At 39.2% G+C, this 57671-nt stretch carries 50 protein-coding genes, 4 tRNA genes and 1 other RNA gene (1 of these 55 only partly in view); 8 read left to right on the forward strand and 47 right to left on the reverse strand.

Annotation, left to right across the window (positions count from 1 at the left end; translation table 11 throughout):
• Positions 1-99: 99 nt before the first annotated feature.
• Positions 100-1098 (reverse strand): NAD(P)H-quinone oxidoreductase, encoded by a 999-nt coding sequence (locus tag AWM74_RS03615; protein ID WP_026465213.1) that lies wholly within the window; start codon positions 1096-1098, stop codon positions 100-102.
• Positions 1099-1468: 370 nt separating this feature from the next.
• Between AWM74_RS03615 and AWM74_RS03620 the strand changes: the two genes are divergently transcribed.
• Positions 1469-1654, forward strand: a complete 186-nt coding sequence (locus AWM74_RS03620) for a hypothetical protein (protein ID WP_148639032.1) — start codon at positions 1469-1471, stop codon at positions 1652-1654.
• A gap of 203 nt (positions 1655-1857) precedes the next feature.
• On the opposite strand, the gene AWM74_RS03625 is transcribed toward AWM74_RS03620, so the two are convergent.
• The 8 genes from AWM74_RS03625 to AWM74_RS03660 all read right to left on the reverse strand — a co-directional run bounded on the left by AWM74_RS03625 (position 1858) and on the right by AWM74_RS03660 (position 13734).
• Positions 1858-3456 carry a hypothetical protein gene (locus tag AWM74_RS03625; protein ID WP_026465211.1) on the reverse strand — a complete coding sequence of 533 codons (1599 nt, stop codon included), beginning with the start codon at positions 3454-3456 and terminating at the stop codon, positions 1858-1860.
• Between the two features lie 75 nt (positions 3457-3531).
• On the reverse strand, positions 3532-4749 hold the full coding sequence (locus AWM74_RS03630; protein WP_026465210.1) for a DNA cytosine methyltransferase: 1218 nt from the start codon (positions 4747-4749) through the stop codon (positions 3532-3534).
• Positions 4750-4882: 133 nt separating this feature from the next.
• Complete coding sequence (gene dcm / locus AWM74_RS03635; RefSeq protein WP_051218103.1) at positions 4883-6181, reverse strand: DNA (cytosine-5-)-methyltransferase; 1299 nt, start codon at positions 6179-6181, stop codon at positions 4883-4885.
• A gap of 39 nt (positions 6182-6220) precedes the next feature.
• Positions 6221-7285, reverse strand: coding sequence for a phospholipase D family protein (locus AWM74_RS03640; protein ID WP_026465209.1), 1065 nt, complete (start codon positions 7283-7285; stop codon positions 6221-6223).
• Positions 7272-7970 carry a DUF6339 family protein gene (locus tag AWM74_RS03645; protein ID WP_026465208.1) on the reverse strand — a complete coding sequence of 233 codons (699 nt, stop codon included), beginning with the start codon at positions 7968-7970 and terminating at the stop codon, positions 7272-7274. Before AWM74_RS03645 ends, AWM74_RS03640 begins: the two co-directional genes overlap by 14 nt.
• 1 nt (position 7971) lies before the next feature.
• Positions 7972-8919: a hypothetical protein gene (locus tag AWM74_RS03650; protein WP_026465207.1), complete on the reverse strand. Its 948-nt coding sequence runs from the start codon at positions 8917-8919 to the stop codon at positions 7972-7974.
• A 13-nt stretch (positions 8920-8932) separates the two neighbouring features.
• Entirely contained in the window at positions 8933-10948 is a 2016-nt protein-coding gene (locus tag AWM74_RS03655) for a hypothetical protein (protein ID WP_026465206.1), read from the reverse strand.
• The gene (locus AWM74_RS03660; protein ID WP_051218101.1) at positions 10948-13734 is read right to left on the reverse strand and encodes a Z1 domain-containing protein; all 2787 of its coding nucleotides are present in this window, start codon (positions 13732-13734) and stop codon (positions 10948-10950) included. The genes AWM74_RS03655 and AWM74_RS03660 overlap by 1 nt, the downstream gene beginning before the upstream one ends.
• A 349-nt stretch (positions 13735-14083) precedes the next feature.
• Between AWM74_RS03660 and AWM74_RS03665 the strand changes: the two genes are divergently transcribed.
• Positions 14084-14782: a GAP family protein gene (locus tag AWM74_RS03665; RefSeq protein ID WP_026465205.1), complete on the forward strand. Its 699-nt coding sequence runs from the start codon at positions 14084-14086 to the stop codon at positions 14780-14782.
• A 63-nt stretch (positions 14783-14845) separates the two neighbouring features.
• Here AWM74_RS03665 and ffs read toward each other — a convergent pair.
• The 11 genes from ffs to tadA all read right to left on the reverse strand — a co-directional run bounded on the left by ffs (position 14846) and on the right by tadA (position 24508).
• Positions 14846-14945: signal recognition particle sRNA small type (gene ffs / locus AWM74_RS03670), an RNA gene on the reverse strand.
• Positions 14946-15292: 347 nt separating this feature from the next.
• Positions 15293-15928 (reverse strand): V-type ATP synthase subunit D, encoded by a 636-nt coding sequence (locus AWM74_RS03675; RefSeq protein WP_026465204.1) that lies wholly within the window; start codon positions 15926-15928, stop codon positions 15293-15295.
• A gap of 6 nt (positions 15929-15934) precedes the next feature.
• Positions 15935-17317, reverse strand: coding sequence for a V-type ATP synthase subunit B (locus AWM74_RS03680; RefSeq protein ID WP_026465203.1), 1383 nt, complete (start codon positions 17315-17317; stop codon positions 15935-15937).
• Positions 17317-19092, reverse strand: a complete 1776-nt coding sequence (locus tag AWM74_RS03685; RefSeq protein ID WP_026465202.1) for a V-type ATP synthase subunit A — start codon at positions 19090-19092, stop codon at positions 17317-17319. The genes AWM74_RS03680 and AWM74_RS03685 overlap by 1 nt, the downstream gene beginning before the upstream one ends.
• A 56-nt stretch (positions 19093-19148) precedes the next feature.
• Entirely contained in the window at positions 19149-19460 is a 312-nt protein-coding gene (locus tag AWM74_RS03690; protein WP_026465201.1) for a V-type ATP synthase subunit F, read from the reverse strand.
• A complete protein-coding gene (locus AWM74_RS03695) occupies positions 19450-20451 on the reverse strand; it encodes a V-type ATPase subunit (protein ID WP_026465200.1) in 1002 nt (333 codons plus the stop codon). Before AWM74_RS03695 ends, AWM74_RS03690 begins: the two co-directional genes overlap by 11 nt.
• 18 nt (positions 20452-20469) lie before the next feature.
• On the reverse strand, positions 20470-21039 hold the full coding sequence (locus tag AWM74_RS03700) for a V-type ATP synthase subunit E (protein ID WP_026465199.1): 570 nt from the start codon (positions 21037-21039) through the stop codon (positions 20470-20472).
• 43 nt (positions 21040-21082) lie between these two features.
• Positions 21083-21562 (reverse strand): V-type ATP synthase subunit K, encoded by a 480-nt coding sequence (locus AWM74_RS03705; RefSeq protein ID WP_026465198.1) that lies wholly within the window; start codon positions 21560-21562, stop codon positions 21083-21085.
• Positions 21563-21594: 32 nt separating this feature from the next.
• Positions 21595-23550 (reverse strand): V-type ATP synthase subunit I, encoded by a 1956-nt coding sequence (locus AWM74_RS03710; protein WP_026465197.1) that lies wholly within the window; start codon positions 23548-23550, stop codon positions 21595-21597.
• Entirely contained in the window at positions 23537-23863 is a 327-nt protein-coding gene (locus AWM74_RS03715; protein WP_232089653.1) for a hypothetical protein, read from the reverse strand. The genes AWM74_RS03710 and AWM74_RS03715 overlap by 14 nt, the downstream gene beginning before the upstream one ends.
• 117 nt (positions 23864-23980) lie before the next feature.
• Positions 23981-24508 carry a tRNA adenosine(34) deaminase TadA gene (gene tadA, locus AWM74_RS03720; protein ID WP_026465195.1) on the reverse strand — a complete coding sequence of 176 codons (528 nt, stop codon included), beginning with the start codon at positions 24506-24508 and terminating at the stop codon, positions 23981-23983.
• Between the two features lie 263 nt (positions 24509-24771).
• On the opposite strand from tadA, the gene treP reads away from it, so the two are divergent.
• Together treP and treC are read left to right on the forward strand one after the other, a co-directional pair.
• Positions 24772-26274: a PTS system trehalose-specific EIIBC component gene (gene treP / locus AWM74_RS03725; RefSeq protein ID WP_026465194.1), complete on the forward strand. Its 1503-nt coding sequence runs from the start codon at positions 24772-24774 to the stop codon at positions 26272-26274.
• An 80-nt stretch (positions 26275-26354) separates the two neighbouring features.
• Positions 26355-28025 (forward strand): alpha,alpha-phosphotrehalase, encoded by a 1671-nt coding sequence (gene treC, locus AWM74_RS03730; protein WP_026465193.1) that lies wholly within the window; start codon positions 26355-26357, stop codon positions 28023-28025.
• Between the two features lie 606 nt (positions 28026-28631).
• Here the strand turns inward: treC and AWM74_RS03740 are convergent.
• The 17 genes from AWM74_RS03740 to AWM74_RS03820 all read right to left on the reverse strand — a co-directional run bounded on the left by AWM74_RS03740 (position 28632) and on the right by AWM74_RS03820 (position 42855).
• Positions 28632-29237, reverse strand: a complete 606-nt coding sequence (locus AWM74_RS03740) for a hypothetical protein (protein ID WP_026465191.1) — start codon at positions 29235-29237, stop codon at positions 28632-28634.
• A 158-nt stretch (positions 29238-29395) separates the two neighbouring features.
• Positions 29396-30112 carry a trehalose operon repressor gene (gene treR / locus AWM74_RS03745; RefSeq protein ID WP_034257893.1) on the reverse strand — a complete coding sequence of 239 codons (717 nt, stop codon included), beginning with the start codon at positions 30110-30112 and terminating at the stop codon, positions 29396-29398.
• A 51-nt stretch (positions 30113-30163) separates the two neighbouring features.
• Positions 30164-31159 (reverse strand): nucleoside hydrolase, encoded by a 996-nt coding sequence (locus tag AWM74_RS03750; protein WP_026465189.1) that lies wholly within the window; start codon positions 31157-31159, stop codon positions 30164-30166.
• A gap of 105 nt (positions 31160-31264) precedes the next feature.
• Positions 31265-32116: a prephenate dehydratase gene (locus AWM74_RS03755; RefSeq protein ID WP_026465188.1), complete on the reverse strand. Its 852-nt coding sequence runs from the start codon at positions 32114-32116 to the stop codon at positions 31265-31267.
• Positions 32117-32247: 131 nt separating this feature from the next.
• The gene (locus tag AWM74_RS03760) at positions 32248-32526 is read right to left on the reverse strand and encodes a hypothetical protein (RefSeq protein ID WP_016898044.1); all 279 of its coding nucleotides are present in this window, start codon (positions 32524-32526) and stop codon (positions 32248-32250) included.
• Positions 32527-32741: 215 nt separating this feature from the next.
• On the reverse strand, positions 32742-35279 hold the full coding sequence (locus AWM74_RS03765) for an ATP-dependent Clp protease ATP-binding subunit (protein WP_026465187.1): 2538 nt from the start codon (positions 35277-35279) through the stop codon (positions 32742-32744).
• Between the two features lie 17 nt (positions 35280-35296).
• Complete coding sequence (locus tag AWM74_RS03770) at positions 35297-35755, reverse strand: CtsR family transcriptional regulator (protein WP_026465186.1); 459 nt, start codon at positions 35753-35755, stop codon at positions 35297-35299.
• 403 nt (positions 35756-36158) lie between these two features.
• Positions 36159-37166, reverse strand: a complete 1008-nt coding sequence (locus AWM74_RS03775; protein WP_026465185.1) for an isocitrate/isopropylmalate dehydrogenase family protein — start codon at positions 37164-37166, stop codon at positions 36159-36161.
• 52 nt (positions 37167-37218) lie between these two features.
• Positions 37219-38535 (reverse strand): CitMHS family transporter, encoded by a 1317-nt coding sequence (locus tag AWM74_RS03780; RefSeq protein ID WP_026465184.1) that lies wholly within the window; start codon positions 38533-38535, stop codon positions 37219-37221.
• 311 nt (positions 38536-38846) lie between these two features.
• Entirely contained in the window at positions 38847-39539 is a 693-nt protein-coding gene (locus AWM74_RS03785) for an HAD family hydrolase (protein ID WP_026465183.1), read from the reverse strand.
• 136 nt (positions 39540-39675) lie between these two features.
• Positions 39676-40737: a glycosyltransferase gene (locus tag AWM74_RS03790; RefSeq protein ID WP_026465182.1), complete on the reverse strand. Its 1062-nt coding sequence runs from the start codon at positions 40735-40737 to the stop codon at positions 39676-39678.
• Positions 40738-40743: 6 nt separating this feature from the next.
• The gene (locus tag AWM74_RS03795; protein ID WP_026465181.1) at positions 40744-41346 is read right to left on the reverse strand and encodes a TVP38/TMEM64 family protein; all 603 of its coding nucleotides are present in this window, start codon (positions 41344-41346) and stop codon (positions 40744-40746) included.
• 279 nt (positions 41347-41625) lie between these two features.
• Positions 41626-41699: transfer RNA gene (locus tag AWM74_RS03800), tRNA-Pro, on the reverse strand.
• Positions 41700-41717: 18 nt separating this feature from the next.
• Positions 41718-41791, reverse strand: a tRNA-Arg gene (locus AWM74_RS03805).
• Positions 41792-41803: 12 nt separating this feature from the next.
• A tRNA-Leu gene (locus AWM74_RS03810) sits at positions 41804-41888 on the reverse strand.
• 40 nt (positions 41889-41928) lie between these two features.
• A tRNA-Gly gene (locus AWM74_RS03815) sits at positions 41929-42000 on the reverse strand.
• A gap of 183 nt (positions 42001-42183) precedes the next feature.
• Positions 42184-42855 carry a hypothetical protein gene (locus AWM74_RS03820; protein WP_026465180.1) on the reverse strand — a complete coding sequence of 224 codons (672 nt, stop codon included), beginning with the start codon at positions 42853-42855 and terminating at the stop codon, positions 42184-42186.
• Between the two features lie 470 nt (positions 42856-43325).
• Here AWM74_RS03820 and AWM74_RS03825 point away from each other — a divergent pair, with 470 nt between their 5' ends.
• From AWM74_RS03825 to AWM74_RS03835, 3 genes are read left to right on the forward strand one after another with little or no spacing between them, the layout of a single operon-like run.
• The gene (locus tag AWM74_RS03825) at positions 43326-44069 is read left to right on the forward strand and encodes an ABC transporter ATP-binding protein (RefSeq protein ID WP_026465179.1); all 744 of its coding nucleotides are present in this window, start codon (positions 43326-43328) and stop codon (positions 44067-44069) included.
• On the forward strand, positions 44069-44809 hold the full coding sequence (locus AWM74_RS03830) for a hypothetical protein (protein ID WP_026465178.1): 741 nt from the start codon (positions 44069-44071) through the stop codon (positions 44807-44809). The genes AWM74_RS03825 and AWM74_RS03830 overlap by 1 nt, the downstream gene beginning before the upstream one ends.
• A gap of 1 nt (position 44810) precedes the next feature.
• Positions 44811-45509 (forward strand): hypothetical protein, encoded by a 699-nt coding sequence (locus AWM74_RS03835; RefSeq protein WP_026465177.1) that lies wholly within the window; start codon positions 44811-44813, stop codon positions 45507-45509.
• 77 nt (positions 45510-45586) lie between these two features.
• On the opposite strand, the gene AWM74_RS03840 is transcribed toward AWM74_RS03835, so the two are convergent.
• The 4 genes from AWM74_RS03840 to malQ form a co-directional block, all read right to left on the reverse strand.
• Positions 45587-46501: an ROK family protein gene (locus AWM74_RS03840; protein WP_026465176.1), complete on the reverse strand. Its 915-nt coding sequence runs from the start codon at positions 46499-46501 to the stop codon at positions 45587-45589.
• A gap of 85 nt (positions 46502-46586) precedes the next feature.
• Entirely contained in the window at positions 46587-46877 is a 291-nt protein-coding gene (locus AWM74_RS03845; protein ID WP_051218128.1) for a PTS cellobiose transporter subunit IIB, read from the reverse strand.
• A gap of 201 nt (positions 46878-47078) precedes the next feature.
• Positions 47079-49346 carry a glycogen/starch/alpha-glucan phosphorylase gene (locus tag AWM74_RS03850; protein ID WP_026465174.1) on the reverse strand — a complete coding sequence of 756 codons (2268 nt, stop codon included), beginning with the start codon at positions 49344-49346 and terminating at the stop codon, positions 47079-47081.
• A gap of 66 nt (positions 49347-49412) precedes the next feature.
• The gene (malQ, locus tag AWM74_RS03855; protein WP_026465173.1) at positions 49413-50987 is read right to left on the reverse strand and encodes a 4-alpha-glucanotransferase; all 1575 of its coding nucleotides are present in this window, start codon (positions 50985-50987) and stop codon (positions 49413-49415) included.
• A gap of 171 nt (positions 50988-51158) precedes the next feature.
• Between malQ and AWM74_RS03860 the strand changes: the two genes are divergently transcribed.
• Positions 51159-52154 carry a LacI family DNA-binding transcriptional regulator gene (locus AWM74_RS03860; RefSeq protein WP_026465172.1) on the forward strand — a complete coding sequence of 332 codons (996 nt, stop codon included), beginning with the start codon at positions 51159-51161 and terminating at the stop codon, positions 52152-52154.
• Between the two features lie 175 nt (positions 52155-52329).
• On the opposite strand, the gene AWM74_RS03865 is transcribed toward AWM74_RS03860, so the two are convergent.
• From AWM74_RS03865 to AWM74_RS03890, 6 genes are all read right to left on the reverse strand, one after another.
• Complete coding sequence (locus AWM74_RS03865; protein WP_026465171.1) at positions 52330-53370, reverse strand: Gfo/Idh/MocA family protein; 1041 nt, start codon at positions 53368-53370, stop codon at positions 52330-52332.
• Positions 53371-54339 carry a sugar phosphate isomerase/epimerase family protein gene (locus AWM74_RS03870; RefSeq protein ID WP_026465170.1) on the reverse strand — a complete coding sequence of 323 codons (969 nt, stop codon included), beginning with the start codon at positions 54337-54339 and terminating at the stop codon, positions 53371-53373. It abuts the gene before it with no gap.
• Positions 54340-54397: 58 nt separating this feature from the next.
• Entirely contained in the window at positions 54398-55114 is a 717-nt protein-coding gene (locus tag AWM74_RS03875; protein ID WP_026465169.1) for a ThuA domain-containing protein, read from the reverse strand.
• Between the two features lie 10 nt (positions 55115-55124).
• Positions 55125-56219 (reverse strand): Gfo/Idh/MocA family protein, encoded by a 1095-nt coding sequence (locus AWM74_RS03880; RefSeq protein WP_026465168.1) that lies wholly within the window; start codon positions 56217-56219, stop codon positions 55125-55127.
• Between the two features lie 111 nt (positions 56220-56330).
• Positions 56331-57434: an ABC transporter ATP-binding protein gene (locus tag AWM74_RS03885; protein WP_026465167.1), complete on the reverse strand. Its 1104-nt coding sequence runs from the start codon at positions 57432-57434 to the stop codon at positions 56331-56333.
• Positions 57435-57563: 129 nt separating this feature from the next.
• Positions 57564-57671, reverse strand: the end of a protein-coding gene (locus tag AWM74_RS03890; RefSeq protein WP_026465166.1) for a DUF1189 family protein. The gene runs 741 nt beyond the window's last position; only the last 108 of its 849 coding nucleotides appear in the window; the start codon falls outside the window, past its right edge; the stop codon is at positions 57564-57566.

Genomic DNA, 57671 nt, shown 5'->3' on the forward strand with positions numbered 1-57671 from the left:
AAGCAATCCACACTCTCATATATTTTTAATAAAAAAAGGGCATCCGCCCCGATTGCTGGCAAACACCCTAAATCACTTCATCAATAAAATCACGAAACTTTAGTCTTCCAAGCTGATAATGATTTTACCTAAGTTTTTATTGGCTTCCATATATTCATGGGCCTCTGGCAAGCGGTCAAAAGCCATGACTGTGTCAATCACTGGTTGAATAGTACCGTCTGCAATTAAAGGCACGACTTCTTTATTGACGTCTGCTACGAGGCGGGCCTTGTAGTCGTCTGACCGTGGTGACAGCAAGGTGCCTTGGAGCTTCACCCGCTTAAAGAGCAATTGCCCCATATCAAAGTCCGGGACCACTGTACCCCCAAGAACCCCAATTAAAACCCAGCGACCGTCTTGGCCGATAGCGGACGCATTTTTATTAGCATAGGACGCCCCAATGAAATCTAGAATGACATCGACACCCCTTTTGTCAGTGGCTTCAGAAATCACGTCGGCGAAATTTTCTTCCTTATAATTGATGGTGTTTTGAGCGCCTAACTCTTTAGCTAGGTCTAGTTTATCTTGACGGCCTGCAGTGGCAAAGATTTCTGCCTTGGACAGGTGGTTGGCCAATTGGATGGCCGCCGTCCCAACGCCAGAACCCGCTGCATGGACAAGGATCCGCTCACCCTGATGCAAATCGCCGATCCAATACATGGTCTGGTAGGCGGTCATGAAGGCTTCTGGAATGGCGGCAGCTATTGTGAATGGCGTGTCTTTAGGGAAAACCATGGCACGACTGAGGGGGATGCGGGCGTATTCGGCATAGGCTCCGTGGGTAATAATCCCCGCTACATGGTCTCCAATAGCAACATGACTGGATTCCGTCCCGTCTGTATGAATATCTACCACTTCACCAGCAATCTCAATCCCAATCACCCGGTCTTCAAGGCTGGCATCCGGCTTCAAACTGTTCCTAGACATGACATCATGGCGGTTCATCCCAATTGCCTTGATCTTGACTAGAGCCTCACCCGCTTGTGCTGTCGGCCTGTCGATTTCTTGCAGTTCAAAATTTTCTGGGCCACCTGCTTGATTGAGTATCCAAGCTTTCATCCAATCCACTCCTTTTGTATGTGTGTTCGTCCCCTTCATGATAAACCATTTGCGGACAATTGATAAGTAAAGCAGTTTTCTACTATATAAAAGCGTCAACTTCACTTACCTTAAAAATTCGATCTAGCATCTCTCTATTCGGAAATATTTCTATTAATTTGAATATTTTAAGTACAATAGCGAAATTATAACCTATAACACATGTGTTGTTGATGCTATTTTTAATGGAACAGCTGAGTCAGGTTTTGTAACTAAAGCATGGTTAGATGCAGGTACATGTAACTTTTACGTGAAAGATACGCCAATCGAAAAGGTGTCTGATTTAGCTGGGAAGAAAATTCGTGTCTAACAATTATCAACCAATGTGACCATGATGAAATTACTTGGCGGTTCTGCTACAGCTACGGACTTTAGTGAAGTCTATACAGTCATCCAATCTGTCGTTATCGATAGTGTTGAAAATAACGAATTATCCCTAACGGAAGTTGGATTGTTATCCATTACTTACATTTCAGCCATCTCCATGTGGTTGCCGACATTAGTAAGATTGGTTTGATAGCATTTAATTAATCCTTGAAAAATGACTACTGCACTTTAATTTAATCAGAACCGGATAGCCAGTCCTCTCATTGAGCTACTTCAAGCTGTCATGTGAACACTCGTTATCCGGTTTTTGATCTTTCTTTATACGTAAGCCAAAGACCGTAGACTTCAATTGAAATCAACTTGAAGTCTACGGTCTTTTAGGTTTATTATGTTTTAATTTTTGTGATTAACGTTACTTACCCACCCAATTGCATCTTTAGGTGGTTTATTCTCATCTATCCAAATAAATTCAAAATAAATAACTTTGGGATTCTTTTCGTATTTTGATAAACGAACTGCATTAATGCCTAATTCATTTAAACGTTTATCTGTTAATGGTTCATATTCATCTAATTGAAATACTTCTCTTAAAATCCACTCACCAAGAATACCTTGATTAGCTATTGATTGAATACTTTTCCCGTTGTCTTGATTAATATAGGCTTCAATTTGATTACCACTCGGTAGAAATTCCAAAGTAAAAGTTCTCTCTTCCTTTGGCAAAGCTAATTTACTTGAATTACCTTTAAATGTCCCAATAGACTTACCGAAGAAATCAGGATTCTCAAGATGGAAAGTTTTTGAATTTGGAATTGGAATATACATCTCACTTACTGGACGATATACGATTGAAAAAATGTCTTTCTTTAGTTCGTCATTTCCTAAGTGAATAACCAAATCTTTTAAATCAGACCGTTTCTTTTTCATTTCGGCCTTTTCATCTGCCGTTTTATGGTCTGACAATAGAATAAATTCTAGCGCCCGGCGAATAAAATTCAATTCAGTTATAGGGATGTTACCTTGGAATTTTTGAATAAGTTTTTCAATTCTATGTTCTCTATAGTTATCTTGCTTACTCATTTTTGGCCCACCATCAAAGGCGTTGTAACCAGAATTTTCTTCAACTTTACCATTCATATTTGGAATCATCCACGAAACTGATTCTGTTGGTTGAACGTCAACTTCTTCTTCAAAAGCATACATATGCAAATTTTGAAAGAATTTAAAAGCATTATCTACATACTCAACATCCCAGGAATCTACAACTATTTCACGATTATTGAAAGCCATCAATAGTTGAGAGTCTGCAGAAGTATATTTATACACATGAATACCATCTGTAAACTTAAAATTTTGTGGTTTGTTCATAGGATCTAAAATTTTTATATTTTCTATATCAATGGGCGCATAATTAGTTTCACCCACATAAATTTTAGGCGTAGTCCCTTTTTTAGTTGGCATTAGGACATGATATATCATTTCTATATCATCGGCGCTCCCATCGAAACCTTTTGCTAGGGCTTTAGATGAGGCAATACGATCATTTCTTACTTCAGCAATTTTTTGGGCTAATGCTAAATAGTGTTCTTCATAGTTTTTAGGATCAACGTCATTATCGCTGTCTTCTCTAGGTATATATCTTAAATTAGCTATCGCTTTATTAATTAAGCTATCCCAATTATCTTCACGACTAATCGCTTTAAATTGAGCAATTTTTTGATCTCCCGAGGTAATACCAAAGGACTTTATACCTACTAGAAATTTCTGACCATCAGACAAATTTATTGAAGCATCAAAACTAGTGTTTGCAATATCTTCTGCAACTGCATTGAAAGCTTTTTGAAATGCGGTTTCTTGAAACTTAGAATTCACTATCGGGGCCACTGCTTCTTCATCGCTTGCTTTTTGAGAAAAAGCTTCACTCAGACTAGCAAAATTGGTCATCAATAGTCTGTAATTATCTTTATCATTGTCGTTCAATAATTCCCACATATTCGTCTCCTCATAAGCCTTAACCATCCAATATCTACAAAACACTAATTTCCAAATTTGAATTAGTATGAAATATTACTCATAACTATAGAAAACCATATTTTTATTTTTTTGGACTTGTCGTAAATAGTCTTCATGTCCTAGAAACTCAATTTCATTTTCAGAAGCAAATTGTTCTAACGCTTCAATACTATCCACTGTTTTAATTAATTCTGATTGTCCCGAGAAACGACCATTCATGCACGTATACATGATAGAGTATAAACCTTCTTGGCTAATATTCGATTCCTGCACTTCATCTGCATAAGTTAGTGCTGAATCAATGTTATTCGCAATTCTTTCAATTACAGGAACAACAACACTATTTCCAGCTTGTTTATATAATTGCCCATTTGATATTTCAGGTAACTTAAATGATTCAGGGAATCCTTGAACATTAAATGTTTCCTTTGGCGTTAACTTTCTGATTCGACCATCATCTGTCAGTATTAAAGGAACGTTATGTCCCCCAGTACCCATATTGGCAGTTAGCGTTGGTACTACACCAGATTTATTTTCCCGAACGTATTGTCTCCGCCACTGGTAGACAGTATCCTGCGAAACTACTTTTGGTGCTAACTCATCCCAAAACGGTGTTTTTTCTTCAGAATAATAATAACGCTCTTCCGTCTCAAGCGCGAAATCAATGACGGAATCTAACCCCCGTTCCAAATCAATTTTTTCCGGAAATTCGAAATGATCATATGCAGCTTTTGATTTGAACCCAACCACATAGATACGTTCCCTATTTTGAGGGATATTTCCATAGTCTTTACCATTCAATACCTTCCACTTAATGTTGTAACCACTCATCACAAGTGCTTCACGAATGACCTTGAAAGTATTCCCATGATCATGCGAGACCATGTTTTTAACATTCTCAATCATTACAGCTTCCGGCTGTTTTTCTTTAATGACTTTTAGCAATTCAAAGAATAAATCACCACGTTCATCCTCAAAACCTTTTCGATATCCCGCGATAGAAAAAGCTTGGCAAGGAAATCCTCCAACCACTATATCAGCATTCGGAACATCGTCCAAATTTTCGGTAACATCATGTATATCTCGACTATCCAGATTTACATTTGGATAATTCTCTTTATAAGTAATCGTTGCATTTTTATCAAATTCATTTGCGTACACCACTCTGAACTTGCCAGTATTTTCAAAACCTAGCTCAATTCCTCCTACACCAGAGAAAAAAGCGTCAATTGTACGCTTACCCTGTGTTGAAGAACTTACAGAATTTGTCATGTAGCTCACCCATTTCTATTTTATATGTTTTAATTATAGCACATACGTTCGGTATAAACTGCCCAAAATAAAAAACTTCTCAAAGAATCTACTTTGAGAAGTTTGATTTCAAATAATTACTTTTAACTTTAATTTAAGTAGCCGATACTTGTATTTCATGAGTTGTTACAAATGTTACTTTGCTACTTTCTGTTAAATACTTATCTTTAATTTCACTAATTTGTGCAAAAATTTGTTCTAATACTTGAACTACAATACTGTTCCCTGCCAACTGAATCAATTTCGCTTGATTTAACATATTTCTATTTGAACGAACTTTGAAATTACTTTCCATCATTCTATCGTATTTGTCTTCATCAAATCCCATCAATAGGAAACACTCTCTCGCGGTTAGGTTTCTATAATTATGATTGACATCGGTTAACTTTTCATCGCCATATGCCACAATCCCTGAATTGGGATTTCTATCCTGCTTTGTTGTTACAGTTCTAGCCCAGATTCCAGATTTCGCCCTTGAACCAATAGCTAATATTGGATTTTGCTCATATATTTTCTGTCTTGAAGGCGTAAAAATCGGCGTACTTTGGATAGCTTCGTTGCGATAAACTGGATTTGAATAGTCTAAACGTAGGTAGTCGCTCATTGGTCGAAGGCTGCTAAAGTCTACTTTAACTTCTTCGAGATTATTATCTTCAAAATACTGAGTGATTGCTTTCGCATTCATAGAATCATGAGCTAATACACTTATCATATAAGTTCTCACTCTTGATTGGGGCACATTGAAATTACGAGCATCTAAAGTATATACTTGATTCACATATCCAAGACCTTCAAGAAAGTTTTGCCATTCTCTAAAGTTACCTATATGTTTAGATGATAATATATTACTTACATTCTCCATTAATAAAAATGATGGTAAGTCTTTCTCAACTTCAACATATTCCTTCAGCAGTCGCTCAACTTCCCATAATAGTGTGGATCTATTATTAGCATCTCTATCTATCCCACCTGAATTATGGTGCCAATGTCCACTTATAGATAAATCTTGGCAGGGGAAAGAATAAGTTAATACATCTGCATCAGGTAGCTGTTCTCCATGAACCTTTGTAATATCTACCAAATTATTATTTCTTTCTATTGCACATAAAACAGCTTTCAAGTGTTGCACACTCATTGAACTTAACGCTCTATCCGTTATAGGTTCTTTACCATCGTTTGACAAACTATATTCTCTCAATTTCTCAATAAGCGATTCTCGATTATGGAATCTATATGGTGATAAGTCTTGTGGTCCGTTATGCAAAATGTCGTAAGCAAATATAGCACCAATTTCCCATTCTAAAGTGGCAACTATATCAAAATCTATTCCTAAATTTTCTAAGGCTTGAGATTGACTTCCGATTCCTGCAAACGACTCTATTACTTTTAGCAAATTATCACCTCTTTTTCTTTCTATATTTTACAATCTATTTTACATTTCCATCAAATAAGTAGTCTTATCAATCCGCTCAAATTTGACCGTTGATAGATTATTCTTTTCAATATCAGCCCTAGTAATTGGTCTATGGTCTGTGATATCCATATGCTCTCTAACGTAGTCATAAAATTCTTCATCGATTAAAGATAGCTCGTTTTTATTTATACCTGTTAGACGCGCTTGATAAACTTTACTATTATCTGCATAAATCTCAAAAATATTATCTTCAGGAAATACCTTATAAAAAGGTAACCCTTGGTTCTCTAGCAATACAGATTGCTTTCCTTGAAAAATAGCATTTATACCTGTGTTTTGCCATTTACTTACACTAATCCCCATAATATTTACATAAAACGTATCATAGTAATCAAGGTCCTTTTGGCCTCTTAAAATAGCCAAATGTTTTTGATGAAAGAAAGTCATAGTATCTTCATCTAACTGATTAGATTTGTTATCCCGTTTACTTTCCGAATAGCTTTTACCTGTACTTTTTTTACTTTGAGAGGGTACTTCAGAACCATCTCCTTTTTCATTTCTACTAAGGGATAATACGTCTGCATTTCTAGTTAACTGGGACGTTAATTCTTTCTCTCTATCATCTTCGAAAAGTGGAATATTACTAAGAACATTAAAATCTGTGCACTTTAACGATAACTGAGCAATCTGCTCGAATAATTTATCATTTTTATTGGTATTTATTTTAGTTAGCAACTCTCGTTGTTTAATAAATCCATTTTCTGAAAAATTTGCGGACCCAACATAGGTGTTTATTTCATTATTACTACTAAATTCATATAATTTTATATGAGTTGGAATGCCCTTTACTTGGTAGTACACTGAAATAAGTTTATCCTCACTTAACACTTTAAAGTTATTGTGATTTTGATAGCTTATTCCTTCTTTTGCCATTCCTATAAATACCTCAATTTCAAGATTCGGAAAATCTTGACTTACACGATATAAAAAGCCACTAGAAACGTACCCACTAATAATTCTTAATTTAGCAGCTTTCTGTCCTTCTTTTCTAATAATCCTTTGATACAAATTACTGGTTATCATTTAAGGTCACCAACCGATATAAATCACTGACATAATGTTGTATTCCTCCATCAACCAGTTCCGGCGTAATGGTAGGAAGTTTTGCGATATTTAATTTAAGCACCCTTCGAAACATATTTCTAGTTGAATCATTATGAGTCGAATATTGGAGCATAATCTCTCGATATAAATCAATATTATATCCTATTCCTGGTCGTTCAAGTAATTGTGCTATGGTATCAGTTGTATTAGATTTTAACAACTCGTAAGTTGACTTAACGTCACCTGTCCAAGAAAGATGAATGTACCACCATATTGTTTTTAACCAAATTCTACGGTGGGATTTGAAATACCTGTCTTCATTTAACCCCCAACGTGCGTGCACTACATCGGGAATCAAACGAATCGAAAGAAACCTCCAAATATTATCATCAGTTGCCACCCTATTCGTAAAGCCAATTTTTTCATTCAGAATTTCGTAAATCTTTAACCCATATAACAGATCAAATTTATAATCTAATTTGTCAGCATAGTCTAGCTCGTGTCTATCGTAAATAACATCTCGAGCTTCGATTAGCTTTTCCCTCAATTCTAAAAAATCTTCAGATATATTAGTTGCTACATAAAAATTATTACCCAAAGACAGTTTAGTAAAATCTTCTTTAGCTATACCTGGATTATAACGTACATTATCCCAATTAATCATACTATTCTACCTCCGTATCAGGTTCTACATGCCAATACTCCCTCATTGTATTAGCTATGCTTAACAACGAAGTTACATCTATTTCATAAGTTGATACCCAATATTGCACTACCGCTAGAATACTATTTGGTAAAACATCATCGGATTCAACAGAATATCCTTGGCCTATAATCACTTCCTGAATTATGGCAGTCATTGCTTGCACCATTATATCGGTCATCATTAAGCTACTAACCCTTTGTTTACCATTTTTAATAGTATCAAACAGTGGATGTGAAATATTCAACATTAAGTTAACGTTTGAGATGTCGAAAGTATCGATATTAGGTTCAATCCAATATTTTTCAATCTTCCACAATGGACCTTTTTTATCTTCAAATTCACTCATAGGGAATACTGAGCCATCGCCATCCGTTACAATAGTAATAGCATTTAAAAATTCATTATTAAGCACCGTCCCTACAGTTGAAGCTTGTGATGGATTAATTTCTGAAAGTTCAGCTAAATAAATAAAGAAATCTAGATTAACATCTCCACGTAAACTACTTGGCATAAAATTTTCTGAAAAATCGATTGTAAACGGTACACTAGTGTTTGGAATAGCGCTAATTGGTATAGTTTTTTGAAAATTAGATTTTTTCGAATGAATATGCACTGCTAAACCAATTAAATTCTCTTCTAAAGTTAATCCATGAATTCCATATAATTTTGAAGGATTATTGAATACACATTTCTGTTGAATCTCTAGATTGTCTTCTATAGGAGACCATTCACTATCAAATTCATTTATAGTCAAGATGTTGTCAAAATTTTCTTCAACTTCTATATAAATTGTTTCTCCCTGATTAGAGTAAGAAAAAACTGGAGTAGCAAAATGTATACCTACCTCTTCAGCAAGTCGCTCAGTTAATTTACTATATAAAGCTATTTGATTATTTAATTGACTCATTTATACCCTCCTATCACTTGTTACTCGTCTTAATAGCTAAAGAAGGTAAATAATCCTTATTGTAGAATTCTAAAATTAAATTACCCTCTATTTGAACACCTGTGGATAATTTAGTTTCAATTTCTATGTATTCCCCATCCTTCTCATCAAAATAAAATTCTAAGTTGTCGTCTTCAAATTCTTGAACCGACTCATTCAATTGATCGCCTGAAACTTCTAATAAAATCATATCTTTTATTCGTATAGGAAACGGTATTTGATTTCCCATATTATGCTCCCAATCAGCTTTAGTCATATACCCATCCTGGATATTTAAATTAACAAATAATTTACTAGTATTTTTTTGTTTGATTGAAATCTTAAATCTCACTTCCGCGATACCTTCTTCTAAAAGTTGCGTTGAAACTACCACGATATCGGATAATCTATTTTTACTTTTCGCTTGATTATTTGTTTTCGACTTATTTTGTACAGTGGATGCTTTACCAAAGTTTTTGGGTGGCATCATTAGTTGGCCAAATTTCCGAGACAAACCCGCAACCGCTGAAGAATACCTCTGTCCTGTATTTTCTTGATAATACTCATTAATAGAATTACTACTATATTTTTTAATTCTTTGAACAAGAGTAATGCCATCTTCATCAATCCAATTTGCATGATCCGCATTTTCTACTGCTCTAAGATATTGTTCTAGATTTATGTAGCCTTTTTCTTGATAGCTTTCATGCAAGCTACCATTAGAGTTGGGAACGAAAACACCAAATAATATATGGTCATCATCTATAGATAAATTTTGTGGCACCCATTCACCATCCACACTATACTCTACAATCATCCCTGGCTTTCTAGTGTAGGCAATAACAGATTTCTTCTTACTGATAGCATCACTCTCATTATTATTCAAATCACCTATATATTTCATCGGAGAAGGCTTATTATTTGGAGGCGTCATTCTAAAATCATCTCGGTCAAATTCTCCAAAGGCTAAATATCCAATAGGAATATCATTTTTTTCCATACCTGTTCTAGGTAATTTGATTGGTGAAACAGTAATTTTCTCATCAGCCGATTTTTGATTAACTGCAGAAGTATATAGTTTTTGTATCACACTGAAAGTAGGTTCCATAGTGATAATTGGAGTATTATTAACTGTACAATTTAGCAATGAGTTTTCTGTATAGTCTTGATAACTATTGTTCCAAATTCGAGGACTGTACCATCTCTGAACTGCCATTTCAATTTTAGAAGACACATCATCCTCCCAAAAATTGCTATTATCTTCAATATCTTTGGCTTCGTTAACATTTTCCTTTATGTATGGAACTATAATCAACGTACCTGTCTCATCATCCGTGTATTGTTGCAATCCAAAAATATCTAAAATTTTCCGAATTTTATTAGAATTAGTTATCGGATAGATAATATCGCTATCCTCTTCAGAAAACTCACCCCACCAAGCAATACCACGGCCACTTTGAGGAAGTAATCTATTATCATTTTTTGGACTTTCAATTAGCGAAACAATTAGTCTCTCTTCATATCCTATCTCTAATTTAACCCGAGTATAGTAAATTACAATTCCAACACCCATACGGAAATATGATGTTTTACCTAATCCCCAACTTCCTCCTGCTCCATCCTTTTCTTGATTTTTCCCGATACCAAATACTAATTTTTGAAAGTTACTTTTATTTAAGGTATCACTATCAGTGGTTCGGAAGTCACCTGTTAAGCCACTAGTATTTTTATCGCTCACCGAAATAAAGGTATTACTTCCTAAATACTTAGTATTTAAAATGTCTTGAATTTCTTCAAAATGAACAGATAACTGCTCTGATTCAAATTTTCCTACTGAAAAATCCACTTTGGTTTCTATTTGATTTTGAAGAGTTGCGTCTAGACTATTCTGAATAGACTCTCTCACCATCAAATCAATCATTGGTAAGCTTTTATTTTGAAGCGATCTTAATATAGCATCTCCATCTTGGGACATCCCTTGAGGGTCATTATAAGCAATTTTCAAATCCACTAATCCAATACCTCCTCATGTTCTTCATCAATTAAGTCATCTTTAATTTTTAATTTGGCAGAAATTCTTTTTACATGTACTCCATTCACGGTCTTACCCGGTAACATAATATTTATCCCTATAATATCTTCTTTAAAATCTAAAGGAGATCTCTGACTAGATTCTTTATTTTCTTTTTTGAAATTAGTTGGGGTACTATTTTTATCAACCTTATAGATTAACAGTTGAGGAACACTACCGTACCCGTGCAATTCTCTTAAATTCTTAATTGTTTTTATTTTTACATCTTTTCGTTCTTTTTCTGGTAAATCTTTATCAATATCAGAAAGTAAGTCAGATGGGCTTCTAAGAACACCAATTCCCGCTACTTCGCCATTACGTAAATCAACCAATTTTGAACGCGTAATACTACTTGGACTATAACCATGAATATTCCAATAATTTGATTCGTTGGTATCTTGTATCTTAGTTTCTTCGACTACTCCTTTTGAAACAAATACAACCGACCATTTATCAATAGCAACTTTATTCGTCTCAGCCCATTCAATCAATGCTGGAAGACTAGCCATTTTTGTTGCATTCGGGTAAACTTCATATTTTTGTAAGAAGTCTTTAACTAAATCAATTTCAACGTCACGCCATATCATATACTTGGAATTTAACTTGGGTGAATCTAATGAGTTCAGAAAATTTTTGGTTTCTTCTAAATTATGCACTAATATTTCTTCACTATTTTCAAAGTACGTTGTTTGAGAATTAAATCCTGCAAAATCAAATTCTATAGGTCGCGCTGATTGCATTTTATTATTAGCTGTTACCTTAATTAACTCTCTATCAGGCGAATATTTTACTGCTGGTGCATAATCAGATGGCGTCTGACCTCGCTCAGCAAAATCCTTTATTTCTTCCTTCAGCTCTTCATCCATTTGTGATAAAAAGATAAATCTATCACAGGATTGATGATCTAGCCATACTCGTGGGAAGATTTCGTATCCCTTTCTATAGCCAAACCATCGTCCCATTTGCATTAAAGTATCGGCTTGACTTGTTGACCTTAAGAAATACGTTGTTGTAAGCCCCTCTAATGTTAACCCTCTAGATAATGTGTTTCCACCAACAACAATAAATGCGGGGGCAATATCCTGCTCGCGTTCTGGATACACTAACCTGATAATCTGATCACTAGCAACAGCCCGACTATTATCAATCGCTATATGAATTCCATTATGATAAATAGGCTCGCCTAGCTCTCCAATTGGGATATTCGATACGTAATCTATTTCCGGTAATGTAAAAATTTTAATTAATTGTTTTTCCACTAAATGCCAACTTGGATACTCTGGTACTTTTTCTTTTGCAGAATAATCCTTCATTTCTTTCAAAAAAGAATCTCTACTAAATTCATCTTGCTCATTTAGATATAAATCTTTTATAGAAGGTAATATTTGTTCAAAATTTTTCTGCAAATAGCGTAAATACTCACTAATCTTATCTGACACAATTTGATGATGATCCGTTTGGAAGCTTGTATGGACCAACATTGATATAGGCTTTCTATAATTTAACTCGCGCATAGCAGCAACTGAAATCAAGAACCAATGGATTGATTGAATAAAACTTTCTGGCAAATCATCAGTGGTTTTCCCTTTCTGAATGTCTCTCACCACGTTGCGGTCAGCATTATTTACCCTACGGTAGATAGGTATTTTAGGACTAGTATCCGGTTCCGTTAAACCAAATATTTCCTGCGGACCAATGTAATCTTCAGACGGCTCTAACAAAGTTATAAAATCTTTTGGATATAATGAATCTTCGTGCGTATCGTTCAGAATATTCGCAAAAGGAGTGGCTGTATAAGCTATATAGTTCATTGCTTTAAACCCTTTAAAATCGACGATATCACGAATTAATTGATTAATACGAGTGCTATCTTCTTCTTCTATTTTCTTAGTATTAATACTAGCCTGATCTGCTTCATCGTCTATAATTAAGATTTTCAATTGTTTGGCTTTATTTTTATCTTGAGTTAGCCACTGGAAGAGTTTTTTTAATCTACTACTGTTTTTTAATGCTACAGTAAAGTAACGATCTTTATCACCTTCACCTAAATTAAAGTTACTGATATCCTGGCCAACTGCTCGAGAGCTAATAGAAGGGTTATCCACTTGGATCCAATGAAGATTCCCACGACCAGAATAGGTCATATCTTTATACAAACGAGCAGACGTTTGTTGTCTCAAATTCTCTATTACTCCCGATAATACAATAAAATAGTTGAAGCCTAAATCTGCTGCCATAGCCATCAAACCAGCCATATTAGCGGTCTTACCTGATTGTACATTACCAACAACCAGACCTTTAACAGGTAACTCATCACTTTGTACATTATCCATACTAAGTGAACGTAAAATTTCAATTGAGGATTTTTCGATTGAGTAAATTGATTTTACAGAAAACCCTTTTCCTTCTAACCCTTTTCTATATAGTTGCCAAGCAGAGGCTCTTTCATTAGAAATACTTGCTTCACTCTTTATGTCACTATCAAGTTTGATTACCTGGGTGGATTCATATAATTCTATTTGGTTTTCAATCAGTTGATACCAAATAGGCTCTGTTAAGCCTTTCAAGCTATTATTTTTTCCAACTATATCAACTTTCATTGCAAAATCAATTGGAAGATCTTCATAAATTTTTATATTTCGTACGTCATCCCAATTTCGATGTTCTCTAAATTGCGTCATAATCCAATTTTTTATTTCATTATATTCAGAATTTGTAATATCCAAATTAATTCACCTCAGAATAAGTCGATTTCACTAATTTTTGGTTAGTATTGTTATAATCCCTTCTATATATTGTATGAATTAATATTAATATTAACAAGGTATTTTTGATTTTAATTTAACTCTTATTCCCTAGTCAGGAATAGTTTCAAAGAAAGTATTTTTCTACTTATCTTCCCTATCAAAACTATCTAACTAGCTTAAAAACCTTGCCAACCTATCCCCATTTTGATAGGATAGTGACACATTAATAAAAACGACTATCGCCGGATAGGTATCTAGTGCACATAGGCCCTTCAAATTGAAGGTGTGCTGCTTGGATGTCTATCCGGTTTTTTTTAGGAGGGAAATCATGTTTGCAGTCTTTACAACGACCTTAATTGCTGGCTTAATCGATGGCATTAATCCCTTTGCGCTCACCCAGCAATTCATTTTACAATCTAAAATTAAATCCCCATATCATATTTTGTATTTTATCTTCCCCATTGGTCTGGGAAACTTTTTAATCGGTTTAGCCTTCTACTTTGGTTTCTCTGATTGGATTTTCCAAGCCTTCAATTGGGTAAACCACCATTATCTATACACATGGCGTTACCTAGCGTTGGCAGCCAGTCTTTTGATCATCGCTTATTTAACCTATACCCACTTGAATAAAGACCAACCTGCAACAAGCCAGGAAGAGGTGCAAAAGAAAGCCGTTACCCAAGCAGAAGAAACGCACTTATCAGCTGGCGCATTGATCATGCTGGGTATTGCCTCTTGTCTAGCCGAAATCTCTTCAATAGCGCCATATTTAGCCTTACTTAGTTACTATGCAACTATATCGATTACCGATCTACAAGCAACGTTACTCCTGGCCTTTTACTCCTTTGTCTTGTTTGTATTACCTATGTACGGCTTATTTTTAATGTCCCTATTCTTTAAAAGCCGCTTAACGACAATTTATACACAAATTGCGGGCTGGATGGACTTTTTTATCACACGCATTTTGCCAGTTATCCTCTTTCTGATTGCTGTTGCCTTATTTGGGTACGGCATACAAATTTTCTAAAATTGGCCATAAAAAAACGCCAAGCGTGAATGGACACACTTGGCGTTTGGCGTTTAGCCGTTTAAATTTATACTAACTTACAGCACAGGATAGACAATGCTTAGAGCTGCTTGGTTCCCCATCTGACCCGGTTCACATCTCTACCCTTGCCGCAAGGCCTTTCGGCAAATTTAATTATACCATTTTTAAGGGAGCTTTGTAAAGGACTTCTTCCATATTACGAAACCTTCCAAAGAATGGTCATATATGAAAAAGAGACCAAACCAATTATTTTAATTGATTTGATCTCTCGCTTTGAAAACTATTTGAATGATAAGTAAGTGCAAGTCGAAAGCTACATAAGATTACAATTAGACTGGCTAATGTTGCAAACATAGCGCCTCACACCCTTAGTCGGGTTCAAGCCTCCAGGGAGGACTGCGTTTCAGATTAGGTTGTACCTGACTGCGTCATCTTCATCGCTAATCTTCCAACGTTTCCTGTCTTGGCGTCGACTCTCACATCCTATTATTAACCCATGTCTTTTACTTTTATCATCCGGGTGATTGATGCTCGTTCGTTTTCGTCTAGTTTCATTTGGATATACTTGATGGTTTCCTTGATGTTTGGAATCATTCGGTATTCTAAGGCGTTTACTCGACGTCTTGTGGATTCAATTTCCGTTGCCATTAATTGACACGTTTTTTCAATTTCGCTCAATTTTAACAGCTTAGGCATGACATCGTTCAAGACTTCGATGGCATCGTCTAATTCACTAGATGTGTTTAGGTAACCGTATTTCACTTCGTTGTCGCTGTTTTGATTGTCATCGTCGTATGAAAATGACATCTTAGGTACGTCAACGCTCATGATATTTTTCTTGGCAATTTCTAAGTTGACCTGTTTAGTCGGTAAGGCCACGATTTCTTCCATAAAGGCGTCATTCATTGATGATGAGGCCAATACAAAATTACCTAAGGCACCCGACAATTCATCTTCTACTTCATTGCGCAAGCGGTTATTTTCTTTGATCAATTCAATAAACTGACGCATCAATTCATCTTGCTTATCTTTTAGTAAGTCATAACCATTTTGAGCAACTTTTAAACGGTCTTTTAATGTGCTCAGTTCCATCCGTGTTGGTTTGACATTTAGCGCATTTGCCATTTAAAATCACTCTCCTTCAGTTGAAGGCATGTATGTATCGATTAAATCATCTTTAATACGTGTTAATTCTGTACGAGGCAAGATCGCTAGTAATTCCCAAGCAAGATCTAAGGTTTCTTCAATCGTACGGTTGTACTCAAAACCTTGATCAACGTATTTGTCTTCAAATGCTGTGGTAAATTCTACGTATTTCTTATCTGTTTCAGATAGGGCTGATTCACCCAATACTTGAGATAATTCTTTGGCTTGTTTACCTTTCGCATAAGCAGCAAATAGTTGGTTCATGGTTGCAGCGTGGTCTTTACGTGTTTTACCTTCACCGGTACCTTTATCTTTTAGACGAGAAAGTGATGGCAATACGTTGATTGGTGGCTCAATACCACGTGCATCAAGGTCACGGTCTAAGATAATTTGCCCTTCGGTAATATAACCTGTTAAGTCAGGAATTGGATGGGTAATGTCATCCTCTGGCATAGACAGGATTGGAATCTGCGTTACAGAACCTTTAGAGCCTTTGATACGGCCAGCACGTTCATATAATGTAGAAAGGTTTGTATATAAGTAACCTGGATAACCACGACGTCCTGGTACTTCACGGCGGGCTGCAGATACTTCACGTAAGGCTTCACAGTAGTTAGTCATGTCAGTCATGATAACCAATACTTGCATGTCTTTTTCGTAGGCTAAGTATTCTGCTGCTGTTAAGGCAATTTTTGGTGTTGCTAAACGTTCGATTGAAGGATCATCCGCTAAGTTGATGAACAAAACAGAGCGGTCGATGGCACCTGTTTCACGGAATGATTCCATGAAGTATTCAGCCTCTTCAAAAGTTACCCCCATTGCTGCAAAGACAACGGCGAATTGATCGTCGTCACCTAGCACAGTGGCTTGACGTGCGATTTGGGCAGCAAGCTCTTTATGCGGTAAACCTGAACCAGAGAATACGGGTAGTTTTTGCCCACGAACTAAGGTGTTTAAGTGGTCAATTGTTGAGATTCCAGTTTGAATAAACTCATCCGGGTAGTCACGAGCCATTGGGTTAATGGCTTGCCCATTGATGTCACGGCTTTCGTCAGCGATGATTTCTGGACCGTTATCGTTGATGTTACCAAGTCCATCGAATACACGACCAATCATGTCTTCAGACACGCCGAATTCAAGTGGATGTCCTTGGAAGCGCACTTTAGTGTCTTGTAAGTTAATACCAGAACCACCACCATAGATCTGTACGACTGCGCGACTTTCTTCTACTTGAAGCACTTGTCCTAGACGTTTTTCACCAGTTTGTAATTGTACTTCTACTAACTCATCAAAACTAATGCCTTCAACGTCTTCTACAATCATTAGGGGACCATAAACGTCGGAGATAGATTTATACTCTTTTAACATTATGCGTAGCTGCCTCCTTTCAATATTTCTGTCATAGCTTCTTTAATTTCATTGTTGATAGCGTCAATGCGGTCTAATTGATCTTCTGGGATAAATTTAGAACGCACGATTTTTTCGCGTAAGTCGACAGTGTTGTCAGCAATTTCTTGGTAGTAAGTACCCTTTTCCATTGCTTGGCGCGCTTCTTGGTCGAAGGTTAAAATGTTGAATAACATTTTCTCTTGTTTCTTCGCTGAAGTTGTTGTATCTACTTCATCAAAGGCATTTTGCTGTAAGTAACCTTCACGAATCATGGCTGCGATTAGTAGGGTCATTTTATCTTTTTCAGATAAAGCATCAATACCAACCAATTGTACAACTTCTTGTAAGCTGTCTTCTTCAGTTAAGATATTCATGGCTTTTTGTACCCATTGACCCCATTCAACACCTAATTCTTCCGCTACACCCTTGTAGATTTCTGAATCATACAATGAGTATGAGCTTAACCAGTTAATGGCTGGGAAGTGACGTTGACGAGATAGGTTGGCATCTAATGACCAGAATACTTTTACAACTCGTAAGGTATTTTGTGTAACCGGCTCAGATGTATCCCCACCTGGAGGCGACACGGCACCTACCGCTGTAACTGAACCTGTACGGCCTTCGCTACCTAAAGTACGGACGATACCTGCACGCTCATAGTATTCTGCAATACGAGAACCTAGGTAAGCTGGGTAACCTTCGTCACCAGGCATCTCTTCTAGACGACCAGACATTTCACGAAGTGCTTCCGCCCAACGAGAAGTTGAATCGGCCATAATCGCTACTGAGTAACCCATGTCACGGAAGTATTCAGCAATTGTGATCCCTGTATAAACAGAAGCTTCACGGGCTGCTACCGGCATGTTTGAAGTGTTGGCAATTAACACAGTACGTTCCATGATTGATTCACCAGTTTTCGGGTCAACCAATTCAGGGAACTCGTTAATTACGTCCGTCATTTCGTTACCACGTTCACCACAACCAACGTAAACCACGATATCTACATCCGCATATTTAGCAATTTGGTGTTGCACAACTGTCTTACCGGCACCGAATGGCCCTGGAACTGCTGCTGCCCCACCTTTTGAAATTGGGAAGAAAGTATCGATAACACGTTGACCTGTTGTCATAATTTTATTTGGTGAGTATTTTTCGGCAAAAGGACGACCTTGACGAACTGGCCATGTTTGCATCATTGTGAATGATTTCTCGCCTTGCTCAGTGTCTAAGACGTACACATTATCTTCTAAAGTGTAGTCGCCTTCTTGAATTGATTTCACTGTACCTGAAACGCCAACCGGCACCATGATACGGTGTTCAATTACGGGACCTTCTTGAACAGTACCCACAATGTCACCACCTGTAACTTGTGTGCCTACTTCAACAGTTGGAGTAAAATGCCATACTGCTGAACGGTCTAGGGGCGCTACTTGCACACCACGTTCTAAGTAGTTTGAGTCGGTTGAATCCATGAACTCTTGTAGAGGTCGTTGGATACCGTCAAACATTTTCGTTAACATACCAGGTCCAAGTTCAACTGATAATGGTTGACCAGTTGTTTTTACTACTTGGCCAGGTTTAAGACCAGAAGTTTCCTCGTATACCTGAATTGAAGCAACATCGCCGTGCATTTCAAGGATTTCCCCTGTTAATTGTAGGTCACCTACTAAACAAATATCACGAACAGCAGCTTCTTCCATGCCACTTGCTTTAATCAGTGGACCGGAAACTTCAATGATTTTTCCGTCTTTCAAGACTGTTCCTCCCTCTTATCGTTTTCTATGATTTTTCATTTGTGTATTTTGATTTCTTATAGAATATTTTGACCAACCGCTTTTTCAACGTTGTCATTTACACGAGACTGCCCGATACCCAAGCTCCCTTTGTGTGAAGGAATCAGAATGATTGCTGGGGTAACTTGTGTGTCGTAAAAGGCAATGGTGTCTGGAATTTGCTGTGCGATTGTTTCGGTCAAATAGATCACACCATAGTGGTCATCTGCCATTGTCCGGATTGTTTCACGGGCTTGTTGGCCTGAAATCACTGGATAGGCGTCGAAACCAATCAATTGGAAAGGAACAACGACGTCTTTTTCACCGACTACACCGATTTTATAAGCCATAAATAGGTCGCATCCTTTCTTCCACACTTTTTTGATCTAGATCATATTCCTTCGCGTTTAAAATTAACCTCAAATTGGCTACTTCATTTTCTTTGAAGTAAATGTAAGCCAATACGGGCATTGGGCCAAATGGTACCCAAGCTGACTGACGAATTTCTTCAGCCTCGATTTTTTTGATTTTTTTATCTAATTGCACCACGTCGATTGGGTCGTTGGCGCTGATGCGGTCATTGATTTTACCAGCGAATGGTAAGCTGGCAAATTTATCCAATACGCGGTTATAGTCTTTACTCGTCGCTAAGTCGACTAATTCTACCTCTTCAAAAGTCCCATCATCAGATAAAACTGCTTCTAAGAACCCACGAGAACGGCCTTGTTTCATACCACGAACAACCATAGACAAGTTTTCTAAATCAATCATCATCAATAGGGTCTTCGCCATATCTTGATCATCTGATTCATCTGCTATAGCTCTTAAATGTCCCAAGTATGCTTGGTCTAAGAGAATGGAAATCCCATCTAAATCTTGGTATTCATCGTAGTAATCACGTGCATGCTGAACACCAGCTTTCATGACTTCTGGGAATTGGTTACCTTCACCAGTTTGCATTAAGGTCCGTAAGGCTTCGATTGAAAAACGGCCGATGTTGATATACATGTGCGAGAAATCGCGTTCTGTATACCATTCTTTGAATAATACTTTCAAATTGTGGTAGCTGTAACGCAAGGCAAATACGTCTACCACTTCATCTACAGGCGTTTCTTCATATAAACCAGCATACATTTCACGTAAATCACGGGTTAGGAACCCTTCGAAATCATGTGTTTCCCCGATATTTTCAGGGATATGATAGTTGGTTTTGCGTAGGGCAGCAAATACATCTTCAAGGGAGTTGGCACGTAAAAGTGCGTCATAGTCTTCTTTTGCTAGCAAACTACTTTCTTTTACACGAATGGTTGTATCCAGTTGTGCATATGTAGCGTTTGGCATTGCTGTCACTCCCCTCTCTTAGAATGCTTGTTTCACTAATTTTGGCGCTAATGCTTTTTTCTTTTGGTCAATGATTGATTCAAAAGTAAAGTTATAGTCCACTTCTTCGTTACTTAAGACAAAACCTGAACGCTTAGGAAGGAAAGTGTCATCTAATTGAATAGATGGGTTTAAGGCTTTCACTTGGTCAGCGTCGAATTGATGTTGGCTGAATTCACCTACTGTTAACGTAAGGTTCTCAGTGCCTGCTACTTGGTCTAAAGCGCCTTTAATAAAACTAGTAAACTCTTCGCTTGATAATTGTTGTAATTCAACAATAGCTTGTTGGTAGACTTTTTCTAGTAAGGCTTGTTTAGCTTGTAATTTTTCATTACGTAAGACGTTTAAATAGCTTTGTTTTTGTGTTTGTAATTTTCTAGCTTCAGCGTTTTCGATGTGTTGCTTTTCAGTCACAATTTGCTCATCGTTTTGCGCTTTGGCTTTGTTGATTTCTTCATTCGTTTCAGCTTCAAATGCCGCTAATGATGCTTTTTCTTCGTTTTCAGCATTGGCTAGTACTTGATCGACTAAAATTTGAATATCTGCCATTCGACTAATCCTCCTTCTTTTGGTTTTTCTACTTGATTAGTGATTAACCAACAGAAAGTACTAATAATAGAGAGATAACGAATGCTAAGATTGCGTAAGTTTCAACCATGATAGAGTAGATAATAGCGTTAGATACGTTTTCAGGACGTTTAGCTAAGATTTGTAAACCAGCTGTCGCTGTGTGTCCTTGCCAACGTGCTGAGATCCAACCTACTAAACCGATTGGGATACCTGCTACTAAGTATTGTAGACCTTGAGTTAAGTCTAATCCTGTGCCTAATTGTAAGTAAATCATGATACCGATAACGAAACCGTATAAACCTTGTGTACCGGGTAATAGTTGCAAGATTAATGTTTGGGCAAATTTTTCAGGTTGATCTTTAACCAAAGCAGCTGCAGCCGCACCGGTTTCACCAACACCACGAGCAGAACCCATACCAGAGAATATTACGGCAATTGCAATTCCGACCATAGCAAAGATTTGGCCACCATTTTCTACAAAAAATTCAAACCATGTATTCATTATTTAAAAACCTCCATTTTGTTGTCTTTTAATTAATTTTCTTCTACGTCTTTTAGAGAAACAAACTCTTGTAGTGTGCGAATCGGCTTAAAGGCACGCCCGCCACCTTCATAAAATTTACCAAAGAACTCAACGAATACTAAGCGCATACTATGAACGTAGGCAGATAGTAATGATAAGAACATGTTAAATAATTGTAAGGCGATAATCATCAAAATACCCGCTGAAAATCGAACAGGCACTGGCAAGATGGTGAACAAGATATTAAAGGACATGGCAATAGCTCCACCTGAAATACCTAAAGCCATTAGTCGTGTATAAGAAACGAAATCTCCTACATACGAAGATACACCGTATAAGTTATACAAACCAACGACACCACCAACTGCCTTATTATTACTCGTGAACATAGGAACCAAGATAATTCCTGCAGCTGCAATAATAGCAAACCATTTTGCAATAGGAATCAACATATCCATACCGGTCATAAAGCCAGTAATACCAATAGCTAGCGCTATTAACAGTGCTAACCAACCAATACCGTCATTATAGGCTGATGCATAATCTTTACGACTAAGCTGTAATCTGATATTTAAGCATAAACCTACAAAGATGTGAATGTAACCAATCACTAAAGAGATAATCATTAGGGTTAAGGCATCTTCAGTTGGATTGATCAAACCGAATGGTAAAGCTTCACCAAATAGGGATCCATAAGCTAAACCAATTAACATGGTTGGATAGGATAGGATATGACCAAATTTAACGAAACGTTTGGTCCCTTTCCGTAAATCCATTACCTTCAAGGCGAAGAGTGTCCCAATCCAAAGGAGTACACCATAACCAAAGTCACCCATCATCATTGCGAAGAATAACATGTAGAAACCAGCTACCCAGTTGGTTGGGTCTTTCTCCCGGTAATTTGGCAATGAGTACATTTCAGTAATCATTTCGAATGGTTCTACTATAGAAGCATTATGTAATTTGATTGGCACTTCATCTTCTTTAACTTCTTGTTCTGTTGTTTCTTCTAAAATAATAGCAAACGTGTGCACATCAAAAGCTTCTTCTAAAGCGCTTTGCAAGTTTTCAACTTGCGCTTCTTCAATCCAACCACTGAATAAAGATAACTGTTGGTTATCATATGAAAGCTGTGCTGCGTTGGCACGTTGACTACGGTTAAAGAATTCTTCTACCGCTAATTGAATAGTGGCTTTAGATCCTTGCATGTTTTTAATGTCTTTAACAACGACTTCCTCATCTTTGATAAGTTGTTTCCGTTCACTTTCCAATGTTTGGAAGGTCTCTTCTGGGGTTTGTCCGTAATTAAACTCTACTTCAGAGAAATAATTTTCTGCAAGTTTTGCTTGCAGGTTGTCGTGGTGACCTGGTAAGGCAACGACTGCGACACCAATTTCATTCTCGTTAGCAAAAACTTCTTCAACAGCCACATCTTCAATGGCTTTTAATTGTTGCCAGTGGTGACGGTTTTCGTCATTTGGAATCGTTCCTAGACGAACATCGAATAGTTTTAATTCTTGTAGAGATTTTGGATCAACATCTAGGGCCCGCCATTTGGCGATGGTTGTTTGTTCATCTTCAACCCGTTGGCGTTGGTCTTGAATGTCGTTACGCTTTTGTCTTAAGGCTTCGACTTTTTCAATCAATTGTAAAGCTGCTGCTTCATCCACAGTTTGATGTAGTTCATCCATGGTCATTTGTGGGCGTTTGGTCGTAATTTTATCCTTTAAAGATACCTTTTGTTGGTATTGACTTAGATAATGTAATACTTCTCGCCCGCGTTCATAAATGACTTGATAATCTTGATCACTTTGGTAATTATTGTTGAAGGTAAAGTCTTGACCGGTTACCTTTAAGGAAAGGTCACTAACTTGTATATTCTGCATCGTTTGTAAAGTGTATAACAAGTGGTCCTTGTTACTTGGCGCCGTTACAATCGATACTTTTTGCATCTTAGCGATTGCCATAGCTATTTTTCACCTCCTCAATTACAAGTGAGACTAAAGATGGCAAAGCGCCTTGGAATTGATTCTCAATTTCCTCAATCTCTTGATCGTTCTTCGCTTTTTCTTCAGATTTGTACGCTTGTAAAGCTTTTTCATTCTCGGCACGCTGCGCTTCTTGATAATCTTTCAAGATTGCATCTTTTTCAGACGCCATTTGGCTTAATTTGCGATTTTTGTCTTCTAATAAACTTTCTCGCTTACTTGCATATTTATCACTTAGTGCTTGCGTTGCTTTCTCAGTATCGACAATTTTTGCTAAAGTTTTGCTGGACACCCAATTCACCCCCTAAAAGCGTTATAACAACTTAATTATAACAAAGAAAACGCTTTTTTTAAATATAAACGCTAAATAAATCACAATGTCTTATTTTTTAGTATTTTGACATTTCGCTTAGTTTTCTACTTTTGGTTTACGACTTGAATTTTTGCGTTTCTTGCGTAATTCAATAAAAAAATCTTGTAAAAGTGCTTTACATTCGTCATGCATGACACCATCAATGACTTCAACTTGATGGTTAAACCGACTATCATTCAGTATATTCATCAATGTTCCTGCCGTGCCACCCTTTTGATCATAAGCGCCATAATAGACACGTTTGATACGACTTTGTATCATGGCACCCGAACACATAGGACAGGGTTCTAACGTCACATACAAATCTGCATCCGCTAGCCGCCACGATGCTCGATTACGGTTGGCTTCTTGTATAGCGAGGATTTCCGCATGGGTTGTTGCATCCTGGCTGGTCTCACGCAAGTTATGGCCACGCCCGATGATTTCCCCCTGGTAGACGACAACTGCCCCAATTGGCACTTCACCAATAGCTGCTGCCTTCTTCGCTTCTTCAATCGCTGCCTCCATAAAAGCAACTTGGTCCACGTCAAGTGTATTGAATTTTGTATCCTTTTCTTCTGACATTCCACACCTCATTTCGGTCTAAAACATGCCATAATCATACCACTACCAAGGCTTACAACCAACTGATAGGTGGGGCTCACCGGACTTTTTAATCACTTTCTTCCTATTAACTATAGCCCTATAAAAAAAATTTTGATTGAGTGATTTGACTTGATTTGAAACCGTTATCATTATATAATAACCTTGTATATAACTTGTATAGACAAGTTTGCAATTACTAGTTGGATTTCTTGGGGCATTTTCGTTATAGAGGAGGAAGAAAAATGAGTGATTTTAAACAGGATGCTAAATCCTTACTGGATGACATTGGGGGTAAGGAAAATATCCACGCCGTTACACACTGTGCAACGCGTATGCGGTTTGTATTAAATGATCCTAAACAAGCGGATGTTAAAGCTATTGAAGAGATCCCTTCTGTTAAAGGAACATTTACCCAATCTGGTCAATTCCAAGTTATTATTGGGAACAAGGTAGCAGATTTTTACAACGATTTTGAAGCGGTTTCCGGTGTTTCTGGTACGTCAAAAGAAGCGGTGAAAGCTGCAGCTGCCGACCAGCAACAAAATTGGCTACAAAAGGCAATGACCTTCTTAGCTGAAGTATTTGCACCAATTATTCCAGCAATTATCGTCGGGGGGCTTATTTTAGGTTTCCGTAACGTGCTTGAAGGGGTGCCAATGGAGTTCCTTGGGCAAAAAATTATTGATGGTGTTGCGCAAACGATGGGTGACGGTACACCTCAATACAACACGATTGTTGATGTTTCATCATTCTGGGCCGGGGTGAACAGCTTCCTTTGGTTACCGGGTGAAGCCATTTTCCACTTCTTACCAGTTGGGATTACATGGTCTGTAACACGTAAAATGGGTACCACTCAAATTCTTGGTATCGTATTAGGTATCACATTAGTTTCACCACAATTACTAAATGCTTATGCTGCACCAGATGCTATCCTAGCTGGTGAAGTACCACAATGGGACTTCGGTTTCTTCCAATTAGATATGATTGGTTACCAAGCCCAAGTATTACCGGCCATGTTCGCAGGTTTATCATTGGCTTGGCTTGAAAAATTCTGGCGTAAATACATCCCAGAGATGATATCAATGATTTTCGTGCCATTCTTATCATTAGTACCTGCCATTATCTTGGCGCATACAGTTTTAGGCCCCATCGGTTGGACTGTAGGTACTTGGATCTCTGGTGTTGTGTACGCTGGTTTAACTGGACCTGTTTCTTGGTTGTTCGGTTTAATCTTTGGTGCCCTATACTCTCCACTTGTAATTACTGGTTTACACCATATGACCAACGCAATCGATACACAGTTAGTGGCTGACTTTGGTGGTACTGGTTTATGGCCAATGATCGCCCTATCAAATATTGCTCAAGCATCTGCGGTTATGGCAATTTGGTGGACAACTCGTCAAGATGAGAAAGAAAATCAAATTACCATTCCATCAGCTGTATCAGCTTACTTAGGGGTAACTGAACCGGCAATGTTCGGTGTAACCATTAAATATGTTTACCCATTTATTGCAGCGATGATTGGTTCAGGTTTAGCCGGTTTACTTTCAACAACAGTTGGAATTACAGCTAACTCAATCGGGGTTGGTGGTTTACCTGGCATCCTAGCGATTCAATTCCAATACTGGGGTTGGTTCTTACTAGCTATGGCCATCGCCATCGTTGTACCATTCGCATTGACAATTGTATTTAAGAAAACTGGTTTCTTAGCTAATAACAAAATCGATTTCAATATCAAGTTCTAGCATTAGCCAGATAGATTCAAGTTTCACGCTCGCCTTGGATGCCCCTGGGCGAGCTTTTTTCTAAAAAGGAGGAAGACACAATGACAAATGATTTAGGGAAAAAGGTAATATACCAAGTTTATCCAAAGTCTTTTAACGACACGGATGGGGACGGTTTTGGTGATCTTAGAGGAATCATTGAAAAATTAGACTACCTGGAAACACTAGGTGTCGACATGATTTGGATGAACCCCTTCTACCCATCGCCACAAAATGATAACGGATATGACATTTCAGACTACACAGCCATCGACCCACGTTTTGGAACTATGGATGATTTTGAAGAATTAGTCCGGGAAGGTAAAAAACGCGGTATCGACTTGATGTTGGATATGCCTTTAAACCACTCCTCTACTGAACACGAGTGGTTCCAAAAAGCCCTAGCTGGCGACGAATACTACCAAGACTTCTATTACATTCGCCCCGCTCAAGAAGACGGGTCTCTGCCAACAAACTGGGAATCTAAATTCGGTGGCCCTGCTTGGGAACCATTTGGCGACACTGACAATTACTACATGCACCTCTTCGACGTGACCCAAGCCGACCTAAATTGGCATAATCCAAAAGTGCGTGAAGCCCTATTCGATATCATCCGCTTTTGGATTGATAAAGGCGTACATGGCATTCGTTTTGACGTGATGAATGTAATAGGTAAAAGTGAAGTTCTCGAAGATTCAACAGGTGGTCCAGGTTCTACCCAGGAGAAACGTTTATATACGGATACTGAAAATTCACATGCTTGGATTCGAGAAATGGCTCAATCTACCTTTGGCGATATTGAAGGCTTTGTCACAGTAGGTGAAATGTCCTCTACAACAGTTGAAGACGGTGTTCGTTATACCAATCCTGAAGAAGACAAATTAGCTATGATCTTCTCCTTCCACCATTTAAAAGTTGATTACAAAGACGGCGAGAAATGGTCTAAAGTTGATTTCGACTTCCAATCTTTAAAAGACATTTTAAACGAATGGCAAAAAGGCATGTCAGATGGCAATGGATGGAATGCCCTATTCTGGAACAACCATGACCAACCACGCGCTAACTCTCGTTTCGGTGACACCGAAAACTATCCATACGAAACAACCACCATGCTTGCCCAAACTATTCACATGATGCGTGGTACTCCCTACATCTTTGAAGGGGAAGAAATTGGTATGACAAACCCAGATTTCGACGACATCAACGACTACAACGACATCGAAACATTCAACAACTACCAAATCTTATTAGATAAAGGTGTTTCTGAAGAAGAAGCGATGGAAATTATTAAATTTAAGTCCCGCGATACTAGCCGGACCCCAATGCAATGGGATGATTCAGAAAACGCCGGTTTTACCACTGGTACACCATGGTTGAAAGTAGCTGACAACTACAAAGATATCAACGTGAAGAAGGAACTTGAATCAGGTAAAATCTTCCCGTATTACCAAAAATTAATTCAATTGCGCCATGAACTACCTATCATCCAAGACGGTGCTTACCACGAATTACTAACCGACCACCCGGAAGTATTAGCTTACTACCGAACTTATGGCGACCAAATCTTGTATGTCTTCTCACACTTCTACCCAGGCACCAGTCAAGTTGACCTACCAGGAAGCGTTGATTTAACCCGTGACTATGACAAGTTATTAGGTAATGGTGATTTAGATAAAATGACAGCCTCATTCGAGTTAGGACCGTATGAAACAGTTGCATTCCTTTCGAAATAGCGTATTTTAGAAATAGATAGATGAAAAAGGAGCTGGATTTCCAGCTCCTTTTCTAGACTACAATTTTCATAAAAATTAAATAAACAATTCTTTCCTACCTACTTTTAATTGTTTTTGGAGGCCAAAACAATAAGTATACCATTATATATAAACATACATTTACAAAGATATTAGAAGAATTCTGTGTAAAATTATCCATATTATGAATAGTGGCAGTGAGGACAATTACAGCCAAGACAAACTTAAAGTCATGCCAATAAAATATTTTCTCATTCAATATATCAAGCACAGCATCTAATTTATTTAACCACTTAAGCAATCTTCTAGATTTATTTTTCTGATTTTTATTATCTTTCGGTTTGCCGAATAGGCTATAAACCAATATTATAACCACCCAACAATACATAAATTTCATAAATCTGCTAGAAAAATTTATATTGTCTATAATCATCAAAGTAGTAACAATGGCAATGAATAGTTTTAGATTGTACCATTGAAACATGCGCTCATGGAGATCCTTGAATTTATGATCAACTTTTTGTGTCAGGTCCTTTAGATATGCTATCAATAATTACACTCCTTCTATAGTAGTTCGCTATCGATTGCTTAATTATCTTCCTCATCCATTTTGGTATCTGGTGCTGTCGTAATATCATATTCGTCATAAGGAGAAGCTATAAAACGACTAATATCCTCTTTACTCGTATCGACATCAAGATGATTCATACTAATAGTATATATTTGTCCTTCAAAGTATATTAGAGCTGGATTATCTTCTAGCTGATAGTCTGTTAGGAATGTACCGTATTCATCTGTATTTTCAGATGGATCTAGCATATAGGTATAACCCTCACCCTCAGGATAAACATCGGTCAGTTGATCACCTATCATGTCGTAAGTTTCTGAAATCGTCTGTTCAAGTTTAATATTCTCTTCGTCTGAAGCGCCAGATAGGAACACAAAGAAACTATCCCCTGCTGCAATCTTTTCTTTAATTTCATATAGCGCGATAAGCTCAATTCTTGTATCGCTGGCTTTCTCATTTCTTTCGTTAACTGATTGACTACTTGCTTGGCTATTACTTGAAGATACTATCGCACTTCCTTCACTGGCAGTAGATGGTGTATTTGCATCATGCTCATTATTACTTGTATTTATACAGCCCGACACTAAAATACTTGTCACCAATAATATTGCGTATCTTTTCAACATGAAATCGCTCCCTTTTCTTTATTGTACCAGTAAAAACACCATTTTCTTTGTCATAACTAAAAATCCAATACCTAGAAATGAAACAAAAAATGCCCTCAATCAACCATATATGGTTGATTGAGGGCGCTTTATTAATTATTTAAATACAATCATATTGATTAATGAGCTGTCCGCCGTGCAAATTCTGCAAATCTAAATTTGTCGATCCGGTGGTGGGATGAGGTATATTGAAAAAAGGTGGCATCTTCTAAGTATACATGGCTGTTGACCTGGATGATAAAATCATCTGGGCCAAGGACCATGTGCTTTTGATCGATACGGTCTGCCTTTTTGGCCACAATTTCCTTATTGGCAAAGGATATTTGTAAGTCCAATTCTTGTTCGAAGTATTGATAAATGGATACTTCCGCAATTTCATCTGGCACCCCATCTTGGATAACGGAAACGCGGAGGTAGTCGTGGTCAACAATGACCGTTTCCCCTTCCATTTCACGGGCCCGAATCAAGTGGATGAAGGGTTCGCCCGCTTCAACACCGTCTTCACCGACGAGAAAGTCAGGTGCCGCTACCCGTTTATTACTCAAAACTTGGGTTGCAGTTTGGAAGTGTTGGGATTCTTGCAATTCCTTGTAGGAAGTTAAACCGGATATAGGAAAAGAAAAACGGGCAAAGTCTAGGACGATAGCCCCTTTACCTTGTTTCTTCTGGATAAAACCGGTGTCTTCCAATCTTTTCTGCGCTTTTCGAATGGTTTCGCGCGATACGTCGTACGTCTTGGCCAGGTCATTTTCACTCGGAAGTAACCGGCCTACAGGGTAGATGCCCTGGTGGATTTTATTTTGAATGTCAGCGGAAATAAATTCGAACTTGTACATTTCCGTCACCTACTTATCTAGCTTAATTTTGTGTGTCCTTTTCGCTAGAAGTTAATCCAGCATGTCTAGGTATTGATGGTATTTGTCTTCGCCAAATAGGGTTGAAATCACGTGGGCTTTATAAGCTTCAATATCGATATCCATTGCGATGTAGACATTTTTTGGTCGGTCAGTACGCTCCTCAAAGTCAATGACGGTCTGTCCGTAAGTATACTCACCTTTAGTTTCAATGACCAAGTTAGTATGGTAGACTTCGGTCAAAATTTCTGGGTGCAGATAGCCAACAACTGCTACTAGGTCATGGATAACGATCCCAATTTTGCCTTCATTTTCAAATGAGTTCAGGACATAATCGTCGAACATTTCACGAATCATGCCGCCTAGTTCACCGCCTGCTTGACGGATAAATTCTAAGTCGTTCATATCTAAGAGGGACGGTCTCGTCACGTCTAAACCAACCATTGTAATCGGAACAGATTCGCCCAAGGCTTGATAGACGATATCGACTGAAACGGGGTCAAACCAGTAGTTAAATTCCGCTACCGGGTTCGTGTTCCCGTCAAAAGCAGCCCCACCCATAGACATGATTGACCGGACTTGTTTCATGGTCGCTAAGTCTTTTTCAACGGCCAAAGCAATATTCGTTAGTGGTCCTAAGGTAATTAGGTCGATTTCACCAGGATGTGCTTTAACTTGCTCAAGAATGAAGTCAACTGCATGTTGGTCTTGAATCAAACTTTCATCATAGGGGAAATCAACGCCACCCATTCCGTTCGATCCATGGATATTCCCAGTCGCATTCTCTCTTGGTGGTTTGTTCTCTTTTAAAGAGGTATAATCGTTGTCAGCGCCCGGATAGATCTTCACGCGACCATCGAAATAAGTAGATACCCGAACCGCATTCGTAGTGGTCATATCCAATCCCTTATTCCCGGCAACCGTGGTGAAACCTAAAATTTCCAAGCTATCGTCCGACAAGGCGGTCATCAAGGCCGCCGCATCGTCAATTCCTGGGTCCGTATCAATAATTACCTTACGTTTATCCATGAAAATTCCTCCTATATCCTATCTGTCTATACAAGTTCATTGTAACATGTAAGCGGTTTATTTTATAATAATATTATTTTGGAAACAGGATCTCGTGTCGTTAATCTAACGATTTTGTTTAAATTGTGCTACTACTTGAATATGAGTAGATAATGCTTTTAAGATCTTCTCTAACGCTTCTAAGTCACCAATCATATTACTTGGGTCTGCTTCAATAAAGAAGCCGTAACGGAAGGGTTTCATTGGAATTGGACGGGCATTTAACCCCTCCAAGTTAATGCGATAAACATCTAATACTTGTAGTAATTTTGCTAAAGCACCTGGTTCATGCGGTGTTTCAATATATAACATTAATTTATCATGGTTATTGGTCATATCAATATGGTCGTAACGCTCAAATACTAAAAAGCGTGTCATGTTACCAGCTTCATCATAAGCTGCTGGTTCTAAAGCTTGCAAGCCGTGTAATTCACCTGCTCGCGGACTAGCAATTGCTGCGATAGTAAGGTCATTCTCTTGGACAATAAATTCCGCTGAAACAGCGGTATCAATGTAAGCTACAGGATCCATATTAGGATAGCGGTCGAATAATAATTTACACTGTGACAGGGCTTCTGGATGAGAGTAGACCTTTTCCACTTTTTGAATATCAGCACCAGGCAAGCCCCATAGAACATGGTTAACCGGTTGGTAATGTTCATATTTTGCTAGGACAGGTTGGTAACGGATAATATCCATTGTTCGAGCAATTAACCCTGTTGTCGAATTCTCAATTGGCATGACAATTCGGTCTACTTTTTCAGCCACTAAGTCATCTACCATAGGTTGAAAGTCGTCATAGGAAATGATTTCCAATCGCTCATCGTCAATTTCTACATGCAATTGTTCATTTACAAAGGCAATTGTTGCTGCCTCACTATAAGCCCCCGGTATGCCTTGATAACCAATTCTCATCATTATTTCACCCTTCTTTTTGAAATCTCATATTTATAAGTGTACCAGTTTCAACTGCTAATGTCATTCTGGATAAAACAAAAAAAACCCCCAACTACTATTACGCATAGCAATTGGAGGCATTTATTTTCGATTTATTTTGTAAATGATTTTGCTTGGCCTACAGCATAGTCGTAAGCATCTGCTGCTGAATCTTTTACACGGTCACCGAATGAGCGGTTTGGTAAAAATGATACATCATCAGCACGACGAGCTAAGTCACGACCTGTATGGCGTAATTGGCGACCAGCATCATCGATGAAATCACTGACTACTGAGTTTTTATCTTCTTGGTATAATGCGACAGCGGCAATACCTGCGATTGCAGCAATTGCACCTAAAGCAATTAAACCTTTTTTAGTTGATTGTTCCATGATATCACTCCCCATAATTATTATATACATTATAGCATATCCACTACACCAGCGAAAATAATATGGTTACTGGTCAAGCCAGTAAATTAGGCTAAATATCATACCTTTTTGGTGGCTACCCCTAATTCACGTTCATCAGGAGACATTCCAAAAGTATATAAGAAAGCGGACTGTATCAACGTTACAGTCCGCTTCATACGACTTGTTGTGAAAGCTTATTGACCTGCGCTAATCAAGTCTTTGACGTCGTTGCTTTCTTCTTGGCCATCTGGGTGTTTTACACGGATGTATAATTCACCTTGGCGGGCACCGACTGTGACAACGTCGCCTTCGCTTATTTTATCAGCGATTAACATTTCAGCGATTGGATCTTCAACTTTTTGCTGGATTACACGGCGTAATGGACGTGCACCGTACTCTTTATCAAAGCCTTTACTTGCAATTTCTTTATTAGCGCCTTGTGTCACCCGTAGTTTCACACCTTGCTCTGCTAATAATTTGGTTAAGGCTGTAGTAAATTTCTGTACGATTTCAACGATTTGCTCTTCCGCTAATGTATGGAAGACGATGATTTCATCCACACGGTTTAAGAATTCTGGCCTGAAGGCAGACTTCAATTCTTTACGGATACGGCTATCCATTTCTTCATGACTATCTGTGGCTTGTTTGGCACCGAATCCGACGTTTTTATCGTCACGGATGGCAGTTGCCCCCAAGTTAGACGTCATAATCATGACTGTGTTACGGAAGTCTACTTTACGGCCTTTAGAGTCTGTAATATAACCATCATCCAAGACTTGTAGTAGCATATTGAAGACATCCGGGTGGGCTTTTTCAATTTCATCGAATAATACAACTGAGTATGGGTGTTGACGAACTTGTTCGGTCAACTGACCACCTTCATCGTAGCCAACGTAACCTGGCGCTGACCCAATCATACGACTCGTTGAGTATTTTTCCATGTATTCAGACATATCTAAACGGATGATGTTGTTATCTGAACCAAACATCTCACCAGCTAGCGCTTTAGCTAACTCTGTCTTACCAACACCTGTTGGCCCAAGGAACATAAATGAACCAATTGGACGGTTTGGATCTTTAATGCCAGATCGTGCACGACGAACTGCACGAGCAACACTTCTCACTGCTTCGTCTTGCCCTTTAACACGTTTGTGTAAATGGTCTTCTAGATTGATCAGCTGTTGGTTTTCTGTTTGGGTAAGCTGTTGCATTGGCACACCTGTCCACATAGCAACAATATCCGCTACGTTTTGGCTGTCAATTTCAATATCAAACGGCTCATCTTGAACAACTTGTGGGTTATTTTGTAGGGCGAATAATTCTTGACTTAAACGTTGTTGTTGTTGGTGAACACCTGCTGCTTTTTCAAATTCTTGGGTATTCACATAGTGTTTCTTCAATTCTTCTAAATCAGTTAATTGCTTACGAATGCCTACAATGGTTTGTTGGGTTGTATCTTTATCACCATTGTCTAAACGCGCTGTTGCTGCAGCCTCATCCATAATATCAATCGCTTTATCTGGTAAGAAACGATCAGCAATATAACGGTTACCTAGACGAACAGCAGCTTCAATAGCTTCATCTTTAATCGTCACTCGATGGAATTTTTCATAATCTTTTCGGATACCTTTAAGAATTTCAATAGCATCCGCTTCGCTTGGTTCATCAACTAGGACTTTGGCGAAACGACGTTCTAAAGCGGCATCTTTTTCGATATATTTTTGGTACTCATTTAAGGTTGTAGCACCAATCACTTGTAGGTGACCACGGGCTAAAGCTGGTTTCATCAGGTTGGAAGCATCAATAGCCCCTTCTGCTGCTCCGGCACCGATTAAGCTATGTAATTCGTCAATAAATAAGATGACGTTACCAGCTTTTTCCGTTTCTTCAATTAAGTTTTTCACGCGGTCTTCAAATTCCCCACGGTATTTAGTACCTGCAACAAGGGAACCTACATCAAGTGATACTACACGTTTGTTGGCTAGGGTAGAAACAACATCATTGTTAGCAACGGCAATAGCAACTGCTTCAGCGATGGCTGTTTTCCCAACACCTGGTTCTCCTACTAATACAGGGTTATTTTTAGTTCGACGGCTAAGGACTTGCATGATGCGACGTAATTCTTTCTTACGGCCGATCACTGGGTCTAATTGCCCATTACGCGCTTGCTCAGTTAGGTCTCTAGTTAGTGAGTCTAAGGTTGGCGTTGCACTTTGTGGGCGTTTGCTGCCGCGGTTTGATGGTTTATTATTATTCTCGTTGCTGCGGTTGCGCACTGGGGGACGCTGGCCAATTGAACGGTAGATGTCTTTACGTAATTTCTCGATATCCACGTCCAAGTTTTTCAGGATTCGAACAGCTAGTACTTGGTCAGCGATTAAAGATAGCAAAATGTGCTCTGTGCCGACTAAAGTGACTTGTTGGCGTTGCGCTTCTTCACCTGCAATATATAAAACTTTTCTTGAACGCGGTGAATACACCACGCGATTCAAGTCTACGGGGGCGTCTTGGGCTTCATCCTTACCGTATCCGATGACAAATTCAACTTCTTCTTTCACAGCCTCGTAACTTGGCAAGTGGTCAACTAACACGTTATGCGCAACACCCTCGGGCTCACGGTAAAGTCCTAGCAGCAAATGTTCTGTTCCAATGGCTTTATGACGAAATTGTTTGGCTTCTTCGGCAGCGTACAATAAGGCCTGTTTTGCTTTCTCTGTATAAATTTCGTTCATAAGGTCCTCCTATCTGGTTACCTATATTTCAGCTTCACAAGCATCGATCTTAATATTAAGGACCGAACTTCATCAGCGTTAACAATTTTGCCTAGGGCATCCTTGTCGACTGCTGAGTGCATGATTTGCGCTTCATTTTCGGTAACAATCTCGTTGACTAATAAATTTTGAATGATGGCAGTAGCATCTCGTAATGTCGTTTTTTGGTGGACAAGGTCAACCATAGCATCAATTAAATCTGCTTCTTCGACAATTTCCAATTTCATAATACGGATATAGCCACCCCCACCACGTTTACTTTCTACAATATAACCCTTTTGAGGGGTAAATCGCGTGTTAATCACGTAATTAATTTGGGATGGGACACATTGAAATTGGTCTGCGATCTCACTACGACTAATCTCAACATGCTCTTCTTGTTGTAAGATTTGCTTTAAATAAGATTCAATAATATCAGACATATTTCTATTTTTCATATTCATCACCTCAAGCCTGATTCTTATTTTGACTAACTTTGACTAATTAACCATATCATACGATAACCGCAGTCAAATAGTCAATTCAAAAGCTTGGTAATTGGAGGTGTGACAAAAGTCGTTTAGACTCGACGCACTAGACCAAAATCCGAATAAACACTGCAAGTGTTTAGCATATTTTGGGAAGTGTCGGAAGCGTTTGACTTTTGGAACCTGGTTTGAAGACGTATCTTAACGAGCGTTATACGCTGTAAAAGAAAAAATTTGAAATATCGCATCTTTATATAGCAAAAAGGCAACGCAAAGGAATTGCTGGTCAACTCCTTTACGCTACCCTCAATTTGAAGTGCGCTGGCCTCATTTTTCAAATCAAAATCATTAGACTGTGTTAAGTCACCGCATCTTATGCTAAGGCTGCGATAACCCTGTCGGTGAAGGCTGCTGTTGTTAAATCGCCACCTAAGTCTCGGGTAAAGTTACCTGCATCGGACAAGACCGTATTCAAAGCGTCGCGCAAACGAGTGGCATCCGCCTGTAAACTAATATGGTCTAGTAGGTCTGCAAAGGCTAATAAGATGGCTGTCGGGTTGGCAACACCTTGACCAGCAATATCTGGTGCTGAGCCATGAACGGCCTCAAATATCGCCACATCGTCGCCCAAATTGGCACCTGGCACTAATCCTAAACCTCCAATTAAACCGGCCATCAAATCAGATAAAATATCGCCGTATAAGTTTTCGGTGACGACCACATCGTATTGTTGAGGACGCATAACCAATTGCATGGCCATGTTGTCGACTAAAACTTCTGTTGCTTCAATTTGCGGATATTTAGCGGCAATTTCGCGAGCGACTTTTAGGAATAAGCCGTCCGATAATTTCATAATGTTGGCTTTAGTGACGATAGTAACTTTTTTCCGATGATTTGCTACTGCATATTCAAAGGCCGCGGTCACAATACGCTCAGTAGCTTGCCGAGTAATGATTTTTATAGAGTGGGCTTCATCAGCAGATATTTGCTTCTCCACGCCTGCGTATAAATCTTCCGTATTCTCCCGGAATAAGACGATGTCTACATCCCGGTGTATGGCTGGAATTTGGCCTAATACGCGGATTGGACGGATGTTTGTATGTAATTGATAATGTTTTCTAAGCGATACATTGACCGATCTGAAACCCTCACCAATTGGCGTTGCAACGGGCCCTTTCAAGGCAACCTTGTGGGTATCGATGGCGTCGTAAACGGCTTTGGGAATCAGTTCACCCGTGGCATCAATGGCGTCTTGGCCAGCGACCACTTCATCCCAAGCAATTGGACTTTCTAGGGCTTTTGCCACCTCTTTAACGGCTTCTGTAATTTCTTTCCCAATCCCGTCTCCAGGAATTAAGGCGATTGTATGTGTGTTCGTCATTCAGTCCACTCCTTTTAAAGTCGATAATATAATAGCTTTAATTTATTCATCATTATTGGAAAATGGGTAACAAACCAAAGATGGCAGCAGTAATCACGTAGACAATGAAAATACCAAGTGACACGACCAAACCTTTTTTCTGCCAGTCGCCCCATTCCACGCCAGTTAAACCAAGTAGTACGTATGAGAAAGGTACTAGTGGGCTGAACAAGTGGAAAGATTGACCGATTAGAGATGCAAATGTCAGTTGTAACGGGGTAAATCCGTAAGCATATCCGGCTTCTGACAAGATAGGCATCATGCCGTAGTAGAAGGCATCGTTATGTAGGAAATAAGTACCTGGCGCTGAAATAATGGCTACGATTAGACCGTAGAAACCACTTAACGACTCAGGGATGATAGCGATTAGGGATGTGGCGATGGCATCTGACATACCGGTCGCGTTTAAAATCCCCATGAAAATACCGGCACCAAATACGGTCATAACCACCTGGTTGGCTTCAGATGCGTTGCTGTCAATTCGCGCTTTTTGGTCTTTAGGATTAGGATAGTTGACTAGTAAGGTGATCACTGTACCTAACATAAAGATAATCGCTGAAGGCACAGACCCTTCAACCAATAAGGCAATGGCTACAAGGACGATAATTGAGTTGATCCAGACATTTTTAGGTCGACGTAATTCAAGGGTTTCTGGGTCGTCGATGACCATCATTGCCTGCATTTCTTGTTCAGACAAGTTGACCACACCAAGCGTTTTCCGTTCTTGTAAACCAAAAATCCAAGCGATGATAAACATATAAATCAAACCAGCTACCATCATCGGCACTAAACCACGCATAACATCATTGGTTTCAACCCCCATAACTGCGATAGCACGGGCAGTTGGCCCACCCCAAGGCAGTAAGTTGACGATTGAGTGCGACGTCATGGTTAAAACAGCTAGGTTTAGCATGGACATATTTAGTTTCTTGTAAATTGGCACCATAGCGGTACAGACAATGATCATAGTCGCCGTCCCGTCACCATTTAAGGAGACAGCGGCAGTTAAGGCAACAGTTGCCAAGGCCACTTTTAAGGGGTCCCCTTTGGCAAAACGAATCATCGCGTTAGACAAGGGATCGAATAGACCTGCGTCAATCATGATGGTAAACATATATATTGCGAAGAATAGCATAATCCCGGTAGATGATGTGGTCCCCAAGCCATCCATAGCCGCTTGACCAATATCAATCTGCCACAAATTAAGGACTTGTCCAATTATCGCCCATAACAGTGGCAAGAACACCAAACCAATGAAGGGTGACATCTTCTTACGCATAATAACAAACATGAAAATAACAATCAGGGCGTACCCCATAAATGCAATCATTAAAAACACCTCTTACTTTCTCATCATTTTATATTTGTTTTATCATGTGCTAAATACAATCAATTGTCAATGAAATTTCCGCAAAAATACAAAACGTGTTACATTAGCTTACATATTATGATAGTTATGTTTTATTAGGTGCCAAATAAAAAAGCCAACAAAATATAGGCTTTTGCTGGCTTTCTCAAAAATCGAATCGTTCACATCATTTTTTGTCTTTATAATAAATTAAAAACACTTTGTTTCTTTAGGTATATTTTCTACCGAAGCCTGCCATTCATATCAAAATACCTGACATGACAAGTTGGATTTTATAAATTCTTTAACAAAGTCCGCATTTCTAGGAAATCGTCTGTTGTGCAGGTGGCTACTGTGTTTGGGACTTCTATTTTACTGTAGTGAATGGCTTGCCATCCGGCTTTTATCGCCCCTTCGATATCATTTTGGTAGTCGTCACCGACGAACAAGATTTCTTGAGGTGCAACATTTAAATCAGCAGCAATGGCGTCAAATACCTTGCGTTGTGGTTTTGACCCGCCCATACTTTCTGAAATATACCATTTGTCTCGGTCGATCAATTGGTCGACACCTAGGTTGGCCAATTTGTCGATTTGAGCCTCTGTCGTCCCGTTGGTTAAGACAAATAAGGTCATCCCTTTAGATAAGGCTGCTTCCATCAAGGCTACTAAGTCTTCGCTCAAACTTAATTGTTCTTGATAGTGGTTTTTCAGTTGGTTGAATTCTTTTGCAGTTGCTTGGTCAATTTCATGACCGAAATGGGCGTAGGTTTCAATAACCCGGTCGTTTTTGAAGGCAGCTTCTGTCTTTTTGCCAGCCATAAAGGCTTGATATTCTTGCTCGGAGAATTCAGCGTAGACTTGATTGAAGGTCTCAAAATCAACGTCTAAATGGTGGTCTGTCGCCTGCATATCTCGGTAGGTTTCCTCATAGATGGTTAATCGGTTGTACAAGGTATCGTCTAAATCAAATCCAATTGCTTTCATATCTATCCCCTTTTCAATCATTTTCATATGATAACAAATAGCGGCCCTAAAAGCACATATTATGGAAAAAGACGACCCAAGTCTGAAGTTAGACTGGACCGTCAATTTGTCTGCAATTTTTTAGTAGATTTTGTCATTATATTTTAAAAGTTGAAGAAAAGATTTTGTTGAGTTTTTTATCGCTTTGCTTTCCAAGTTGACAGGCACCGGCATATTGGTACTCATAAATATACTGTTGACCAATATTTTGAATACTTTTTAAACTGGCTTGTTGGTAACCATTTTTACTCAAACTGGCTAAATCACCGTCTAAAAGACCTTGCAATTGCACTTTAAAATCTTCAAGTGCATTGGCTTTATAAACATCTCGGTCAGCTTTTAAATAATCAAAGACAGGTAAATCAGATACAATCGTGTTCACCTTGCTGGCTAATGCTTCAAGTAAGACGATCCCTTCTGTTTCCTCGTGCGTCATGAATAAATAGACATCTGCCATTTGATAGGCAACGCGGACCTGATCACGCGGGATATAGCCGGCAAAAATTAAATTGGGCAACTTGGTGGCAATGGCCTTTTTGACATCTTTAGGTAAGGCATAAGGATTTGAATAGCCAAACCAAATAAAGGTAACCTCTGGCATTTGCTTGGCCAACTCGACAAATTCGATAATCCCCTTACGCTCAATTTGTAGACCCACTGAAATGGCTACTTTCTGGTCTGGGCGCAGATTAAACCGCGCCCGCATGTTGGCCACTTCTTCTTGGCTAGCTTGCCAATAAGCTAGGTCAATCCCGTTTGAAATGACATGGATTGGTTTATCGATATCGTATTTTTCAAGTAAGTTTTTAGCATACTGACTTGGCGTCAGGATCAGGTCTGCCGAGTTGTAACAGGTATTGAGCCAATATTTAAAACCGAGTGACGCTTGGTTAGAGAATGTGTAGGAATTCTTGAAATCTTCCATAGTTGAGTGGGCATGGTAGATGACAGGTTTACCAGCGGCTTTTGCCTTTCTGGCAACGACAAGGGAATGCGGAAAGACGGTATTGATATGAACCATGTCGAAGTCATCCTTGTAGTTGGTTGTATAGGCAATGCCCGCAGATTCAAGGGCCATTTCCTGGTGCAACTGGGCGCGCCCTACCCCACTTTGTTGAATTGATTTCTTCATATCACTGTGCAATAAAATTTTCATCATAGACTCCTATATCCACTTACTCACTAATTCAACTAAAAAGATGGTTGAATAAGAGTAAATCAAAATGGTAATGGGTTTCCCTACTGCTAAGACTTGAACGAAACGCGACAGAGACAAATTGGTTAAACCAGCCACATAGCAAATCACATCAGCCGGCATAAAGGGCAAAATCAAACCTAAAATCAAGATCCGTTTAAAGCCCGACCGGTCATCCAGCCAACTTAAGGCCTTATTATAGTACTTGTCTCCCACTAGCATATGGACCAAACTTCGGCCATACTTTCGGGCTAAGTAGAAGTTGAATATGGACCCTAGAAAAATGGGCATCAAGTTCCAAATAAAGCCCCAGACATTCCCAAACATGTATACGCCAAGGGGGATGGTAATCGAACCAGGTATGACAGGCACAACCGTTTGGATGAATTGAATCACCACAAACATCAGCGGTGCGGCAATCCCAAAGTGGCCCATAAACCTTAAAAAGGCCACTTTGTCCGTCAACAAACCATTCCGCCATGCCCAAACAATAAAGATTATAGTAGCAACCGTACCCACAATATTCAGTAAATGAATCAATCGCTGTACGAATTGTTTACGATGCATGTCCATAGCCAATCTCCCCTCAATAGTCTACACTATTGTCTGAAATTTTAATCACCTTTAGTATAACCTATTTCTTCAATTTTTATTGTAAACTTTTTATAAGGTAGAATCATAGGCCAAAAGTACTATTATAGATACAGAAAATGAAAAAAGGCGCAAGCATCGACGCCGAGATAGGAAGGTGAACCCCTTTCCTGTCTGAACGCCATGTCTCGCACCTTTTTAAAAATACACGAAATTTAAAAAATAAACAAAAAAGATAGCCCTATTGAGCTACCCCATTAGTCGGGAAAACAGGATTCGAACCTGCGACCCCTTGGTCCCAAACCAAGTGCTCTACCAAGCTGAGCTATTTCCCGTTATTAAAAAAATAAACATGCACCCAGCAGGATTCGAACCTGCAACCGCCTGATTCGTAGTCAGGTACTCTATCCAGTTGAGCCATGGGTGCATAAATATAAAATGCCGAGGACCGGGGTCGAACCGGTACGAGGTTAACCCTCGCAGGATTTTAAGTCCTGTGCGTCTGCCTGTTCCGCCACCCCGGCATATTATAAAAATATTTAAATGTTTTGTCTTTGCAGACAAAGCGGAAAACGGGGTTCGAACCCGCGACCCCCACCTTGGCAAGGTGGTGCTCTACCACTGAGCTATTTCCGCGTGTTTTTTGTGTCATCAACTGACGACTAGATAAGAATATCATCTGATAACAAAGTTGTCAATAAGATTTCTTAAAAAAGTTCAAAAAATTTGAATAAATAATCTTTTAGTTAAAATCCCTACAAAAAGATGCATCAAATGATCAAGATACACCTTTTTGCGACCTGGATTTTTATTGCATTCCTAATCCACTATCATTTCATACTGTTGGTCATCTAAATTTACCGAGAAACTAAGATCATCTCTAACCCCAGTCACTTGCCCTATCAATCGAGCTGGTTCATAAGATAACATATTCTCTTCCAAATAGATCACATCCAATAACAGAGAAATACTCATCGGCCTATCTTCTTCTCGCTCAAATCCAGTTTCTTCTATATAAGCTAACATATCCTCATATAGATAATAGATACGTTCAACTTGTAAATCTTGCAGCGAAATCGCATCATCCACATAACCAACCTCAACTTCTTTGGATAACTCATAACCTTTCGCGGACCCTACATTTTCCCATTTGGGCTGAAAATTTTGAGGATTATAGCGATAGCTATCTACATATTCTCGATTCTCCGGTAACTGAATATCTGCATTAATCATTTCTTCTGAAACATTTAAGCTCATTAAAATAATCTCTTCACCTTCGAATTCTGGTAAGTTAGCTAATTCGTCGAATACAGCAATCAAATGCTCTTTTGAATCCAGATGGTGGGCCCGTCGACCGATATACCCTCGAGATTCTCCGGGCACACTATAAGTCTCAATATAGCGAATTTCTCCTGTGACACAGCCTGTAATCACCGCAATAATACCAAATATAATCGTCACTATAAATAAACGACTGATAAATTTCCCCACTATTTATCTCCTCCAAAAGGCCTGTGCGTCAGTCAACTTTTGTACTAGTATACCTTATGCAAATAAATGATAGCAAATATATAGAAAATACAGTCTTCACATTTTCTTCAATATTTTATCTCAAATCTTCACGAGAAATTCAAAGGTCCGCGCTATTATATAAACATACCCAATATAAAAACTTTTCTTCATAAATCTTTCTCCTCCCAAACGAAAGATTAAATGTTAGCCACCTACCGACTCCCAACGGTAGGTGGTTTTTTTGTGTATAACAAAAAACCCTTTTGATTAATTTTTTGTGTTAAAATTTAGCCAATATAAGTTGATCTGATCAGTTAGCAACCCAATGCGATTCAGCCGCGGCCAAAGACCAGAATGATTTATGGTCTTTTTTCAAAATTGTGTGGCCAATGAATTCCTTAATCTCCTTCCAACAGATTAGCATTTCAACAAAGAAAGTGAATGGATATATGAATACTTTAACTGTTAAAAATCTATCAAAATCTTATGGCAAAATAACACCCTTTCAAGCAGTCAAAGATGTTTCTTTCAACATTGCCCCGGGTGAAATTGTTTCACTTGTTGGACCAAATGGCGCTGGAAAAACAACCATCGTTTCAATGATCGGCGGTTATATCGAGAAAACTGCCGGGGAAATTTGGGTAAATGGTAAACAAGACCACTATAAGAATGATATTGGCGTTTCTTTTGGAGGCGATTTAGGTTTCTACGGAAATGTTTCGGCCTATGATAATTTAAACTTCTATGCTGACCTTGCAAATGTACCATTTCGACAGCGTAAACATGAGGTCCATAGAGTTTTAGATATCGTTTCGCTGACTGATGTAAAAAATAAACAAGTAAAATTTTTCTCTAAAGGAATGAATCAACGATTACATATCGCTAAATCGCTATTAAACAAACCCTCCTTACTCTTACTAGATGAACCTACTAACGGGTTAGATGTGGAAATCGCTAAAGAAATAAGAGATACAATCAAAAAATTAACTGTAGAAGAAAATGTGAGCATCTTATTGACAAGCCACATCATGGGGGAGATAGAAACCCTATCTAATCGCATTATACTTATTGGTGGTGGCAGCCTAAAATTTGAGGGTCCTGTAGCAGATATTATTCACTATTCCGGCTTACCTAAAGGCTCCACCTTAGAAGACGCCTACTTATCTATTGCGCCAAGTTTAAGGAGGTCATAATGTTTCGATTTTTACGTTTATTTTTATTCCATATGAAAGTTTATATTAGAAATCAATATTTTTTATGGCTACCCATCATTTCAACAACGACCATCTTTCTCTTACAATATCTTACAGCACATGGCTATGACCGGTTAGATGATCCTTATTTATGGACACGAAGTGCAATATTTGGCTTATGGGCTTCTGCTACAACAGCAACGGGTTCAATCGGATTCCAGAGACACCAGGGTACCTTGACTTATTTAATCAATACGGGCATTAACGATTTTATGTCACTAACCGCGCTCATTTTACCTGCCTCAACTTTTGGATTGATTTCCTTCCCACTTTCTTATGGTTTAGCTCGCATTTTCCATGTTCAGGTGACTGACTTAAATTTTGAATTTGTCCTTTTAGTATTGTTGCTATGGCTGAGTGTAGCAGTAATGGATATGTTGATCGCTGCTTTCTTTGTGTTAACACCTAATGCAATTGTCTACGAAGAGCTTATCCATATACCCCTACTTTTATGCAGTGGTTTAATTGGACAAGGAAAATTTTTTGATCACCTATCCATGTATACTCAGTGGGGGCTCCCGCTAGTCTATCCTATTCGAAAATTACTCTCCAACAACGACGCTAGTTATAACTCGTGGAGCTATCTGCTGTCCTTAATGATCTGGCTAGCCCTTGCAGTTAGCCTAGGGAGCATTCTTTTACGTTGGGCGAAAAAAGACGGTCAAGGGAGGTTGGTATAAATTGCGTATTCAATTTTCATCATTAATCTACCTTCGTGATATCAAAACTTTTATCACTTACTTCTTTATCACACCCATTATTCAGATGATTTTGTTTGTACTCATTAACCAACAATATTCCAGCACCATTGACTATAACATTGCCTTGAGTTCAGTTTTTATTTCTGCCAACGCGAGCGCAATCAATACGATTAATCAACTATTGGTAACAGATAAAATATTAGGCATCCATACTGAAATGATTGTTCATAAGCCTTACGCCATAAAATATTGGTTTGACAAAATAGCGACCGTTTATTTTAGCTCGCTACTTTTATTTTTGATCAATATTTGCATTCTAGCAATATTCGGCGTAACGTCCAATCAAATGTATAGCGCAATCGCATTGTTACCTTTTAGCATTCTCTATAGTTTACTGATAGGAATCATAGCTTTTTATCTGGCAATCAATATGAGTAATATTTATTTTTTCAATAATATCTTTATGAATATCCTGCCTATCATTTCTGGATTAGCGATTCCAATTGCCACCTATCCAGTCATCTTTAAAAATTTTTCTATGCTATTTCCGTATGGCCAATTGCTAACTGCTATCCACACCAATCAAGTTGTATTTGTTCCGTTGTTGACACATTTTGTAATTGTCGGGCTAATTAGTGCGCTACTTTATAGATACCGAATTGCCTTTCAGAAAAAGTAATCCGATAGCGCAACGCCTATAACTGTTCATATTAAACCAAAAAAACCGTCCATCGTAAGATAGGCGGTTTTTCAAATCTATTCTTCTATCAACAATTGATATACGGCCCCAATCAAATTGGCTTCACTACCATATTTACACAAACCAATCTCAATCGGTTCAAATGAGTCGTTAAACCATGGTACGTCACGGCGTAGTGCATCATATTTGTCTTGGATCCCTTTTAACACCAGTGGTTGGGCTGAAATACCCCCACCCAAAACGACCCTGTCTAGGTCTAGCGATATCTGTAGGGTATGGACGATATAAACGATATCTTGGCAATATTGGTCAAATAAGGCTGTAACTTCAGGATTAGTCCCCTCTTCTAAGGCTTGGAAAACTTCCTCACCGTCACCAGGCGCTAGCCCTAATAGTTCTCTAGATTTATTCACGAAAATAACCGCAGATCCTCGCCTACCCATTGCATTCTCTGTGGTCATATCGCTAGAAGACGCATACATGTAGGACAGTTCACCCGCTTGGAAATGACTGCCTTGATGCAGTTGCCCATTTAAGACAATCCCGCCACCTACACCGGTCCCTAAAAGTAAAACCAATCCATTATCAACATCTGTTAAGTGCCCTTGCCACAATTCAGCTAGGGCTGCTGCCTTGCCGTCGTTAATAGCCGCCGCTGGTAGGCCAAAATTTTCTTTAATAAAGTGTTTGAAATTTAAGCCATCAATAAAAGGAATTGCGCCCCCAACATGGACGACACCTGTTTCTGAAACCACCCGCCCTGGTGCAGAAAAGCCAACTCCTTTTAGCTGGTCGCCCACCTGTGCCTGTGCTTGATTAACAATATCAATGATAGCTAATTTTAAATCAGGCAAGTTCTGTGGCGTTTTCCGCTTATATTGGTTGGTAATCTGACCCGATTTGTCTACCAATCCTGATTTAATATTTGTCCCGCCAATATCAATGCCTAAATATAGTGCTTGCGCTGTCATTAACCCGCCTCCAAAATATGCCTGCTTATGAGATACTTTCACTTACTTTATCATGAATCTAAAGTCTTTTTACATTTTCAACTCTTCATCTGTTTTCAAGGTGCACTTCAATTAAATCTGCCAGCATTTGCGTTTGCCTTGGTAAGGGTACATAGGCTTGTGGTGGAATCTTGGCAATGGGTTTATGCGTCCGATTAGCGAATTTAGCTAATTGATCAAAAAACATTCTCGTTTGTGGACTGACTAAATACAGATCATATTGATCATCTTCAATGGCTTTTTGCCCTGCATACACTGATGTGGCATTTACTTCGATAGCTTTTCCTGCTGTTTGAAACAAGGCCGTTGCCTTCTTAGCAACCAATGATGATGACATCCCGCCCGCACAAACAATTAATACTTTTTTCAACCGCTTATCCTCCTTTTACGGATCCATTCCATTTAAACTAACCGCTATGAAACCATTTACATTATTATCCACTTCCTGTCTCAAAGATACAAGAAAAACCGAGCAGGATCTTTTTCCCACTCGGCCCTTCTTGATTATGCAAATGTGTTCAGTATTTGACAGACAGAATTATTGGTCTAAGTGCCAAATATCATTATTGTATTCTTCAATCGTACGGTCAGCTGAGAAGTAACCAGCGTTCGCGATATTGATTAATGAACGACGGGTCCAGTCGCGACGATCTTCATAGTCGTAGTAAACTTTTTCTTTCACATCAATAAATTCTTCTAAATCAATCAAGGTCATAAAGTAATCTTTATTGGTCATGTCATTATATAGACGGTGTAAGCGGTCTGGAATACCATAAGCCATTAATTCATCAGAGATAATGAAATCTACGATTGGTTTAATGCGTTCTTGTTTATAGTAGTCTTGTGGGTCGTAACCATCTGTTGCGTATAGGTTAACGATTTCTTCACTTGATTTACCAAATGGATAAACGTTCTCTTCACCTACTTGTTCAGCGATTTCAACGTTTGCCCCATCCCAAGTCATGATAGTTAATGCCCCATTTAACATGAATTTCATGTTACCAGTACCAGAAGCTTCTTTAGAAGCTAATGAAATTTGCTCAGAGATATTGGCTGCTGGAATTAAGTATTCCGCTTCAGACACGTTGTAGTTGTCTACGAATACCACTTTCAAGTGTGGTGCCACATCTAAGTCATTTTCGATTAATTCTGATAATGACAAGATTAAATGAATAATATCTTTAGCAATCGTATAGGCTGGCGCTGCTTTACCACCGAAAATAATGGTAATTGGCGTTCCAGGAATGTTCCCTGCTTTAATTTCATGGTATTTGTAGATGATGTATAAGGCCAACATTTGTTGGCGCTTGTACTCATGAATACGTTTAATTTGAACATCTACAATTGAATGACGGTCAATATTAATGTCACGTGTGCGCTGCAAGTGGTCTGCCAAGGCATTTTTATTTTCTTTCTTAATACGACGTAATTCATCTAATACCTTATCATCATTTTCGAATGCTAATAAGTCTGTTAAGTCAGCATCTTCACGCCATTTTGTCCCAATGTGTTCATCAATAAAGTTTGTTAACGACGGGTTAGATGCCATTAACCAACGACGGAAAGTAATCCCGTTTGTTTTATTTGAGAATTTTTCAGGATAAATCTCATAAAAATGGTTTAACTCGTTATTTTTCAATATTTCTGTATGTAAAGCGGCAACCCCGTTGATTGAGAATCCAAAGTGAATCGCAATCGACGCCATATGCACAGTACCCCATTCATCAATGATGTGAACTGCTTCATTATCCGGAAATTGATCTTTGATGATTTCGTCTAGCTTCGTAATAATTTCAGCAATTTCTGGTACAACTTCATGAATATCAGATAGTGGCCATTTTTCCAAGGCTTCTGAAAGAATCGTATGGTTAGTGAAAGCAACCACATTGCGTGTGATTTCTACTGCTTCTTCAAAATCAATGCCGTGTTCCGTTGTTAATAAGCGAACGAATTCTGGAATAATAAATGTCGGATGCGTATCGTTAATTTGTACAACAACATATTCTGCTAAGTCATGGATGTTAGACCCACGCTCGATCGCTTCTTGAATGGCTAATTGAGCACCATTTGAGACCATGAAATATTGTTGATAGATACGTAATAAGTTCCCATTACGGTCAGAGTCATCTGGATATAAGAATAAGGTCAAGTTCTCTTCAATTTGAGTCTTGTCAAAATTAATAGAACTTTCTTCGATAATTTCTGGATTTACTGTGTCTAAATCAAATAAGCGTAATTTATTGACGTTTGGTTGGTTGTAACCAGGTACATCGATTTCATATAAAGTAGATTGTAAGGTAAATTTACCAAACGGCACCTTGTAAGAAATGTCCGATTTGTTTAGCCACGTTGGATGGTCTAACCACTCATCGGGTTCATAAGATTGTTTATTATCCTCAAAGTATTGGCGGAATAGCCCGAAGTGGTAGTTTAATCCTACCCCGTCACCGTTCAACCCTAAAGTGGCGATTGAGTCTAGGAAGCAAGCTGCTAGACGGCCCAAACCACCATTTCCTAGTGACGGCTCTGCTTCAGCTTCTTCAACTTCAGCAAGAGAAGTCCCATTTTCCGCTAATTCAGCAGCTACATCATCGTATAAACCTAAGTTTAATAAGTTATTTGATAGTAATTTACCGATTAAAAATTCAGCAGAGATATAATAAAGTTTACGTTTACCTTCATTTTGCGGCATTGCGGCTGTTTTTTCTTGGACAAGGTCTAATAAAATTTTGTAGATTTCCGCGTGTGACAACTCGCTTAGCGGTTGATTAAATTGTGCTTGGGCACGTTCGTTTAAATTTAACATGATCGTCTCCTTATCTGTGACTATGTATCAGTAAGTTTAAATAGTTTATTCAAGTATTACTTTTAGCTAATCATTATCTTCAGGTAAAAAGGCAGCCTCCGCTGTTACACTATTTATACCATTATTTGTATCATCTTGACTAATGAAAGCTTTGTTTACTCTAAAGTATGTTTCAGTGACTGCAAGCAGGCGTTCTTCAAGGTCAACGGTAAAGTCATCCTCACTCATGCGCCAGTCCCAGTTGTTACCAATAGTAGATGGAATATTGATTCGCCCTTCAGGTCCTAAACGTAATAAGTCGTTCATCATATAGATGGCTAGTCTTGAAGGCGATGCGGCAATCCCTCTAACAAAAGCGTCTGAAGGGTGTTCACCCACACGTCGGTTAAGGTATTGGTCGGCCTGGTCCCGTTCAGCTTGGGTTGCTTGGTTCATATACCAGTCATAAGCTTGCATCGAATCGTGCGTTGACGCATAGGCTACTGAATTGACAGGATAATGATGTGGTAAGTCCTCTGAATCTTGACCATAGAAGCCATTTTGGAGAACTTTCATTCCTGGGTAGCCCGTTTTATCCCGCATATCATTGACGGCTTGCGTCATAAAACCTAAATCTTCTGCAATCACCTTAATGTCGCCTAATTCCTTTTTAAACTGATCAAAAATTTTATTGCCTGGACCCTTTTTCCAAGAGCCTGAAGCAGCGGTTGGTGACCCAAATGGGACTGCCCAATAGCTTTCAAATCCACGGAAGTGGTCAATACGTACGACATCATACAACTTGAAGCTTTCTTTCATCCGTAAAATCCACCAAGCATAATCAGTTTCTGCCATGTAATCCCAGTCATAAATTGGGTTACCCCAATATTGGCCGTCAGCCGAATAGAAATCAGGTGGTACACCAGCAACCAAGGATGGATTTTTTTTCTCATCAGTTAGAAATAATTCTGGTTGGGTCCACATTTCAACTGAGTCTCTGGCCACGTAAATAGGAATATCACCGATGATTTCGATATGGTTCTCGTTCGCATAAGTTTTTAGGTCATTATATTGTTGGTTAAACCAAAATTGGGTGACTAAATGGTAATCATACCGCTCAACATGCGCTTCACAAAACTGGTTAATAACCGCTTCGTCATAGTTACGCAAGTTTTCTGGCCATTCATACCAAGGGCTTTGACCCTGTTCTTCTTTAACGGTCATATACTGAGCGAAAGGAATCAACCAAAAACCATTTTCTTCATAAAATTGTAAGAATTCCGGCTGGTTGTAGGCTTTAGCTGCCACAAAGTTCGCTACAGCCTTTTCGAGAATCGGTCGCCTTTTTTGGAAAATAGTATTGTAAGCTACTTTCTTCGAGTCATCACCAAAGTTAACCTCTTGATAGTCAGCTTGGTTTAGGTAACCCTTTTTCGTTAATAAGTCAAAATCAATAAAATGTGTATTGCCGGCAAAGGCTGAGAATGATTGGTAAGGCGAGTCCCCAAATGATGTTGTGGTCAAGGGGAGGATTTGCCAGTATTGTTGCTTGGTTGCGACAAGAAAGTCGACAAATTTATAGGCTGATGCGCCAAATGAGCCGATACCAAATTGATTAGGTAGGGAAGATATGTGTAAAACGATACCACTTGCTCTTTCCATGCTTGAACCTCCTGTTTGCTGTTGATGTTTAATAGCTTTTCGCTTAATTCACTTTCATTTTACATGAAGCGCTTACACAATGCAACCGGTTTCGCCAACTTTTTGAATAATATTGAAAGCGATGCCAATTTTCGGTATAATAAGTGCAACAAGCAGAGAGGATAACACTTTATGGCAATTACAATTCGAGATGTAGCTAAAAGAGCGGGTGTAGCACCTTCTACCGTTTCACGGGTGATCGCTGACAACCCCTCAATTAGTGAAAAAACTAAAAATAAAGTGCGTACTGTGATGAAGGAAATGAATTATTTTCCAAACATTTATGCGCAAGGGCTTGCAAGTGCTCACTCTAAAACATTCGGCCTTGTCCTACCCCTAGCCAGTGACGCCTTTTACCAAAACCCCTTCTTCCCGACCGTCTTACGTGGGATTAATTTTGAGATGGCTAAACATGATTACTCTATTCTGCTTTCCGTTGGTTTAGATGATGATCAGCGCCGGAAACATATTGAAAAAATCGTTAACGGTAAGCAAGTGGAGGGCTTAATCTTTCTATATGCCTCAAAAAATGACCCCCTATTGCGGTTCGCCCAAGAGGTCAACTGTCCAGCCGTTGTCATCGGGTCGCCCGACAACACTAAAGTTCATTTCGTGGATAACGACAATGACTTAATAGGTTACCAAGCAACGGCATCCTTGATTCAACAAGGGTGCCAGCGAATTGCTTATATCGGTGGGGACATGAAGCAATTCTTTATCGCCGACCGGCACAAAGGTTATGAACGTGCCTTAAAAGATCATGAATTAGCTTATGATCCAAAACGTATTTATAACGACTTTGCCTTCTTGCCTAGCGATGGTTACAATCTAGCTAAAGATACACTAGACCTTGAAAATATTGATGGTATGGTCATTTCTGATGAACTGGTCTCAGAAGGTATTCGTGCCTATCTAGAAACGCAAGACAATTTAAACATCAAAACCGTTACCTTTTCTGCCTTTAAACAAGATCAAATTAGTCGGAAAAATAACGATGCTTATATCAATCTAAATTCTCATATTATTGGCGCTCGCGCTGTAGACATTTTATTCGAAGCACTAGACCCAGAACAGGCATCCACCCGCTTTATCCACGAATATGTTGACGCCGATCCACATACTTTCTAATAAAAGGGGCTGTATTTATTTACAGTCTTTTTTGCATGCAAATATGTCCTTCTTGAAATTGAAGAAGGACATTATGTTCTTTATTTAAAAATAGTCGTTCAAAATAAAAAGCCGTGATTAAATATCACGACCTTTTGCTTTAACTATTTAATCTTCAGCAACAATTGGAACAAAGCTAAGCTAAAATATGATCAATTAATTGCATTACTTGACGAACTTGATCATTTTTTACGATTGGTTCTGCGCCATTAACGACCACATCATAGAAATTCTTGTAAAATGATGTCGCTGCTGGCTTGCTTTCTGGTAATGGTAAGGTCTCAGTGACGCCATCAACTGGTGGTGCCATTGTTTTGGTCAAACCGACGCCTGCTCTAATCGGTGATGGTTTATTTTCCACAGTATTACCGGTTGCTCTCACGATGCGGCCGTTCATTTCCCAGTCTTCAATGATGGCTGTTCCTTGATTACCTTTGATATACCAGCGAGGCAGGCTAATGAAGTTAGTTGTCCCTACTTCAACATGGGCGCGGATGCCGTTTTCAAAGGTGATATAAGCCATAAATCCGTCGTCTACTTCGTCGCCGAGGATATAAGATAAGTCTGAGTGGACGGACTTGATTGGTGAATCTACTAGCCACAATAATTGATCAAATAAATGGATTCCCCAGTCTAAGACCATACCGCCACCGTGGGCTTTTAGATGGCGCCAGTCCCCTGGAATGCCGTTAGCGCCGTGGACGCGTGATTCGATTTGGAAGACATCTCCTACCGCTTGACGTTTTGTGAATATGTCTTTGACTTGTAAGAAGTCTGGGTCCCAGCGACGGTTTTGGTGAACCATGAGTACGCGTCCTGTTTCTTCAGATACGGCTATCATTTCGTCGAATTCTTGGGTATTCATGGCCACTGGTTTTTCACAAATTACATGTTTCCCTGCCCGCATTGAGCGAATAGCTAAATCCTTATGACTGTCATTAGGTGTAGCAATAAGAACAGCATCTACCTCTTGATCATCTAAAATAGCTTCAAAGGCTGGGTAAACATAAGTGCCCGTTTCTTCCGCCACGTCTTTTCGTTCTTGGTCAATGTCATAAATGCCCACGACTTGTAGGTAGTCGGCTTCGGCTGAAATCAGGCCGTGGACATGGTAGGTCCCCATGCCACCGTAACCGATTGTTGCGATATTTAATTTATTATTCACTTGTTTTGTCATCTATGCCCACCACATTTCTTGGGGTTGGTCTCGCATCATGACAGATTTTAGATTGGTAATGGCACGGTCTAGTCCTTCGTCTACTGACATAATTGGATCTTCGTGTTCAATTGAAAGCACGTAATCATAGCCGTAAATGCGCAATTGGGCCAACATTTGTGACCATTCGGACATCGGATGGCCTTCACCAACACTTCTAAAGGTCCATGCACGACTGGCAACATCTTGATAAGGTTGCATATCAGTTAGGCCGTACATGTTGATATTGTCTTGGTCTAAGTAGGTATCTTTGGCATGGAAGTGGTTGATTGCGCCAGCTTTACCTAAAATTTTAATGGCTGCGACTGGGTCAATTCCTTGCCACCACATATGCGATGGGTCAAAGTTACAACCGATATTGTCCCCTGCTTCAGACCGTAAACGTAACATGGTTGCTGGGGTATGGGCTAAAAAGCCACCGTGCATTTCAATCCCGATTTTAACGCCTGCTGCCCCTGCTTCTTGGTTAATGTCCTTCCAGTAAGGGATTAAGACTTGGTCCCATTGGTAATGGTAGGCGTCTGCATACTCCGTTGGCCAAGGAATGACCGGCCAGTTAACATGGGTATCTGTCGCGTTTCCGCCCCCAACACCTGAGAAGCCATTCACAACTGGCACGTTCATTAAGGATGCCAGTTTGATGGTTTTTCTAAGCAATTCATCGTGCGCTTGCGCTTGATTTTTATCTGGTGAAATGGGATTACCATGCGCCGATAGGGCTGAAATAGACAGTCCACGGTCTGCAACCTTTTGTAAGTATTCTTTTCTTGCATCACTAGATGCCAAAAGGGTATCGATTTTCAAGTGGGCGTCCCCCGGACTAGCACCGGTACCAATTTCTACCGTCTCAAGTCCTTTTGCCGCTACTTGATCTAACATGTCTTCAAAGGATAAATCGTTGAATAAAGGGGTAAATACGCCTAATTTCATAAAAGCCTCCTATTGTCTGTCGTCTTGTCTTGTATTGTCATCTGTGAACTTTCAGTCGCTAGTCATTTGGCCCATTGCCATCAATGGGAAAATGCCCATATGTAGGCCTTTCAGTCAGAGGTGCTGCCCAGTGGACCGCATTTTTAATGACCCGCTGGATAGTTGGATGATAATAAGTCGGGAAGGTTTCATGACCTGGGTGGAAGTAAAAAATCTTCCCGTTACCCCGGCGATAGGTCATGCCTCCGCGGAATACTTCTCCGTTTGGATAACCGGTAATAAAAATCAGTTCATCCGGCGCCGGAACGTCAAAGTGTTCTCCATACATTTCTTCTTGGTCTAAATCAATCCACTCGCCCACACCCTGGGTAATTGGGTGAGACGGATTCACATTCCACACCTTGGCAGAAAGCCCGTCCTCACGCCATTTCAAATTACAAGTCGTCCCCATCAATTTCTGGAATATTTTAGAAAAATGACCCGAATGCAAGACAATCAGTCCCATGCCATCCAAAACGCGCTGGTGAACTCGGTCAACAATCTCATCTGCCACTTCACCATGTGCCATATGTCCCCACCAAAGGAGGACATCCGTTTGATTTAAGACTTCCTCGGTCAAGCCGTGTTCTGGCTGGTCTAGGGTTGCCATATTCACTTGAAAATCTGCTGTTAAGAAACTAGCTAAGGCTTCATGAATCCCCTCTGGATAGACAGCTTTCACGTCCTCATCCGTCAATTCATGCCGGAATTCGTTCCATACTGTTACTCGAATCATCAGAATCCTCCTATTGATTTAGAAAAACGGGTTGTCCAGTTTTTGCTGATTGATAAATGGCTTCTAGAATTTCAGTCACTATCAAAGCTTCTCGCGGTTTTACAACCGGTTCTGTATCGTGAATAATGGCTTGAATCCATTGCTTTGCTTCCGCAACTTCAGGGTCATAGGCCTCCCCTTCAAAGAAGTCAACTGCACCTGGGTCAACAATGACTTGCTTGTCGAATAATAGGCCATGGTCTTCACCATTAATCGTTAACCCATCGTTCATATCCGCACCACCCTTAGTCCCGTGCAAGGTCGTTTTCGCCTCACCTGACTTAACGGTATTCAAGGCCCACGATGATTCTAGATAAATGCTCGCACCATTTTCCATGACGATATACCCAAAGGCTGAATCTTCTACAGCGAATTCTTTAGGATCCCATGAACCAAAGGCGTTGGCAGCATTTTCTGTGTCCGCTAATTTTCTATAAGTATTTCCAACGACGTATTTGGGCTGATAATTGTCCATCATCCATAAAGTTAGATCAAGGGCATGGGTCCCGATATCAATTAAAGGGCCTCCGCCTTGCGCTTCCTCATCAAGGAATACACCCCAAGTTGGGACAGCACGACGACGAATTGCGTGGGCTTTAGCGTTGTAGATTTCACCCAATTGACCCTCTTGGCAGATGGCTTTTAGGTATTGGCTGTCCTTTCTAAAACGGTTTTGATAGCCGATGGTTAATTTTTTGCCGTTTCGTTCAGCCGCTTCAATCATCGCTCGACCTTCTTCAGCTGTTTTGGCCATAGGTTTTTCGCACATTACGTGGTTGCCTGCATCAAGCGCTGCAATGGATAATTCTGCATGCGTCGCATTTGGGGTACAGACATGGACCACATCTAAGCTTTCTTCAGCCAACATATTCTGGTAATCGGTATATACATTGGATTCGCTGGTCCCAAACTTGGCTTTTCCAGCTAGGGCACGGTCTTCGATTAAATCACAAAAGGCCACCAATTCTACCCCTTCAACTTGGGCTAAGGCTGGTAAATGCTTCTGCATCCCGATGCCTCCGCATCCGATAATAGCTACCTTTAAATTTGTTACTGATTCTGTCATGTGAATCCTCCTTATAAAATGTCATCTCAAAAGAATGCAACCGGTTTCTTTAATTTCTATAGAAAAAGGCACACACGGTTCTTGTTAAGATTCGCATGTACCTTGGTCGTGCTATTTAATCACTTTGCCTGTTTCAACATCGAAGAAGTGGGCCTTATTCATGTTAAAGGCAATCTTGATGGTTGAACCAACTTCATGGTAGTCACGGGCATCTACCACAGCAATGAACTCTTGTCCTTTAACATCTAAATACAGGATAGATGTTGCCCCTGTTAATTCGGATACCGTAATGGTTGGTTCGACAACCGTTTCTGGTGTAGCGTCTAAGGCCAATTGTTCAGACTGCATATCTTCTGGACGAATACCAAAAGTCACCGTTTTGCCGTCATAACCTTTCTCATCTAAAATGCGCCGAGATGGTGGGGTCACTTCAAGCTTGGTGCCACCTTCTAAATGAATATGGCCAGCTTCATACTTCACATCCACTAGGTTCATGGCAGGCGACCCCATAAATGCTGCTACAAAGGCATTTTCTGGGTTGTTATAGACTTCAAGCGGTGTCCCTACTTGTTGGATTTCACCAGCATTCATGATGACAATCCGGTCAGCCAAAGTCATGGCTTCTGTTTGGTCATGGGTTACATAGATAATGGTTGTGTTTAAACGTTTATGTAATTTAGCGATCTCAGACCGCATGTGAACCCGTAATTTGGCATCCAAGTTGGATAAAGGCTCATCCATCAAGAAGGCTTTAGGTTGACGGACTACTGCACGTCCTAAGGCTACACGTTGACGTTGCCCACCAGATAAGGCGGCTGGTTTACGTTCTAATAAGTCCGTAATTTGCAGTAATTCTGCCGCTTCATCCACGCGCGTATCGATTTCTTTCTTGTCTACATTACGCAATTTCAAACCGAATGCCATGTTTTCACGCACAGTCATATGTGGGTATAGGGCATAGTTTTGGAATACCATGGCGATGTCACGTGTTTTAGGTGCCACATCGTTAACGACTTGTCCGTCAATAACCAAGTCCCCTTTAGTAATATCTTCCAAACCGGCTACCATCCGTAAGGTTGTCGATTTCCCGCATCCGGAAGGACCTACGAAAACGATAAATTCGTTGTCTTTAATATCTAAATTGAAGTCCGTTACCGAAAACTTTTCTGCATTGTCGTATTTTTTATAAATATGATTTAATTTTATTTCAGCCACAAGGCATTCTCCTATCTTCAAAAATGCACAGTTCAATTGTCATTTTCTTAAACTTGTTAAAGGTGATACATGATCTATTTAAAGCATCTAGTCTAGATTCAAACAGGCTTCAAAATCATACTGGATGGATTAAGCTTCCAACAGTTGAAATTCGTCCAAGGTTTGGTCGCGGAATCTTGTTTTCCACATGACTAAGAGCAGCATGGTCACTAGACCGATTGTTTGCAAGCTAGCCAT

The organism is Aerococcus urinaeequi, assembly GCF_001543205.1.
Classification (GTDB): domain Bacteria; phylum Bacillota; class Bacilli; order Lactobacillales; family Aerococcaceae; genus Aerococcus; species Aerococcus urinaeequi.

Coding starts and splice junctions, on each gene's coding strand:
- AWM74_RS03695 (WP_026465200.1), bottom strand. CDS start 20,451: ATGCCAAACGCTACATATGCACAACTGGATACAACCATTCGTGTAAAA.
- malQ (WP_026465173.1), bottom strand. CDS start 50,987: ATGGAAAGAGCAAGTGGTATCGTTTTACACATATCTTCCCTACCTAAT.
- AWM74_RS03870 (WP_026465170.1), bottom strand. CDS start 54,339: ATGAAATTAGGCGTATTTACCCCTTTATTCAACGATTTATCCTTTGAA.
- AWM74_RS03755 (WP_026465188.1), bottom strand. CDS start 32,116: ATGATGAGAATTGGTTATCAAGGCATACCGGGGGCTTATAGTGAGGCA.
- AWM74_RS03845 (WP_051218128.1), bottom strand. CDS start 46,877: ATGTCATCATCATTGGTTGCTAAGAAGGCAACGGCCTTGTTTCAAACA.
- AWM74_RS03645 (WP_026465208.1), bottom strand. CDS start 7,970: ATGATTAATTGGGATAATGTACGTTATAATCCAGGTATAGCTAAAGAA.
- AWM74_RS03640 (WP_026465209.1), bottom strand. CDS start 7,285: ATGATAACCAGTAATTTGTATCAAAGGATTATTAGAAAAGAAGGACAG.
- AWM74_RS03700 (WP_026465199.1), bottom strand. CDS start 21,039: ATGGCAGATATTCAAATTTTAGTCGATCAAGTACTAGCCAATGCTGAA.
- AWM74_RS03795 (WP_026465181.1), bottom strand. CDS start 41,346: ATGGACATGCATCGTAAACAATTCGTACAGCGATTGATTCATTTACTG.
- AWM74_RS03650 (WP_026465207.1), bottom strand. CDS start 8,919: ATGAGTCAATTAAATAATCAAATAGCTTTATATAGTAAATTAACTGAG.
- AWM74_RS03865 (WP_026465171.1), bottom strand. CDS start 53,370: ATGACAAAACAAGTGAATAATAAATTAAATATCGCAACAATCGGTTAC.
- AWM74_RS03680 (WP_026465203.1), bottom strand. CDS start 17,317: ATGTTAAAAGAGTATAAATCTATCTCCGACGTTTATGGTCCCCTAATG.
- AWM74_RS03780 (WP_026465184.1), bottom strand. CDS start 38,535: ATGATTGCATTTATGGGGTACGCCCTGATTGTTATTTTCATGTTTGTT.
- AWM74_RS03765 (WP_026465187.1), bottom strand. CDS start 35,279: ATGAACGAAATTTATACAGAGAAAGCAAAACAGGCCTTATTGTACGCT.
- AWM74_RS03630 (WP_026465210.1), bottom strand. CDS start 4,749: ATGACAAATTCTGTAAGTTCTTCAACACAGGGTAAGCGTACAATTGAC.
- AWM74_RS03740 (WP_026465191.1), bottom strand. CDS start 29,237: ATGTTGAAAAGATACGCAATATTATTGGTGACAAGTATTTTAGTGTCG.
- AWM74_RS03770 (WP_026465186.1), bottom strand. CDS start 35,755: ATGAAAAATAGAAATATGTCTGATATTATTGAATCTTATTTAAAGCAA.
- AWM74_RS03625 (WP_026465211.1), bottom strand. CDS start 3,456: ATGTGGGAATTATTGAACGACAATGATAAAGATAATTACAGACTATTG.
- AWM74_RS03710 (WP_026465197.1), bottom strand. CDS start 23,550: ATGGCAATCGCTAAGATGCAAAAAGTATCGATTGTAACGGCGCCAAGT.
- AWM74_RS03860 (WP_026465172.1), top strand. CDS start 51,159: ATGGCAATTACAATTCGAGATGTAGCTAAAAGAGCGGGTGTAGCACCT.
- AWM74_RS03850 (WP_026465174.1), bottom strand. CDS start 49,346: ATGTTAAATTTAAACGAACGTGCCCAAGCACAATTTAATCAACCGCTA.
- treC (WP_026465193.1), top strand. CDS start 26,355: ATGACAAATGATTTAGGGAAAAAGGTAATATACCAAGTTTATCCAAAG.
- AWM74_RS03620 (WP_148639032.1), top strand. CDS start 1,469: ATGATGAAATTACTTGGCGGTTCTGCTACAGCTACGGACTTTAGTGAA.
- treP (WP_026465194.1), top strand. CDS start 24,772: ATGAGTGATTTTAAACAGGATGCTAAATCCTTACTGGATGACATTGGG.
- AWM74_RS03880 (WP_026465168.1), bottom strand. CDS start 56,219: ATGACAGAATCAGTAACAAATTTAAAGGTAGCTATTATCGGATGCGGA.
- AWM74_RS03825 (WP_026465179.1), top strand. CDS start 43,326: ATGAATACTTTAACTGTTAAAAATCTATCAAAATCTTATGGCAAAATA.
- tadA (WP_026465195.1), bottom strand. CDS start 24,508: ATGTCAGAAGAAAAGGATACAAAATTCAATACACTTGACGTGGACCAA.
- AWM74_RS03830 (WP_026465178.1), top strand. CDS start 44,069: ATGTTTCGATTTTTACGTTTATTTTTATTCCATATGAAAGTTTATATT.
- AWM74_RS03750 (WP_026465189.1), bottom strand. CDS start 31,159: ATGGATAAACGTAAGGTAATTATTGATACGGACCCAGGAATTGACGAT.
- AWM74_RS03665 (WP_026465205.1), top strand. CDS start 14,084: ATGTTTGCAGTCTTTACAACGACCTTAATTGCTGGCTTAATCGATGGC.
- AWM74_RS03705 (WP_026465198.1), bottom strand. CDS start 21,562: ATGAATACATGGTTTGAATTTTTTGTAGAAAATGGTGGCCAAATCTTT.
- AWM74_RS03785 (WP_026465183.1), bottom strand. CDS start 39,539: ATGAAAGCAATTGGATTTGATTTAGACGATACCTTGTACAACCGATTA.
- AWM74_RS03790 (WP_026465182.1), bottom strand. CDS start 40,737: ATGATGAAAATTTTATTGCACAGTGATATGAAGAAATCAATTCAACAA.
- AWM74_RS03875 (WP_026465169.1), bottom strand. CDS start 55,114: ATGATTCGAGTAACAGTATGGAACGAATTCCGGCATGAATTGACGGAT.
- AWM74_RS03840 (WP_026465176.1), bottom strand. CDS start 46,501: ATGACAGCGCAAGCACTATATTTAGGCATTGATATTGGCGGGACAAAT.
- AWM74_RS03760 (WP_016898044.1), bottom strand. CDS start 32,526: ATGGAACAATCAACTAAAAAAGGTTTAATTGCTTTAGGTGCAATTGCT.
- AWM74_RS03690 (WP_026465201.1), bottom strand. CDS start 19,460: ATGGCTTATAAAATCGGTGTAGTCGGTGAAAAAGACGTCGTTGTTCCT.
- AWM74_RS03675 (WP_026465204.1), bottom strand. CDS start 15,928: ATGGCAAATGCGCTAAATGTCAAACCAACACGGATGGAACTGAGCACA.
- treR (WP_034257893.1), bottom strand. CDS start 30,112: ATGTACAAGTTCGAATTTATTTCCGCTGACATTCAAAATAAAATCCAC.
- AWM74_RS03775 (WP_026465185.1), bottom strand. CDS start 37,166: ATGACGAACACACATACAATCGCCTTAATTCCTGGAGACGGGATTGGG.
- AWM74_RS03615 (WP_026465213.1), bottom strand. CDS start 1,098: ATGAAAGCTTGGATACTCAATCAAGCAGGTGGCCCAGAAAATTTTGAA.